Origin of the sequence: Bradyrhizobium centrolobii, assembly GCF_001641635.1 — a bacterium.
Classification (GTDB): domain Bacteria; phylum Pseudomonadota; class Alphaproteobacteria; order Rhizobiales; family Xanthobacteraceae; genus Bradyrhizobium; species Bradyrhizobium centrolobii.
The window spans coordinates 1-51080 of record NZ_LUUB01000071.1; the positions used below are offsets into that span (position 1 = coordinate 1).

A 51080-nucleotide genomic window follows, 5' to 3' on the forward strand; every position below is an offset into this window, starting at 1 on the left:
GAGCTTCTGCCAGAGTTAGGCTGCCGCGCGGAACGGCAGCGGGTTGAAGTAAGCTTGATCCGGGGTGCCGCGGTCAAGGCTCGAGTGGGGGCGCCGGCCATTGTAAAAGTCGAGGTATCGGCCGATCGAGGCGCGGGCGTCGGACACGGTGTCGTAGGCGCGCAGATAGGCCTCCTCATATTTGACACTGCGCCACAGCCGCTCGACGAACACATTGTCGCGCCAGGCGCCCCGGCCGTCCATGCTGATGGCGATGCCCTGACTGGCGAGCACGCCGGTGAACGCGGCGCCCGTGAACTGCGAGCCTTGGTCGGTGTTGAAGATTTCCGGCTTGCCGTGGCAAGCAAGAGCATCCTCCAGCGTCTCGACGCAGAATGCGGCTTCCATCGTGATCGAGACGCGCCACGACAGCACCCTGCGGCTGAACCAGTCAAGCACCACCGCGAGATAGACGAAGCCGCGCGCCATCGGGATGTAGGTGATGTCCATTGCCCAGACCTGGTTCGGTCGTGTGATCTCGATCCCGCGCAGCAGATACGGATAGATCTTGTGCCCGGGTTCGGGTTTGGTGGTGCGCGGACGGCGGTAGAGCGCCTCTATCCCCATCCGCCGCATCAGCGTTTTGACATGCCGGCGGCCGATCTTGCACCCCTCGGCAGCCAGCAGGTCTCGCAACATTCGCGAACCGGCGAAAGGAAACTCCAGGTGCAGCCGGTCGAGCCGGCGCATGATCGCGAGGTCGGCGGGCGACACCGGACGTGGTAGATAATAGACACTGCCACGGCTGATCTTCAAAACTTCCGCCTGTTTCGTGATCGGCAGGCCGTGCTCACGGTCGATCATCGCTTTGCGCTCAGCAGACCGGCTTTGCTGAGCGCGCCTTCTAAAAAATCGTTCTCCAGCGTCAGCTCCCCGATCTTGGCGTGCAGCGTTTTCACGTCCACCGCCGGCTCGCTCGTTCTGTTGCCACCGCCAGCACCAAATACCTCGGCCGCCGCTTCCTGAAGCTGGGACTTCCACTGCGTGATCTGGTTCGGGTGCACGTCGAAATGCTCAGCCAGCTGGGCCAGCGTCATCTCGCCCTTGATTGCGGCTAACGCTACCTTGGCCTTGAATGCCGGTGCGTGGTGCCGGCGGGCTCGTCTGCTCATCGTCTCTCCTGATTCGCGGGACAATCTTGCCCGCCGTCAGGCAGAAACTCCACTTATCGCCCTGTCCAGATTTCCGGAGCCAGCTCTGAGAATGTTGCTGAAACACTGCAACACCGTCTCGCCCCTTTGGTTGCGCAAGTGGATTTGGTCGCGAAGGATTCCCCTATCGGGGTTCGATCTCGACTCGCGCTTCTCCAAAACGGTTGATTCGAGATCGAGTTCATCCCCCGGTCGTACTGCGTTCGGCAGCCTCAGCTCATCCCAGCCCATTCCGGCAAGGACACGAAGCGGAGGCTGTAGTTTGCTCGTTAACGAGATAAAGATCGCGAACGTATGGGCACCCGATGCCGACAGTCCTCCAAAAACTGAACGCGCAGCAGCTTCCTCATCGACGTGGAAGGGCCGTGGGTCATACTGCTTAGCGAACTGAATGATTTCGTCCTTGGAGACAAGATAGGGCCCAGCCTTGCGCCTATTGCCAATTTCGGCGTCTTCAAAATACAAGCTGGTCATCGGTCAATCCTTTACGAGCTTACTAATCGATAGGGACGGCAAAGGAAAAAGATGGCTGACTCTCGTATGATTGTAATCTCAGTGCTCGCTCACCTCCACCGCCGCTTTTTGACCCTGAGCGGCCATTCGCGCACCCTCGAAGTCCTACTCTTCAAGTATCCCATTACTTCGGCGCGCCGCGGAGCGAAGCCGGATGACCTGGCAATTTCAGTTTCTTGCCAGTGTCGGTGACCTGCGTCCCGTTTATCCTCATGATCGACATGTTGCTATCGAGGAAGTTTCCGATGTAGGCGTAGTTGCCGTCCGGCGAAAAGGCGACGCCCTCGGCAAGCCCGCCGACCTCGATCTCGTCGCTTACTTTCGTCACCCTTTTGTCATCGATCTTCAGCACCACGGCCGCGCCTCCTTTGCGTGAAAAGAACGCTTTCTTATCGGAGTTGCCGCCGACGAGAATTGCAAGCGCTAAGTCGCCCTTTGGGCTAATGGCAAAACCTTCCGGCGCATCGCCCACGACGATGTGGTCGATGACGCGCGGCGGATTTTGCTCAAGGTCGATGACGCTCACCGTATCGACATTGCCATCGGCGTACCCGCCTCCCCCGTTGTTGGCGACGAGCGCGATCTTGCCGTTCGGTACGATGTCGACGTTATACGGGAAAACACCGGTCGGCATATCGTACTTCTCGTAGCGGACCTTTTGACCGTCGATCTTCAAGAACGCGACCTTGTTGACGACCGGCTTAACAGCCAGTCCCTTGGTGCCGTCCGCCGAGATTGCGACATGCGCGACGCTATCGCCCATCGCAATCGTGTCTGTGACCTTCACCTCCTTGCCGGAGATGCTGAGGACGCTGACCGAATTGTCGGCGCGATTCGTGACGAGCGCCAGGTCACCTTTCTTGCTGATATCAAGCCCCGATGGCTGCTTGCCGACGTTGACGGTGCCGATCTGCTTAGGCGGGCTCGCCTTCAAGTCGAAGATGTAGACTTTATCGTCCGGCACCGGCTTCCAGTTCTCGCCATCCTTTATCTGCGTCACTGAGTTAGCGACGAGCGCAATCTCGCCGCTTGGATGCACGGCAAGATTGGTCGGCGGCCCAAAGATGCTGTTCTCGAGTGCAATGCTCGTCAGGATCTTCGGGTTCTCACGGTCGCCGATGTCGATGAAGGAGATCGTGTCCTTGCCTGGCGGCAGGTAGACCGTCTTGCCGGCGTCGTCCCACAAGACCTTCTCGTCGTTGCCGGACACGAGAATCTGTGCGCCACCGGTCATCGGCAGCGCAAGGAGGGCCGCACCAACGAGCACAGCGGTACTTAAATGCCTCTGCTGCATAATTCCCTCCTTCCTTGCGGGCGTGGACCTACGTTGTTTCCGCAGCGAGCCTGATTAGTGCCCGAAGTCGACAACTCGGCATCAGGATGCGCCCGCTGCGCCGTACCGGCAAGCCAAATTGGAATGGCGCGGAGGAGCGCCGTCTTAGTCGCCAACTATATCGGGTTATCTGGTGTTCCTGGCAGGAGAACCAGTACAGGAATTTGCGGTATCACCACGTCGGCATGGGGATGTCGGCAATTGGCCCAACCCTGCCGAAGTTGATCGGGCAGAGTATGTCCGCTCTGCCTGGGTATTTCAGACCTCCACTTGTTCCGCTATCGAGAGCGCGTCGTCCACCTCAGTGCCGAGGTACCTGACTGTGCTTTCAATCTTGGTGTGTCCGAGCGGGAGTTGGACGGCTCGCAAGTTGCCGGTGCGCCGGTAGATCAATGTTGCCTTTGTCCAACGTAACGAGTGCGTGCCAAACAATTTCGGAGAGCGAGCATGCGCCGCACCTTTCGGGGCTTGCAGAAATGGCAGTGCCGTGGGTCTCCACTTGGTCGGTAGCATTTGACCCCTTGCAGACATCAGCGACACTGCCCAGCTTTGCTGAATGAACGTCACGCTGGCAAGATTGTCGCCCATTACGAGCGTCACGCTTCCGATTGGGATGCAGATCGAAGAAGCTGCGGCTGGAATGACAAGAAATGGCATGACCGCTTCGTCGCATTGCTGCACAACGGCGCGAGAGTCCTCGACTTGGGATGTGGCGGAGGCATGCCGGTCGCGTGCAATGTTGTGGCCCATGGAATGTGGGTAACGGGCGTCGATAGCTCGCCGTCTTTGATCGCGCTGTGTCGAGAGCGGCTCCCGGACCAAGAGTGGATCGTCGCAGACATGCGCGGCCTTCGGCTTCCCAGAGTATTCGAGGGAATTTTAGCATGGGATAGCTATTTCCACCTCGATCCCGTTGACCAACGTTCCATGTTTGAAGTGTTTGCTGCCCACGCCCGTCAGGGCACGATCTTAATGTTCAATACCGGCCCGACCTTCGGCGAGGCAGTCGGCAGCTATCGAGGTGACCCACTCTATCATTCCAGCCTAGATCCGAGCGAATATCGCCAGTTGCTCGCTCGATACGACCTTGAGCTCATCGATCACTCAATCGAAGACCCGCAGGTCGGCGGTCGTACTGTTTGGCTCGCACGCGGCCGCTGAGAGAAGGACCGAATAGGCATCGGCGCCCATTCGGCCATAGGGATGTCGGAGGTTCCAATGGAGACCAAGAGGGCCTACAAATCTTTTCGCTACAAGGCCAACACCGTCTGGAGCTCCGCGCGGCGGGGTACGCTTTCGGCGTCGGGAAAACCAAACATCGTCGTTGGCAGTCCGCCGGAGTTCAAAGGTGCGCCAGACATCTGGGCGCCCGAAGAGCTACTGGTGGGCTCGGTCAATACATGCATGATGCTGACTTTCCTCACGCTTGCGCATGCCAAAGGTCTGACGCCGGTCGGATATGAAAGTGAAGCTGAGGGCCTGCTCGAAAACGTCGAAGGCAAGTACCGCATCACGGAAGTCACCGTTCGACCCCGCGTAAGCCTCAAAAGCAGGGCCGAGCTCGAGCGTGCCCGCGAAATTATGGGAAACGTTGAAGCGCAGTGCTTCATCTCCAATTCGATAAAATCGGCGGTCTCGCTCAGTGCGGAGTTTGTCGTTGCTCCTTCGCCGGAGTGAAGACGAAAGATCGGCTGCACGAGTCCGGATCTGGCCCATCAGCGAAGTGACGGCCCCCTCATTGAGGTCCGCTCAGTGGGGCACAACGGACTAGATTTGCGAAGCGCCGGGAGACCGGCAAGGAGTAGAGAGTGCAAGTCTCTTACGATGAAGGAGTAGCGATCCACATCGGCCCCGAGTCATGCGCAGTTGCCCGCGAGGGTTTCGGCGAAGCGTTGACAGGGGGGCGCATAGGCCAGCCATCGAGCCGCGAAAGAGTCCTATTCCGGGTGCCGACGCCGTGCAAATAGCGGAAGGCAGCACGTCCAGGCGCGTTATCGCGAGCGCCAGGACGACCCGGCGTGGTCAGAGACTCTGGCATGTGCAGACGCTCCTTGCACGGGAACCGGGAGATCTCGCGATCGACCGCTCGGCAACAGCCGTCGGTCCGCATCGGGAAGGCGAGGGGCCGTAGCCGATGATGCACGGTCGCGAGAAGTCAGACTCTGCCATAGTAGCTGTGAAGCCGACGAACAAAGCGGTCCCGACCGCAGCGGAGCCGGTGGAGCCAAGGGCGGGGGGACGTGGACTCATTGAGGCGCAGCCATAGCCTGACTGACGCGGGTTGAACGAAGGCAAGATAGTTGGCAGCAAGCCTGTTGTACCGGGTCGCCACCCGACGACATTGCTTGATCCTGTTGAAGAACCGCTCGACCCGGTTGCGAGCGCGGTAGAGATCGGGGCTGAAGCATATCGGGGCGTTGCGATTGCTTTTCGGAGGGATGTTGGCCCACGCTCCCTTCTTCATGGCAAGCTCTCTGATCCAATCAGCGTCGCAGCCACGGTCAGCAAGCAGCATTGCCCCAGACTTCAGACGAGACAGCATTTTCCCCGCAAGCCGAACGTCGTGGGCCTCACCGGGGCTCAGTGCCAGCCGCACCGGCAGGCCATTGCCGTCGACCACCGCATGAATTTTACTCGTCAAGCCGCCGCGTGACCTTCCCATCAACTGACGCTGGTTCTTTGTGATGCAGGCTCCATGCCGATGCACGCGGACAATGGAGGTGTCGATCATCTGGACGGCTGCATCGTGAGCAGAGGCAAGTGCGTCTATGATGCGGCCACAAACACCAGCCCGCCGCCAGCGGACGAAACGGTTGTAGCAAGTCGTGTACGGGCCAAACGCCTTCGGCAGGTCGCGCCAGGGTGCTCCTGATCGGAGGACCCAGAAGATGCCATTGAGGACACGACGGTCATTTACCCGAGGAACGCCACGCGGCTTGTTGGGCAGCATCGGCTTGATAGCAACCCATTCATAGTCGGCGAGTTCGTAGCGCATGATTCGAGCCCCCAGTTTGGGAGTTTGAATCACAGGGGTCTGGCCAAGCGTCGGCGCTTACGGACGGAAGCGGACATCAACCTGCCGACGCACCCGCTGAATCCGTCGAAAATGACCCATAGCGGGCCTCACAGGGTGTTCGAATCTCCTCAGGCGCACCACGGCCGATGAAGACGGGCCATGTTCGCCGTGGCGCTATGACGCCAAAATATGCTTTTCGCGTCAACCGCCAAGGTTGCGACGACCTGCGATGTCACCCTGTCGCAACACTTGCCCGCAAAAACTACATCCGGTTGCTTGCAACGGAACAAGAGTTCCGCTCAGTCCTAGCGCCTGCAGAGGCCGGCGGGTATTTTTCTCATCGTGACTGGCTCAACCGATTTTTAGGTGCGTGATGAAGAATCTTTTTTCGACAACGATCGCGTTCGCATTCTTGACGGTGGGGTCGGCTGGCGCGGCCGATCTGTCGGCGGCACCAGTCTATAAGGCGCCGGTCGTGGCACCGGCCGCCTTCAGTTGGACCGGCTGGTATGTCGGCGTCAACGCCGGCTGGGCCTGGAACGACAGCACCGACACCATCACAGCAGCCAACGCCGCAGCGCAGGGATTTGTCACCTTTTCCGACATCGCCACGTCCTTGCCCTTGAGCTCGAATGGGTTCATCGGCGGCGGCCAGGCGGGCTACAATTGGCAGGTCACCCCGATGTGGGTCCTTGGCTTTGAGAGCGACATCCAATGGGCAGACATCAAGAAAACGGTGTCGTTGCCCGGCCCCAACGATCCTAGTCGCATTATGACCGGCAGTGAAAAGCTCGACTGGTTCGGCACAGTTCGCGGCCGGGTGGGCGTGGCGCCATGGGATCGTTCTCTGCTTTACGTCACCGGTGGATTGGCGTACGGGCAAGTGAACCTGTCCACAGCCCTCACGAGAACGAGTGGGTGTGGCGGCAATAACTGCCAAGCCGGCTCCGCCACCGAAACTCGCTTCGGATGGACGGTTGGCGCGGGGCTCGAATGGGCCTTCGTCAAGGATTGGAGCTTTAAGGCCGAATACCTTCACTACGATCTCGGCAGCATCTCGCACGTGATGACGGATCCGTTCTTCCCGGCGATCTTCAACGCTTCCGCGGACCTGAAGGGAAATATCGCGCGAGTCGGCTTGAACTACCGCTTCGGTTCGGGCGGCCCGGTAGTCGCGAAATACTGATCGAAAACAGGCTGGGTCGTAGACTGCCGACCGCGTGCAGGCAGGATGAAAGCAGCGAGGGCCGCCCCGTTTGATCGGGTGGCCGCGCTGCGCGCCAACCCGAGTTCACCGTTCGATGTCCAGACACCGGCGTCGTTCGATGCGCATCGCGCGCTGTTGCCATTGCTCGAAAGCGGCAACTTCGCGGCTTTCGAAACGCTGATGACGTCGCGCATCACCAATTCAGGGCTGCCCCACGCGCGGGCGCTGCAAGTTAAGCATGTTCGTGGACGTTTCTCCCGCTACATGGCTGTGAGCCAGAGTGTGCAGACATGAGGATGACGGTTCGCAAATGAAGGAATGGCGCGCCATTTCAGATCCAAGAACCGCTCATCGCGTCAAATCCGCGAGCGCCCACTAGGTCCGGAAGTGGCCCATCGCGTCAGTTCGCGCCAACGCAGCACCATGGTCCGTATCGGAGCGAAGCGGACATGAACCGCCAGGCAAAACCGACTGAATCGGTCGAAGATGACCCTTAGCGGGCTTTCCGGTTAGGGCCCGCAGTGCCCGCTTTTGGGTGCAGAGCGGACCAAGGCCGGCAGACCGATAGATGTGTTTCAAAGGAGGAACTATGTCACTCAGTATCCCGATGACGGACGACGAAACTCGCTCCGTCGATCGTTTGCTTCGTATTGGCGTCACGTACGATCAGCGTGTGAGGCCCAAGTTCTCGGGGGGCTTTGATCATAATAGTCTTCAGAAAACCGCCGCGGTCGCCTTCGGCCTTTCCTATAGCACGTCCATCCAAAACGATTTCCAGCGCTGCGCCGCTGGGCATTCGTTCGCCTGTCAACGTCAGCGGATCTTCCGGTTTGAGGTTGTCCATTCCCTTGCCCGTCGCGGAAAGCGAAATGTACGGCTTCGATAAGGTGGGAGAGCGATTTTGCTGCAGAACAGAGCGCGCGTCAGCGGTTCTCACGTCCCGTCGCTTTGCGGATTTATCGGAGAGCGGAATTCTCCCGCTAGTGTAAATCGCTCCAAACAGTTCACCACGTTCGTCCAACGCAAGTCCGGTCAGCAACCTGCCGGAAGGCAGTGCAAAGGCCTTGTTGGCTTCGATCCCGATGATTCCGGCACGCTGGTTCGTGTACCGGATGGCGAGTTTTACGGGAGCGCCGACAAACCCAAGCGAAGTTTGCGGCGTAACTGACAATTCACGAAGCACTCCGGCTTCTACGCGGGCGCCCATGATCTCGCCTTCGAACACGACAATACCGCGTTTGAATCGATCGGGCGAGGGATCACCTTTAAAGATATATTTAATGCGGCAGGATTGGATGACGCAAAGCGGGCGTACGCTCGTAACGACCCGACTGCCGGTCAGCTTCCAAAGGCCACGGCCCAGGGTTGAGACAAAGGCATCCGTCGGGGACATCCAGTCGACGGAGGTGATGGCCGTGGCGCGCTCCGAATTCGGTACCTTGGTCCAAGTAGCGCCCCTATCCCTGGAGACAAAGAGGCCGTTCTGTTGAGTGCCGATGGCAACGCTGTTGGGATCATCGCTGGAGAATGAAACGTGCGAGGCGAACGGGAAGGGCCCGACGTCGAACGGGAAGGCCGGGAAAATCCCGACGTTGAACGGGCTGGCCCCCGCGTTAGACTGGAATCGACCCGCATCGGTTATAAGAGACGTAAGCCCCGGAATTTCGCTCCAGTTGTCGCCGCCATCGTGCGATTCCATTATCTTTCCATTGATGACATCGGGCGCAATCAGATGCTGGCTGTCTTTAGGGTCAACTCCAAAAACACCCTGATGCCAGTTCCAATCGGGAGGAGAGATGCCAATGCCTCCAAACCCATTCATTGCCGGGAAATACACGCTTGCCATCGTGCTTGGGCGGTTCATCGTCAACCTCACGAGATGTACGATCTCGAAATCTCGGGTGGCGTCGAATCCAGTCCTGATCGCTTGGTACTGCACCGGCAGTTGACGGTGCCCAACGCGAATCGCGGTGAGCTTCGGAATGTCCCGGCGGTCTTCCGGTACGACGGCATGTTGGGTCCAATTCGAGCCCAGATCGTGAGTCGCAGCGAACCCCTTTAAGAATCCGCCTGGTGCGCCGTCGACGCCCTGATCGTGGAACGAGTTGAAAATAGAGGTCGGATGCCCAGCGCCGGCCGGGCCGGGAGGATCGGCCCATTGATGCAGTCCGGAAAACGCCGCTCCGTATGTTTGGGAAAATACCCTTCCGCCTATTCCATTTGCGCAAGGACCACACGCAGTCACGGTGACCACGCTGTCGGCCGGCGATGGGACGTGCTTTTGCATGTCGATGTTGACGCCCTCGGCACCAGCATTTGGGGGCGGCCAAGTCAAGCCTCCATCCCCGGAGGCCCAAATGCCGTTGTCCTGGACCGTTATGTAGAGATCGTAATTGGCCGCGTTATCGATCCATTGACCTTTCACTTCAGAAATTTGCAACGCATTGTAGCCGTTTGGGCCCGAGCCTGTGAGCATCCAGTTGGCGCCACCGTCCGATGTGCGATGCACGCCTCCATCCGTAGCCAGCAGAATCGGCGCGCCCGTGTCCGGCCCGTGCGTGCGAAATGCCATATCGCGCGTATCCCAGTGATCGACGGTCGACTGGATCACAGGGCCGCTATAGTCGAAACGAGATGTTCCCGAAATCTGTGGAGCTACAAGCTTTGCAACGGTGCAGCGGTTCCCCAACCACACAGTCAGGCCTGTGGGCGTCGCCAAAGGTTTGACGAATCCAATTCCGCCGCAAAAGTCTTGCGGGCCACGCGAAAACGTCGGGACGATCTTCGACCAGTTCACTCCGCCATCCTCACTGACGAAAAAATCTGGATCGCCATAGGCGTAGAACGTTTTGGCGTCGAGTGGCGAGGCGGCAAGCGCGTGCAAGTCGAAGACAGGGACCGGAAAACTGACAGGGACCGGAAAATTTGTGGCGGCCCAAGTTGCGCCACCATCGTCCGAGCGAATGACCTTGGTGGAGAGTCTTGAATCATTTGAGCCAGCAATCACAAGATTACCGGATTGGGCCGCCACAGAGATTGCTGCAAAGTTGATGGGGCCCCTGACAATCCAGCTTGCACCTTGGTCGCTGCTCTTGGCCACACCGTAGCTCGTCGCAACAAAAATATCGCCAGTGTCCGGTGCAATGGAAATTTCCCTTGCATCAAAGCGCAGATCCCTAGGACCGCCGAGAGACGGGCTGGGGATGTGCGACCAGGTAACGCCGCCATCGGAACTTCGCCAGATGCCGCCTCCGTCGTTCCTTACGCTGAACCGATCCGTCGCTGTTGCCAGAAGTATGTCTGATGTCACATACGCGACGGCCGATGTGTAATAGGCGCCAAGCGTATCCACATGACTCCAATGCGTTCCGCCGTCGGTAGTCTTGAAGAGGCCACCCGATTCCGAAGCCACAAACATAATGCGATTGTCGGAGGGGTTGACCGCGATCGTGTCAGCTCGTCCACCGTAGGGTACGTTGGGCTGAAATTCTTCGAGTGTCCAATCGATTTGCTGGGACTGCGCGGGAGGCGCGAAACCTGCAACAGCAAGGAAAATTGCCAAGTAAATTTGAGATTTCATCCTTTCCCTCCGTTTGCTCGAAGACCTATTTGGTCACTCAACCAATATGAATGGACGTGAACTATCTCACACAACCGCAAGTTTTGGCGCAGTAGCATGACCACTGTCGTCCCACTGCTGGGTAGATCACGCTATCGTAAGTGATGTTGACGCAGGAGTTGGTGCGCTTTAGCGGGCGCGCGACGTAACTCGGGTCCTTAGCGACCAATTTTGTTGCGCTGCATGAGTCCGGAATTGGCCCATCGCGTCGTTTGCTGCGGTTGCACAAAGGTGGTCGGTGTCGGCGCGAAGCGGACATCACCGACAATTTATGAGTACGCGTCCTACTATCATGTGACGCGCATCTGGTTGCGCACGCTGCGGCGGCGCGGCCAGAAGGACCGCTTCTCATGGCAACGAATGCAAAGGCTAGCCGCCGACTGGCTCCCCCAACCGCGTATCCTTCACCCGTATCCTGACAAGCGCTTCGCCGTCATGCACCCAAGGCAGGAGCCATGTGCGGGAATTCCGCCTGCACGGATTTGGGCGGGGGGCGGTCAGCAATGACCGTCCCTGCCGCGCTTCACGTTGAGTTCTTCGCATGTTGACCCTTAGCTACCGACGCACCGCCTCAATCAAGCCTTGGCGGCCTATACACTGCAGGTTGATTTCAAGACCTCATCGAACGGGTAATCGCACTGATGGCGCAAATGCAATGGCGAGCCCCAGAGAACGTTGGCGGGCGGGCCGGGAGATGATTGTATGAGTTACCTGCGCAGTGAAACGTCGATCTCCGTAGCCGAAGGAGTTGCTTAATCGTTGGCCGCAACCGCCCGACTGGCAGCTAATGAATCACCGGCTCGCCATGGAAACGACGGTGCAACTTTTCGCTGACGCCGAAGCTGATCTCCAGGACGAGGCGCGGCGCGCGTTCGGCCAGCGAACCCGTATGGAATCCGAAGGGATCCTCGACAAAGCCGAAGCCTTCAGGCCCCGTCAGTTTTACGATCGCTTCGCGGCCATAGGACCGCTCGATCTCCTCCGAGGGGTGGCCGACCACGAGGGTGAACTGGTGCCGCAGGAAGCGCTGCCTGTGGCTGCCCACGACATAGACATGCGGGCCCGAGTTTTCGTCAACCGCTTCGATGTAGAAGAAGTACTTGATCATCCTCCAATCATCGAGATCAAAATGAAACCGGTCCTGTGAGGCTAGATGGAGGTCGTAGTCTTTCGCCTTCTTGCTCGGAAAGCTCCACCACAGCCGGGTCGCGGTGACGCGCGCCTCGCCTCCCAGATAGTTCTGGGCGATTTGCAACAATAGCGGATCCTGCTGGACGCGGCGGGCCGCTTCGCAATCCAGCACGCGTTCGAAGAAGTGGCCGGTGAGAATGGCCTTCCCGGTCGCAAGCTCGACCGAGCGATGTTCCTCGGCGACCAGCTCAATTTTGCGATCAAAATTGCCGAAACAGGGCGTGCGTCGGGCAAAGGAAGAGATCTCCGACGTGATGCCTGTTGGAAGCCTGACGCCCTGAAACAGCCCGTCTCGCCGCAACTGCTCGGTCACATGGTCGACGTCAAGTTCCGGGAAAAGCGTGTTCGTGAGATCGATGTGTTCGGGCGGAGCGGTCAATTTCCATGCGAGGTTGCGGAACAGCATCACGCGCCCCAGCGCAAACATCGGCAACCATCGGGGATTGTCCTTGATGTCGGCAACATGCGTCGGCAAACGTTTGAGCATTCGCTGTATTCTTGTAACCATTTCTTGGCTCGCTAACTAGCACTTGCAGCAATTCAGACTCCTTTGTTGTCCCAAATTGGACCAAACCACGACGCGCTCTGTTATTCGGCGTACAATTGTTGACACACGATCACGGCTAGTGGAGTCTGCGACGTCCCGCCGCTGCATTGCGCGTTGCTCGCTCTTGGCTCGGACCACATCCTCTTTGCTGCAGACTACCCCTTCGAGGATTTGCGCACAGCGACCGCGTTCCTGCGCAGCGCGCCGATCAGCGAGGGCGACCGCGCGAAGATCGCCCAGAGTAACGCCGGGCGGCTGCTCCATCTGCAAGCGCGGGCGCGGTACTATCCCTTCGACGAACTAACCGACGCCGATCACTTGCTGCGGTGCATGAGTCCGGAATTGGCCCTTCGCCGACTTGCCAGGGCGAACTGGCTTTGTCCGCTCACAAGGGCAGAGCGGAGAAGGCATGCCTTCGCTGGCTGATCGGATCATGAGTATACGCCCTGGTCTAGTCTGGGGAGGTGCTCAGGGCGGGAGGGCTCGGTTCGGGAGGTGTACCGCCGCCATGATGACGTTATGCTGGTGTTTTGCCCGACGTGTCAAATGTCGTCGAGGCGTCGTCGAGGGCATGGCGCCAGGCGAGCCATCCTACTTTGCATGGGGTTGTTTTCGATATTTTTGTGAGAGCGCGCGCACCGCCAGCTTTGCAGCGCTTGACGCGCTGTCATCCCGCCTTGGCGGCGCGCTTGTCCGCCGACCCCGAGCGCAAGTTCTGGAAGAACTTTTCCACTTCGCGCGACAGCGTCTGCGCGGTTGCGGTCAGGCTGCTCGCTTGCGTGAGCACGGAGGCTGCCGCGGTGTCGGTCTCGCCGATAGCGTCGCGCAGCGAGGTGATGTTGGCGACCAGTGTCTCGTTGCCCTGCGCGGCCGATTGCGCGTTGGAAGAGATCTCGCGCGTGGCGGAGTCCTGCTGGCCGATGGCGCCGGCGATCGCCGAGGTGACCTCGTTGATCTCGCGCACCGCGCCGCCGATCTCGCGCACGGCTTCCACCGCATTGCGGGTCGAAATCTGGATCATGCTGACGTTCTCGCTGATCTCGGCGGTCGCCTTGGCGGTCTGCCCTGCGAGCGCCTTGACCTCATGGGCGACGACGGCAAAGCCGCGGCCCGCATCGCCCGCACGCGCAGCCTCGATCGTGGCGTTGAGCGCGAGCAGGTTGGTCTGCTCGGCTATCGCCTGGATCAGGTTGAGCACGCCGTCGATGCGTTGCGTGGCCGCCGCAAGGCTCTCGATCTCGGCGATCGATTTCTCGGTGCGCTGGCCGGTCTGCTCGACCGCGCCTGCGGATTGCCGCACCTGGCGGCCGATCTCCTCCACCGAAGCCGACAGCTCCTCGGCCGCACCCGCCACTGCCGTGACGTTGTGCGAGGCCTGCTCGGTGGCGTTCGCCGCCGTGCCGGCGCGGCTGCTCGCATCCGCGGTGACGCGCGTGATGGTCTGCGCGGTCTCGCGCATGACGGAGGCGTTGTCGGTGAGACCGCGCATGACCGCGCCGATCGCGTCGCGAAACTCTTCGACGGATTTTTCGATGTGGCGGGCGCGCTCCTCGCGCGAGGCGGATTCCTGCGAGATCTGCGAGGCGAGGTTGCGGTTGCGGCCCATGGCCTCCTGGAAGACCTGGATCGCGCGGGCCAGCGCGCCGATCTCGTCGGCGCGGTCGCCGTGCGGCACCACGACATTCTCGGCGCCGTCGGCGACCCGCTTGATGGTCGCGGTGATCGCCGAGAGCGGACGGGCGATCGAGCGGGCGATGATGATGATGCCGATGACGACCAGCGCCAGCGCCAGGCCGCCGAGGCAGGTCAGCACGAAGGACAGCGTGCGGTTGGTCGCGTTCTCCTGCGAGATCTGCCTGGCGCGTTCGGCATAGACCTTCGACAGCGCTTCGAGATCCTTGTTCAGCGCGGAACGCACGGTGCGGTTGGCGTCGTTGTCGCCCCATTCGCGGCCCGCGGCCGGGCTGATCTCGTTGGCGCGGCGGACCAGCTCCTTGCGGAAGTCGACGAACTGCTCGATGCGCTTCTTGAAGGTGGCGAACTGCTCGGCGTCGTCGGCCTTGACGATGGTCTCCCAGCGCTTGACCACCTCGAGGATCTGATCGTTGAACTTGAGCAGCCCGTCGCCGAACTTCTTCACGACCTTGGGATCGGTCGACATGTAGACGCCGCGGGATTCCATCACCACGGCATAGACCAGCGAATTGACGCGCTCGACGTTGAGCGCGGCTGCATTCGCCGTCTCGATCGCGGCCGTCAGCCCGGCGCTGCGGCGGCTGTTGTAATCGGACAGCAGCGCGATCGCCGCCGTGAGCAGGGCAAACAGCGCGAAGATCGCGTAGAGCTTGTTCGCGAGCGTGAAACGGCCTGCCAGGCCGGCGGCATTCCCAGATCGGTCAGTTGTCATGGTGTAGGGGCCCGAAATGGCCGTCGATGGCCGGTGAGCGCGGTCGTTCAAAAATTGATGCAAAACTATGCAGAATGAAGATGGATGCAGCGTTAACGCGCTCCCTCGCAGCATTCGTCCTTGGTCGAAAGAAAATTGCGCCATTTCAGTGCTTTGGTGTTGAGTATATTGATGTCCAGCAGGTCAGCGCGCGGATCGAACGGCGTGCCGCAAACATTGGAGTGCGCGAAAAGCGCCGGGCGCGTATTCCCTGACGCAGGACCGCCTTCAAGATCGGTCTGGAGTCGGTCATTGGCCGACGAACCCCGGAGGGGCCTTTGGTCTACCGCCACACCATCGACGCCACGACCCATACATTCCCCGACCTGCGCGACCTCCTCGCCAAGGCGACCCCGCCGCGCTCCGGGGACCGGCTGGCCGGGATCGCCGCCGATAGCGCTGAGCAGATGATCGCGGCGCGGATGGCGCTCGCCGACGTCCCGCTGGGGCAATTCCTCCAGGAGGCCGTCATCCCCTACGAGGCCGACGAGGTTACCCGCCTCATCATCGACGGCCACGACGCGGCGGCCTTTGCGCCAGTGGCATCCCTGACGGTCGGCGCCCTCCGCGACTGGCTGCTGTCGGACGCTGCGACGCCCGAGGTCTTGCGCAAGCTGGCGCCTGCCATCACGCCCGAAATGGCAGCCGCAGTGTCAAAACTGATGCGCAACCAGGACCTGATCCTGGCGGCGCGGAAGTGCGAGGTGACCACCGCCTTCCGCAACACCATCGGCCTGAAGGGACGGATGAGCACGCGGCTCCAGCCCAACCATCCCTTCGACGATGCCAGGGGCATCACCGCCTCGATCCTCGACGGCATCCTGCTCGGAGCCGGCGACGCCTGTATCGGCATCAACCCGGCGAGCGACGATCCGGCCGTGATCGCGCAATTGTTACGGCTGCTTGACGAGATCATCGCGCGGCTGAATATCCCGACGCAGGGCTGCGTGCTGACCCATGTCACCACGACCCTGTCCTTGATCGGGCAGGGCGTGCCGATCGATCTCGTCTTTCAGTCCGTTGCTGGGACCGAGGCCGCCAACCGCAGCTTCGGCGTCGATCTGGCTTTGCTGCGGGAAGCGCAGGAGGCCGGGCTGTCGCTGCGGCGCGGCACCGTCGGGCAGAACGTGATGTATTTCGAGACGGGCCAGGGCTCGGCGCTGTCAGCCAACGCCCATCACGGCGTCGACCAGCAGACCTGCGAGGCGCGCGCCTATGCCGTCGCCCGTGCCTTTGCGCCGCTCCTGGTCAACAGCGTGGTCGGCTTCATCGGCCCGGAATATCTCTACGACGGTAAGGAGATCATCCGGGCGGGGCTCGAGGATCATTTCTGCGGCAAGCTGCTTGGCCTGCCGCTCGGCATTGACATTTGTTATACCAATCATGCCGAGGCGGACCAGGACGACATGGATAATCTCCTGACGGTGCTGGCGGCGGCGGGCGTCACATTCATCATGGGGGTGCCCGGCGCCGACGACGTCATGCTGAACTATCAATCGACCTCCTTCCACGACGCGCTCTATGTCCGTGACGTCTTCGGCCTGCGTCGCGCGCCGGAGTTTGACGACTGGCTGGCGCAGTCGGGCATTGCGGGAGCCGATTTCCGGCTTGCCGGCGACGCAGCCCTGCTGCCCGATTTTGCCTCGCGGCTGATCGCGTGAGGACACGTCGGCGCAGAAACCGCGCCCGGCGACAATGAACCGGAGAAACCATTGGCACGTCTTACGAATTAGACCGATGCCACAATCTTGAGGAATTTCGGTCTCAGCGTTACGTTATGTGTCTGACCGTCTATTCTGCACCTTTTGTAGAACGTCGTTGTTGGGGGAAGTTCGATGCGCGCTAAGAGCAACGGAACGATCCGGCATATCCTCTGCGTCTTCCCGCGCTACACCTCCTCGTTCGGTACATTCGAGTACTCCTACCCGCTGACCGACGGCGTCCGCGCCTTCATGCCGCCGCAGGGACTGCTGCTGATCTCCGCCTATCTGCCCAAGGAATGGCAGGTCAAATTCGTCGACGAGAACCTCCGCCGCACGACGAAGGAGGAGTTCGAATGGGCCGAAGTCGTCTTCGTCAGCGGCATGCACATCCAGCGCCAGCAGATGAACGACATCTGTCGCCGCGCTCATGAATTCGATCTGCCGGTCGCACTCGGTGGGCCCTCGGTCAGCGCGTGCCCCGACTACTATCCGTCCTTCGACTATCTCCATGTCGGCGAGCTCGGCGATGCCACCGACGAGCTGATCGAAATCCTGTCCCGTGACACCTCCCGCCCCGCGCAGCAGGTGGTGCTGACGACCGGGGATCGCGTGCCGATGACGGAGTTTCCGATTCCGGCCTACGAGCTTGCCGACGTGAAGCGGTACTTCCTCGGCAGCATCCAGTATTCCAGCGGCTGTCCCTATCAGTGCGAGTTCTGCGACATCCCCGGCCTCTATGGCCGTAACCCGCGCATCAAGACGCCGCAGCAGATCATCGCCGAACTCGACCGCTTGCGCGAATGCGGCATGACCGACACGGTCTATTTCGTCGACGACAATTTCATCGGCAACCGCAAGGCGGCGATGGACCTGCTGCCGCACCTGATCGAATGGCAGAAGAAGACCGGCTATGTGATGCGGTTGGCCTGCGAGGCCACGCTGAATATCGCCAAGCGCCCCGAGATACTGGAGAAGATGCGCGAGGCCTATTTCGTCACCATCTTCTGCGGCATCGAGACGCCCGATCCGGACGCGCTGCATGCGATGCACAAGGACCACAACATGATGGTCCCGATCCTGGAGGGCGTGCGTACCATCAACTCCTACGGCATGGAGGTCGTCTCCGGCATCATCATGGGGCTGGACACCGACAAGCCGAATACATCCGATGCGCTGCTGGCCTTCGTCGAAGAGTCCCAGATTCCGCTGCTCACCATCAACCTGCTTCAGGCGCTGCCGAAGACGCCGCTGTGGGATCGGCTGGAGCGGGAAGGGCGCCTGATCGACGACGAGGGCCGCGACTCCAACGTCGATTTTCTCCTTCCTTATGACGACGTCGTCGCATCCTGGAAGCACTGCATGGGCGTCGCCTACGAGCCCGAGAAGGTGTTTGCGCGCTTCCAGTATCAGTGCGACCACACCTATTCCAACCGCCTCAAGGTGCCGGTGCCTGACGAGGTGAAGACCTGGCCGAACATCAGGCGTGCGCTGATCATGCTGAGGAACATTTTCTGGAAGATCGGCGTGCTCGGCAATTACCGGCGCGTGTTCTGGAAGTTCGCGCTGGGGCGGATCAAGCGCGGCGATCTCGAAGGCCTGATCGGCTGCACACTGATCGCGCACCATCTCATCACCTTTGCGCGTGCGGCATCGAGCGGCAAGCAGAACGCGTCGAACTATTCGCTGCGGCTGCGCGAGGCTGCCGTTCCCGCCGAGTGAGCGACATGCAGGATCCGGCCGTCCCGTCCCGCGCGACACGCGATCTGCGCTCCCTCACGCCTGCGCGCGTCGCGCTCGGGCGCAGCGGCGCAAGCCTGCCGACAAAGCCGCTGCTCGATTTCACGCTGGACCATGCCCGCGCCCGCGATGCCGTGCACGCCGCCTTCGATGCGCCGCGGCTGGTCGCCGAGCTCCGCGAGTTCGGTCTTGCACCCGCCGAGGCGAGCAGCCGGGCGGTCGATCGCCGGGACTATCTGCGGCGGCCGGATTTGGGGCGGCAGCTCGAGGCCGGCTCCGCCGAGGCTTTGACGCGCATCGCCACGGAGCCGGGCCGGCTTGCGATCATCGTCGGCGACGGCCTGTCGCCGACGGCGGTGCATGCGCATGCGGTCGCGCTGGTGAAGAGCCTCGTGCCGCGGCTCGCGGCTGACGAGCCTGTCGCGATCGGCCATGTCGTTGTTGCCTCCGGCGCACGGGTGGCGCTTGGTGACGAGATCGGCGCCATCCTGGGCGCGCGCATGGTCGTGATGCTGATCGGCGAGCGGCCGGGCCTGTCGGCGCCCGACAGTCTTGGCGCCTATCTGACCTTCGCGCCAACGCCGGGGCGTACCGACGCCGAGCGCAACTGCGTCTCGAACATCCACAACGCCGGGTTGAGCCATGACGAGGCGGCCTTCAAGATCGCCTGGCTCGTCCGCGAGGGACTGGCAGGAGAGGTCACCGGGGTTGCGCTGAAGGATGAGAGCGGCGACCGCGCCCCGCGTCGAATTGGCACAGCTTTATCCGAATGACCGGGATCGGGGGCCGAAATCGCCGCATCTTGATCGGTTCGGCCGGTTTGCGCCTGCTTGCGGGACCATGCGGGGACCTGCTAAACCGCGTGGCGCGATTTTCCGCGCGTTTTCAAGGGTCAAGCCTCCCATCTGTATGGCGTTTTCAGGCCGTTCGCGGGGCGCAATAAGCTCACAAACCGAGTCGATTCAGGAACTGGACAAGGCATGCTCGAAAAGCACAGCGAGAGTGAGGTTCATGTCGACAAGGTCGAGCAGGGACCTGCCACCTCCATCGCCTTCGGGCTGGAGCGTCTCGGGCTGATCGCCGTTCGGGCCCCGGTCGTCTCCTGCCTCGTCCTGCTCGCGCTGATCGTCGGCGCCGTATTCGGGATCGAGCGAATCAAGATCGATGATTCGCTGTCACAGCTCTTCCGCTCCAACAGCCGCGAATTCCGCCAGTACGAAGAGGTGACCAAAAAGTTCCCGGCCGAGGAATTCGACGTCCTCGTCGTGGTCGAGGGCAAGAACCTGCTGGCGCGGAACAATCTCGAGAAGCTCCGCGACTTCGTTACCGACCTGCAACTGGTCGAGGGCACGCGCGGGCTGGTCTCGCTGTTTTCCGCCCGCCAGGCGCCGGCGCCGGGCAAGCTGCCGGCAGCCCTGTTCCCGGGCGAGCTTCCGGAGGGCGAGGCCTATGACAAGTTCATCGAGACCGTCAAAGCCAACGAGATCATCCGCGGCAAGCTGTTGTCGGAGGACGGCACGCTCGCGCTGATCGTGCTCTCGCTCGATCCGGATGTGGTCGCCTCCAGCAAGCTCAGCAAGACCGTCGGCGACATCCGCGCTCTGATGAAGGAGGATCTCGGCGACACCGGCCTCAGCGTCCAGCTCTCCGGCGTGCCGGTGATGCAGCTCGAAATCCGCAACGCGGTCGAGCGCGACGGGCTCACCTACAACATCCTCGGCATTCTCGCCGGCTGCATCATCGCCATCATCTTCTTCCGCAAGATCTCCTTCATGGTGGTGGCGGCATTCCCGCCGATGATCGCGATCCTGCTGGCGCTCGGCGCGCTCGGCTGGGCCAACTTCAATCTCAACATGTTCCTGAACGTGATGACGCCGCTCATCATGGTCATCAGCTTCTCGGACTCGATGCAGCTCACCTTCGCCGCGCGTGACCGGCTGATCGCGGGGCAGGACAAGTTCACCGCGTTCAAGAACGCGGTGCTGGTGGTGGGACCGGCCTGCGTGTTGACGCACGGCACCGCCGGCATTTCCTTCATCGCGCTCCAGTTCTCCAACTCCGACCTGATCCGCAAGTTCGGCGAGGCCGGTCTGGCCGCGACCATCATCGCGCTGGTTGCGGTGCTGTCGCTGGTGCCGGTCTTCGGCGTGCTGTTCGTGCGTAACGAGAGGGTCTTTGCCGTCAAATTCCAGAGCGCCGATGCCGGCGTGCAGGCGCTACGCAATTTCTGCTACTGGATCGCGGTGCGCATGGTGGGCCGGCCCGGCCTGTTCAGCCTGATCGCGGTGCTGTTCGTCGGCAGCCTCGGCGTCATCTACGCCAATCTGGAGCCGCGCTACCGGCTCGCCGACCAGGTGCCGGACAAGCGTCAGGCGGTCGCCGCCAGCGACCGGCTCGACGCCAAGCTGACCGGCGCCAACCCCGTCAACGTGCTGATCCAGTTCCCCAAGGGCGAATCGCTCTATTCGCCGGAGACGTTGCAAACGATCGCAGAGGTGCACGCGACCGTGGAGAAGGCGGCCGGCGTCGGCAACGTCTGGTCACTCGAGACGTTGCGCCGCTGGCTCGCCGAGAAGGCCGGCAGCACCGACGTCGCGACGCTCAAAGAATATGTGAACGTGATCCCCGAGCATCTGGTGCGGCGTTTCATCGACGCCGAACAGGATGCGGTCGTGGTCGCCGGCCGCGTGCCCGACAAGGATTCCAGCCAGCTCCTGCCGATCGTCGACAAGCTCGACCATGAGCTCGACGCCGTCCGCAAGAAGCATCCCGGCTACGAGGTCGCGGTCACGGGTCTCGCGGCCATCGCTGCGCGCAACTCGGCCAACATGATCGAGAAGCTGAACCGCGGCCTCACCGTCGAGTTCGCGCTGGTCGCGATCTTCATCGGGCTCGCGTTCCGCTCCTGGGTGGTGATGTTCGCCTGCATCCTGCCTGGCATCTTCCCGGTGGTGATGTCGGGCACGCTGCTGTGGGCGATGGGCGAGGGGCTGCAATTCGCCAGCGTCGTGGCGCTCACCGTCTCCTTCGGCCTCGGCCTCAGCGCAACCATCCACTTCCTCAACCGTCTCAGGCTGGAGAGCAAGCCTGGGGTCTCATCGGCGCTCGCCGTCGAGCGTGCCACCGTGCTGGTCGGTCCTGCGCTGATCCTGACCACGGTGGTGCTGGCCTGCGGCCTCGTCGTCACCGTGTTCTCCGATCTGCCGTCGCTGCGGCTGTTCGGCTGGCTCAGTGCCTTCTCGATGGTGGCCGCCCTCGTCGCCGACCTCTTTATCCTGCGGCCGACGGCGATGTGGTTGATCAACCTGCACGAGAAGCTGCAAGGGCCGGACAAGCGCGCGATCTGAGCGGCTTCATCCATCGGACATGGAATCGGCGCAGTCTGAATGACTGCGCCGAATTTCGGCCGGGGGATACGCCATGCAGACGACGCGGTACGACGGCTCTGTCGTGGAGTTTCAGCGGAAGCGGGGCGGCGATTCAGCCGCCTTTTTCGTGCCATTTCTGACGGCGGACATGGCCCTGCTCGACGCCGGTTGCGGGCCCGGGACCATCACGGCGGCGCTGGCAGGGATTGTCGGCACGGCGGTGGGCGTCGATCTCGAGCCGAACGCGGTCGCATCCGCCGACCGCCTCGCGGCGCGTTCAGGCCTGACGAATCTCTCCTTCGTCGAAGCCGACATGACCGCGCTTCCGTTTTCCGATGGGGTGTTCGATGCGGTGTTCTTCCACGCCGTTCTCTATCACCAAAGTCCGGCGAGCCTGACGAGGACATTGGCGGAAGCGCGGAGGGTGCTGAGGCCGGGCGGCCTGCTCGGAACGCGCGATGCCGATGTCGGCGGCAACATTCTCCATCCCGAACTCGACGGCGTGCGCCTGGCGCTCGACCTCTGGCAGCGCTGGTACGAGCATGACGATCCGGCGGCGCTTCGCTTCGGCCGCCGGCAGAGCTCCATCCTTCGCGCGCACGGGGTTCACGCCGATCTGGGCCGGTGCAAGCTACGTCAACCACAGCGCCGACGCAGCAAGCCGCGAGGAGGCGGTCGCGGATGCGCGGCGCAGCCTTCTCGGCCTCGGGCCGCGGCTTGTGAGCAAGGGGCTCGCCGCCGACGCTGAAATCCAGGTTGCGCTTGCCGGTTGGGACGCCTGGGGCGCCGATCCGGACGCTGTCTATTTCAGATGCCGCTGCGAATGCGTCGCGCGCAGGGACGCGATGGGTCGCGAAGAGCCCGATTCCTCAGAGCAGGTTTCTGCGAAGGTGGTCCACGTCAGCAAAATGCCCCCGGCTTGCGAGCACCGGGGGCCATGATCCTTTCCGATCGGGAAGGGCGTCAGCCCTTCGTCATCGTGATGTTGACGCCGCGGATCTCACCCTTCGAGCTGATCTGCACCGTCTGCTTGGTGCCGTTGGTGCGCAGCGACAGGTTGGCGGCAAAGCCGTTGGCCTCGACGAACACGTCGATCTGGCCGCCGCCGGCGGTGCCCTGGAGGTTGCCGAAGATGTTGCGGCTGGCCTCGCTCCAGTTGCCGGAGATGCGGTCGCCCTGGCTCGTCACGTCGCTGGTGAGGTCGAACTTGTAGCTGTCGCTGGCGCAGTGCAGGCTCTGCTTCAGGTTGAGGCCGCTGCCGGCGACCTTGTAGTCCGCCTTGCAGCGGATGCGCTCGGTGGAGCCGTCGGACAGGGACACCGTGCCGGTGCCCGTCCACGCGCCGTCGAAGCCGGCAAACGGTCCGGACGACTGAGCATGGCTTGCCGAGACCGAGAAGAGCAGCGCAGCCGCAATGCCGGCCGCCTTGATCGCCTGTTCAGATCGCCCAAAGAATTTCATGCTGAATATCCCGTTTTGGAACGACGTCCGCTCGAGACAGGGACGTCTCGCCACATCGAAGGTTTAGTGTTCCGAGCCTTTTTCTGGTTCAAAGCCTGACCATCCGAGATGTGGGGACCGCGAAGCGCTTTCACCGCAGGCCGCCGCATGATTCCCAGTGTTTCATCGTGTTTCCGGCGTGAAACCCGCGGAGGACAGATGCATGTCTGCAACAGGTCGGCGGCAAAACACGCCATGTACGAATTATGACGTAGTATCAATCCCTTACATCTGCCAATGAAGGTGACAGGAAGGCGTGTTTTGGTGGGCGTGGCGACAATTTGGCCGCATTTGCCAGCGCTTGTGCTTTCCCGGATGCCGCGCTTCCGCGGCAACTTGCCATCAGAACAATCGGTTCCGGTCGTCTGCCCTGTGCTGTCCGGGATTGGTGCGATTCTGTCGTCAGAATGAAGGAATACAATGCGTAAGCTCCTCGTCGCTCTCACCCTGCTGTCGGCATCCCTTTCGACGGCGGCGTTCGCCCAGCAAGGGCGTGGCACGCCCGACGAGCAGAAAGCCTGCACGCGCGACGTGCAGAAGTTCTGCCGCCCGGTCATCGATCAGGGCGATTTCACCATCCTGGCCTGCCTGAAGGAGAACCGGGCGAAGATCTCGCAGGCCTGTGATCAGGTTTTGAAGAACCACAACCAGTAAGCTCGTCCGCTGGCCCACAAAAGGCGGATCCTGGGCCGCCTTTTCGGGCCCGATCCGGAGGGGCAGCCATCGAGAGACAGGATTGGTTTTGCGGCCGTATTCCCCTATATGGGGGCCGCGGCGGCATCGCCGGCGCGAGCCCGTGCGGGCGAAAAAAAGCCTTCCTGTCCAAACGATTGTTAACCAGCCCTCGATGACCTCTGCGAGCGAATTGCGATCCGGCAAGGGTGACCGCGACGAGAATTTTCCCGTCGCGTCGTGGATCATTCATCCGCGTCATCGCGCGCTGATTCTGGCGTTCTACAACTTCGTCCGCACCGCCGACGACATCGCCGATCACGCGACGTTACCTGCCGATGAGAAGCTCGCTTATCTCGACCTGCTCGAGGGCGAACTGCTCGGCAAGGGCGACACGCAGGCCGAAGCGGTCAACTTGCGGCGCGCACTCGCCGAGCGCGGCATGACCCCGCGACACGCGCTCGACGTGCTCGTCGCCTTCCGCATGGATGTGACCAAGCTGCGCTACGAGACCTGGGACGAGGTCATCCATTATTGCCGCTATTCGGCGATGCCGGTCGGCCGCTTCATGCTCGATGTCCATGGTGAGAGCACGTCGACATGGGCCGCATCGGATGCGCTCTGCGCGGGCCTGCAGATCAACAATCACCTCCAGGATTGCGGCAAGGATTTTCGCGAGCTCAATCGCGTCTACCTGCCGCGCGATGCGCTGGCCGCGAGCGGCGCGTCCGTCGAGCAACTCGGGCTCGCGCAGTCGCCGCCGGCGATGCTGCAATGTCTCCAGGCGCTGGCCGCGCGCAACGAAGCGCTTCTCAACGAGAGCAAGTCGCTGAGCGCGGAGGTCAGGGATTTCCGACTCGGCGTCGACATCTCGGTGATCCAGGCCTATGCCGATCGCATCGTGCGCCTGCTCAAGGTGCGCGATCCCCTGCGCGAGCGGGTGCATCTGAACAAGCTCGAACTCCTCACCTTCAGCCTTGCCGGCATCATCGGTGAAGTCGTCCGCCGCGCCATCGGGCGCAAGGCTATCTCCAGACCGGGGACTGCGCATGACGCTTGAGGCGACCTCGCCCGGCGCCAATTATGGCTCGTCCGCATCCGGCAGCTCCTTCTATGCCGCGATGCGCATCCTGCCGCGCGACCAGCGCGAGGCGATGTTCCAGATCTACAGCTTCTGCCGCCAAGTCGACGACATCGCCGATTCCCACGGCCCGCGCGAGGAGCGGCTTGCCGCGCTCCAGGAGTGGCGCGACGACATCGATGCGCTCTATCAGGGTCATCCGCCGGCGCGGCTGAAGGACTACGTCGCGTCGGTGAAGACGTTCGGACTGAAGCGCGAGGATTTCCTCGCCATCGTCGACGGCATGGAGATGGACGTGCCGCAGGACATTCGCGCGCCCGATATGGCGACGCTCGATCTCTATTGCGATCGCGTCGCGAGCGCTGTGGGGCGGCTGTCGGTGCGGGTGTTCGGCCTGCCGGAAGAGGACGGCATCCTGCTCGCCCATCATCTCGGCCGCGCGCTCCAGCTCACCAACATCCTGCGCGACATCGACGAGGACGCGGGCCTCGGCCGGCTCTATCTGCCGCGCGAGGGTCTGCTGCATGCCGGCATCACCTCGAACGATCCGAACCGCGTAGCCGCCGAGCGCGCGCTGCCGAAGGTCTGCCTGCCACTCGCGCAGCGCGCGAAAGTGCATTTCGAGAAGTCGGACGAGATCATGAACCGCAACAGGCGCCGCGCGGTGCGCGCGCCGCGGATCATGTCGAAATACTATCATGCCATTCTGGACCTCCTGATCGCGCGCGGCTTCAACGCGCCGCGTCAGCCGGTGCGTGTATCGAAGCTCACGCGCATCGGTATCCTGCTTCGCTACGCTTTCATCTGATGCAAAAGACAGCTCACATCATCGGCGCTGGAATTTCCGGCCTCTCCGCCGCTGTGCGGCTTGCCAATGCCGGCTTCAAGGTCGCCGTGCACGAGGCGACGCACCAGGCCGGCGGCCGCTGCCGCTCCTATTTCGACGGTGCGACCAACCTCACCATCGACAACGGCAATCATCTCCTGCTCTCGGGCAATGGCCATGCACGGGCCTATGCGCGCTCGATCGGCACCGAGGCGGGCCTGGTCGGCCCGGAGCGCGCGCAGTTTCCCTTCGTCGATCTCGCGACCGGGCAGCGCTGGCAGCTCGATCTCGGCGATGGCCGGCTGCCGACCTGGGTGCTCGATGAGGGCCGGCGCGTTCCCGACACCGGGCTCACGGACTATCTGAAGCTGGCGCCGCTGATCTGGGCGTCGGAGGAGACGCTGGTCGGCAAGTCCATTCCCTGCGAGGGCATCCTCTATCAGCGCCTGGTGCAGCCGCTATTGCTCGCCGCGCTCAACGTCGATCCACCCGAGGGCTCGGCCGGGCTTGCCGGCGCGATCGTGCGCGAGACGCTGCTCGCTGGTGGGCAAGCCTGCCGGCCGTTGATCGCGCGCGATGGCCTCAGCGCAGTGCTGATCGAGCCCGCCGTGAAATTCCTGACCGAGCGCGGCCATTGCGTTCAGCTCGGCCATGAGCTGCATTCTTTCGTCAGCAAGGACGGCAAGGTCTTTGCGCTGAATTTCGGCGGCGAAGATGTGATCCAGATCGCCGACGGTGATGCCATCGTGATGGCGGTGCCGCCGCGCGCCGCTGCGAGCCTGCTGCCGGGCTTGAAGACGCCGACCGAATTCCGCGCCATCGTGAACGCGCATTTCCGTTTCGAGCCGCCGCCGCACGCGGCGCCCATCCTGGGCGTGATCGGCGGAGTCGTGGAGTGGCTCTTCGCTTTCCCCAATCGCCTCTCGGTGACCATCAGCAATGGCGACCGCCTGGTCGACATGCCGCGCGAGGAACTCGCGCAGACGATCTGGAACGATGTCTGCAAGGCGGGCGGCGTTTCCGGCGAATTGCCTCCCTGGCAGATCGTGCGCGAGCGTCGTGCCACCTTTGCCGCGACACCGGCGCAGAATGCCCTGCGTCCGGGGCCGGTCACCGCGCTGAAAAACCTGTTCCTTGCCGGCGATTGGACTGCTACGGGATTGCCTGCAACCATCGAGGGATCGGTCCGGTCCGGCGATCGCGCCGCCGACCTGATCCTGGCCGCACAGCGGGGCTGATGGGTTGAAACCCCGTCAATTCAAGCAACTATCGGAGAGTTCGAACGAGATGGATTCCGTGAACGCGCCCAACCGCGAAATCCTGGAATCGAGCATTGCGTCAGCCACGCAAGGCGTCCTCGGCTTCCAGCAATCCGACGGCCATTGGGTCTTCGAGCTCGAGGCCGACTGCACAATTCCCGCAGAATACATCCTGCTGCGTCACCATCTCGCTGAGCCGGTCGACACCGTGCTTGAGGCCAAGATCGGCAACTATCTCCGCCGCGTGCAGGGCGCCCACGGTGGCTGGCCGCTGGTGCATGACGGCGAGTTCGACATGAGTGCCAGCGTGAAGGCCTACTTCGCGCTCAAGATGATCGGCGACTCCGTCGACGCGCCGCACATGGCGCGCGCGCGCGAGGCGATCCGTTCGCGCGGCGGCGCCATCAACAGCAACGTCTTCACCCGCTTCACGCTCGCGATGTTCGGCGTCGTGACCTGGCGCGCGGTGCCGGTGCTGCCGGTGGAGATCGTGCTGCTGCCGTTCTGGTCGCCGTTCCACCTCAACAAGATCTCCTACTGGGCGCGCACCACCATGGTGCCGCTCTTGGTGCTCGCGGCGCTGAAGCCGCGCGCGCGGAATCCGAAGGGCGTCGGCATCGATGAGCTGTTCCTTCAGGATCCGCGTTCGATCGGCATGACCGCCAAGGCGCCGCACCAGAGCATGGCGTGGTTCCTGCTGTTCCGTTCGCTCGATGCTATCCTGCGCGTGATCGAGCCGCTGTTTCCGAAGAGCCTGCGCAAGCGCGCGATCGAAGCGGCGCTCGCCTTCACCGAGGAGCGGCTCAACGGCGAGGACGGCATGGGCGCGATCTATCCGCCGATGGCCAACATCGTCATGATGTACGACGCGCTCGGCAAGGATGAGAACTATCCGCCGCGCGCCACGACGCGCCGGGGCCTGGACAGGCTGCTCGTCATCAGGGATGACGAGGCCTATTGCCAGCCCTGCGTCTCGCCGGTGTGGGACACGACACTGACGGCGCACGCGCTGCTCGAGGCTGGCGGCACACAGGCCGTTCCGGCTGCCAAGCAGGGCCTCGACTGGCTGATCCCGAAGCAGGTGCTGGACGTGGAGGGCGACTGGGCCGTGAAGCGGCCCAAGACGCGGCCGGGCGGCTGGGCCTTCCAGTACAACAACGCCCACTATCCCGATCTCGATGACACCGCGGTGGTGGTGATGTCGATGGACCGCATGCGCCGGGAGCACGGGATCGCAGGCTATGACGCCGCGATCGACCGTGGCCGGGAATGGATCGAGGGCATGCAGAGCGCCGACGGCGGCTGGGCTGCCTTCGACGTGGACAACTTCGAATACTATCTGAACAACATCCCGTTCTCGGATCACGGCGCGCTGCTGGATCCCCCGACCGAGGACGTGACTGCGCGCTGCATCTCGATGCTGGCCCAGCTCGGCGAGACCCAGAAGACCAGCAAGCGCGTGGCCGACGGCGTTGCCTATCTCCGGCGCACCCAGCACCCCGAGGGATCCTGGTACGGCCGCTGGGGCATGAACTTCATCTATGGAACCTGGTCGGTGGTGTGCGCCCTGAACATGGTCGGCGTCGACCACAAGGACCCGATGATTCGCAAGGCAGCCGACTGGTTGGCTTCGATCCAGAACGACGATGGCGGCTGGGGCGAGGACGCCGTCAGCTACCGGCTCGACTACAAGGGCTGGGAGGCCGCCCCATCGACCGCCTCGCAAACGGCATGGGCCTTGCTTGCCCTTATGGCGGCCGGCGAGGTCGATCATCCGGCCGTCGCCCGCGGGGTGGAGTACCTGATTGCAACACAGAACGAAAAAGGACTGTGGGACGAGCAGCGGTATACGGCGACGGGCTTCCCCCGCGTATTCTATCTACGGTATCATGGTTACCCGAAGTTCTTTCCGTTGTGGGCGCTGGCGCGGTATCGGAACTTGCGGAACACCAACAGCAGGGTGGTAGGGGTCGGAATGTGACTTTGGGGACGGGGGACGAGACTACCGTGGGTAATGCCATAGACCCGCGGCCGTTATTGATTGTGACCGGATTGGTACAGGAGGCCCGCATCGCGGCCGGGCCCGGAATGGCGGTCATTTGCTCTTCCAGCAGCCCGACGCAATTGCGGGCGCTTCTGACGGTGGTGGATCCCGAATCGATTCGCGGCGTCATCTCCTTCGGCGTGGCTGGCGGGCTCGATCCGACGTTGCGGTCCGGCGACGTGGTGGTGGCGACCGAGGTGCTCTCGGGCGACGCCCGTTGGGCCGCCGGGCTGTCGCTCAGCGACGACCTCATCGACCGTCTGACGTCGGGACGCCGCCGTGTGGTGCGCGGCAGCCTCGCCGGTGCCGAGGAAGTGGTCACGGGCCGGTCCTGCAAGGCGGCGCTGCATCTGGAGACGGGAGCGGCGGCCGTGGACATGGAGAGCCACATCGCGGCGGCCTATGCGGCCGAGGCCGGGCTTCCCTTTGCCGCGGTCCGGGTGGTCAGCGACCCCGCCCATCGCGCGCTGCCGGCGCTCGCCCGCGCCGCGATCAAGCCGAATGGCCAGATCGACGTGGCGGCGGTCCTGCGCGGCATCGTGCGCAACCCGGGAACGCTGCATGCGCTGGTCTCGACCGGCATCGATTTCAACCGCGCGCTGCGCTCGCTGCGCGGCTGCCGCAACTTCCTGATCGGCAGCGAGGGGCTCGACAGCGAGGGCCTGGTCCCCGAGACCGTCTGAGCGGTTGTTCGATCTGACAAAAAGGCCCGGTCGCCATAGGCGATCGGGCCTTTCTCTTTTGCTGTGCGTAGCCCGAAGCGTAATCCGGGGCCGACCAGAGCACGCTGCTACATGTCGATGTCCGTGGTTAAGCGGCGCTCGAGGCCTTCTGGGCGGCCTTCTGCTCGGCGGCGAGGGCCTCGTCGCGGCGGATCTCCGAGAGCTTCTTCTGGACCTGCTCGGAGAAGATGTACTGCGCCGGGCGCTGCTTGGACATGTCGATCTCCGGCGCCATCGGGCCTGAGGTCTTGATGCCGCGCAGCGACACCCACATCGCCTTCAGGGGGTTGTTGAGCGCGGCCGTCGCAGCCGTGGGCTCGTAGCCGCAATGAGCCATACAGTCGGCGCACTTCTCGTAGCGGCCGGTGCCGTAGGAATCCCAGTCGGTGGTCTCCATCAGCTCCTTGAAGGTCTTGGCGTAGCCTTCGCCGAGCAGGTAGCAGGGCTTCTGCCAACCGAAGATGTTGCGCGCGGGCATGCCCCACGGCGTGCACTCGTATTCCTGGTTGCCGGCCAGGAAGTCCAGGAACAGGCCGGAGTGCATGAAGTTCCACTTCTTGCCCTTGCCGAGCGCAAAGACGTCGCGGAACAGCTTCTTGGTCTTGGTGCGGTTGAGGAAGTGCTCCTGGTCGGGCGCACGCTCATAGGCGTAGCCCGGCGACATCGACACGCCGACGCCGAGCTCGACGGTGAGGTCGAGGAATTTCGCGATCTCCTCGGCCGGATGGCCGTCGAAGATCGTCGCGTTGACGTTGACGGTGAAGCCGCGTGCCTTCGCCGCCTTGATCGCGGACACGGCGCGGTCGAACACGCCCTTCTGCGACACCGCCTTGTCGTGGTGGTCGCGCAGGCCGTCGAGATGCACCGAGAAGAACAGGTAGGGGGAGGGTTCGAACAAATCGAGCTTCTTCTCGAGCAGCAGCGCGTTGGTGCAGAGCGAGACGAACTTCTTGCGTGCAACGAGGCCGCGCACGATCTCGCCGATCTCCTTGTGGATCAGCGGCTCGCCGCCGGGAATGGCGACCATCGGCGCGCCGCACTCGTCAGCCGCGTCCCAGCACTCCTGCGCCGTCATGCGCCGGTTCAGGATCGCGTCCGGATAGTCGATCTTGCCGCAGCCGACGCAGGCGAGGTTGCAGCGAAACAGCGGCTCCAGCATCAACACGAGCGGATAGCGCTTGCGGCCAAGCAGTTTCTGCTTGAGCAAATAGCCGCCGATACGCATTTCCTTGAAGAAGGGTATTGCCATCACACGTTTCTTTCTGGGCTGGAAATTCGGGGTAGGTCAGCTTGCAGCCAGTTCGGCCGGAAGCCGGAATTCGATGTTTTCCTCGCGACCTGGCAGCACGGAGACCGTCACCGGTCCGATCCGCCGCAGCGCTTCGATTACGTCATCCACGAGCACCTCGGGCGCCGAAGCGCCGGCTGTGATGCCGACGGTCCTGGCACCTTTCAACCACCCCGGATTGAGCTCGCGGCCGTCGGCGATCAGGTAACTCGCGACACCGGCTTCAGTGCCGATTTCGCGGAGCCGGTTCGAATTCGAGCTGTTGGCGGCACCCACCACCAAGATCAAGTCGACCAGCTTGCTAAGTTCCCTTACCGCAGATTGGCGGTTCTGTGTCGCATAGCAGATATCCCGGATGTCCGGGCCTTGAATATCTGTAAATCGCGCCTGGAGGGCTGCAATGATGTCCTTGGTGTCGTCGACCGACAGCGTGGTCTGGGTGATGTAGGCCACTGGCGTATCCGCCGGCAACGTCAGGGCTTTAACCTCCTCGACGCTCTGGACGAGCAGCACCGGGCCTGGAACCTGGCCCATCGTGCCCTCGACCTCGGGGTGGCCGGCATGGCCGATCAGGATCAGCGTGCGGCCCTTGGTGATGTAGCGCTTCCCCTGATTGTGAACTTTCGTGACCAGGGGACAGGTGGCATTCAGCACCGGAAGGTCGCGCGCGGCGGCCTCTTCCTCGACGCTGCGGGCGACGCCATGGGCGCTGAACACGGTTACCGCCTTGGGCGGAACCTCGGACAGTTCCTCGACGAAGATCGCGCCCTTGTTCTTCAGGCTTTCGACCACGTACTTGTTGTGCACGATCTCATGGCGCACGTAGACGGGCGGACCATACTTCTCCAGGGCCCGTTCCACGATCTCGATCGCACGCACTACGCCTGCGCAAAAGCCACGCGGCTGCGCTAGATAAACTTCCATTGGACGCCCATCACGCAAATTGCACCAATCCGCTCATGTCCCCGGCGGCACCCCGATACTGACCAATGAGCTGCAATATCCGCACCATTGGTTCTTGCGCACGCGGTAACAGCCCACCCCAGTGGGTCCCAAGCGCATGGAGGCACAGCACTTTGTGTCAAAAAATCGGCCGCGAGGAAAGCCGGAATACGGTTCCGGTTCCAGATTGGGCCTGTTTGCCGGTATTATAGTAAATTCGGCGGCGGGAGAAAGGAGCGGCATTTGTCCTCACCCCTTCGTCACTTTCCCGCCTCAACTTGCCGGCTATACCGGCCGCCCTCGCATGATTTTGCCATGGTCTCCCGCCGTTTACTTCGAACCTTCTCCCGGCGAGAACCACTCAAAACAGCAATAGGTTTCGCCCGGGAACTCCGATAAACAGCGGGCGTTTCCGGTTAACACCAGAAAGAAAAGATGTGCTGCAGAGTGTAGTCGTTGCCGTCGTCAGGGCCTGTACCCGGTTTGCCTCTCTCGTCGTCGTCGTCGGGCTCCTGCTGGCGGTCGCAGCGAGCTATTACGCGGCGCGTCATTTCTCCATCAACACCGATATCAATTCGCTGATTTCCCAAAACCTCGATTGGCGGCAGCGCGACCAGCAGTTCGACCGCGCCTTCGACCGCGATGCGACGATCCTGGCCGTCGTGGAGGCGAAGACGCCGGAGATGACGACCGCCGCGGCGGACGCGCTCTATGCGAAGCTGAAGGACGACAAAGCCAACTTCCTGTCGATGCAGCAGCTCGGCACCGGCGAGTTCTTCGAGAGGAACGGCCTGTTATTCCTCCCGACCGAAGAGGTCGCCAAGGCGACCAGCCAGTTCGAATCCGCCGCGCCCCTGGTCGAGATCATGGCGGGCGACCCTTCGATCCGCGGCCTGACTGGAGCGCTGGAGACCGGGCTTGCCGGCGTCAAGCGGGGCCAGGTGAAGCTCGACAGCACCGAGCGGCCCTTCAACCTGATCGCGCAGACCGTCGAGACCGTACTCAGCAAGGGCAACGCGACCTTCTCCTGGCGTGAGCTTATCAGTGACGAGCCGCTGTCGGATTCGGACAAGCGCGCGTTCATCGAGTTCAAGCCGATCCTCGACTACAACGCGCTGGAGCCCGGCAAGGACGCCACCGACGCGATCCGGAAAGCGGCGGCGGATCTTGATTTTCCGACCAGGTACCAGGCGCGGGTGCGGCTGACCGGCCCGGTTCCGATCGCCAACGAGGAATATGCCACCGTCCAGGAAGGCGCCGTCGTGAACGGTATCGGCACCGTCGTGGTCGTGCTGTTCATCCTGTGGCTCGCGCTGCATTCGGCGAAGATCATCTTCGCGGTGTTCGTGAACCTCTTCATTGGCCTCGCGCTGACCACGGCCGCCGGCCTGATGATGGTCGGGTCGCTCAATCTGCTCTCGATCGCATTCGCCGTGCTGTTCGTCGGCCTGGGCGTCGATTTCGGGATCCAGTACAGCGTCCGCTACCGCTCCGAGCGCTACAAGCACGGCGATCTCTCGGGCGCGCTCGTGCTCGCGGCAAAGCGCTCGGCGGTGCCACTGTCGCTCGCGGCGATGGCGACGGCCGCCGGCTTCCTCTGCTTCATGCCGACCGACTACAAGGGTATCTCGGAGCTCGGCCAGATCGCGGGCGTCGGCATGCTGGTGGCGTTCCTCTCCTCGATCACCGTGCTGCCGGCGCTGTTGAAGCTTCTGAACCCGCCCGGTGAGGAGGAGCCGGTCGGTTATGCCTTCCTGGCGCCGCTCGATCACTTCCTGGAGAAGCACCGCGTGCTGATCGTGGGCGGCACGCTGCTGCTCGCGCTCGGCGGCCTGCCGCTGCTCTACTTCATGAAGTTCGACTTCAATCCGATGAACCTGCGCAACCCGAATGCCGAATCGATCGCGACCTTCCTCGACCTGCGCAAGGATCCGAACACCGGCGCCAATGCCATCAACGTGATGACCACGTCCGAGGAGCAGGCGAGGCAGGTCGAGGCCAGGCTCGAGAAGGTGCCGGAAGTGCTGCGGGTGATGTCGCTCGACAGTTTCGTGCCGCAGGACCAGGAGCCGAAGCTGAAGCTGATTGCGCAGGGGGCGAAGGTGCTGAACCCCGCGCTCAACCCGGACCAGATCGATCCGGCGCCGTCGGATCAGGAGAACGTCGAGTCGCTGAAATCCTCAGTCGACAATCTGCGCAGGACCGCCGGCGACGCGAAGGGCCCGGGCGCCGTCGCCTCGCGCCGCCTGGCGGATGCGCTCGAGAAACTCGCCAAAGCGGATGAAGTGACACGCAACAAGGCCCAGGACGTCTTCGTCACGCCAATGAAGATCGTGTTCGACCAGCTCCGAAATGCGATGCGGGCCGAACCCGTCACCCTGAAGTCGCTGCCTCCCGATCTCGTCAACGCCTGGAAGAGCAAGGACGGGATCATCCGCGTCGAGGCGCTGCCCAAGGGCGATCCCAACGACAACGATACGCTGCGTAAATTCGCGGCAGCCGTGCTCGCGGCCGAGCCGACCGCCATCGGCGGACCGGTCTCGATCCTGAAATCCGGCGATACCGTTGTGAAGGCGTTCATCCACGCCGGTATCTACGCGCTGCTCGTGATCGGCCTGTTGCTGTGGATCACGCTGCGCCGGTTCGCCGACGTGCTGATGACGCTGGTGCCGCTGCTGGTTGCAGGCGCGGTGACGCTCGAGATCTGCGTGTTGATCGGCTTGCCGCTCAACTTCGCCAACATCGTCGCGTTCCCGCTGCTGCTCGGCGTCGGCGTCGCCTTCAAGATCTACTATGTCGTGGCCTGGCGCTCCGGCAGAACGAATCTGCTCCAGACCAGCCTGACGCGCGCGATCTTTTTCAGCGCCCTGACCACGGCCACCGCGTTCGGCAGCCTGTGGCTGTCGAGCCATCCCGGCACGTCGAGCATGGGCAAGCTGCTGGCGCTGTCGCTGGTGACGACGCTTGCCGCCGTGCTGCTGTTTCAGCCGGCTCTAATGGGTAAACCCCGCAATCTCAGGGAGTAGGCAGATGTCGCCGACGGGGTCGGCGGCACCCTTCTGACCGGGCTTGGCCGCGCTCGCGGACTTTGCAGTTCCGGGTGCAGGCGCGGTGGCGCCCGTCGTGGCTCCGGCTTTCGGCGCCGCTCCAGGGGACTTTGGCGCGCCCTTGGCCATGGCGTTGGCAAGGCTCGCGGGAATCGGCGGCCCAACGCGCGTCCAGGTCTCACCGCCGCACAGGAAGCCCAAGACGCAGCCCTTGATCTCGAGCTGGTCGGTGCCGACCGGGCTGATGGTCGCGCTGTAGAGCTGACCGTCCTTGGCGTTATAGACCTGACCTTCCCACTGATCCGCGCCAGCCTTCTTCTTCATGTCGATCAGGGTCGGCATGCCCAGCGTCGGCCTGTTCTTTTTTGAGACATCCGGGTTGTTCTCGTCGCGGCCGCCGGGCTGCTTTTCCCAGGAAACTGCGCCCCACATGCTGCCATTGCATTGTGCGACTCGGATGTTGGCGACGCCGTCGGCGACCCGCCAGTCGCCGGTGGGATCGGCGGCGAGCGCCGGTGTCAGGCAGGTGTAACCGCCAGCCAGTAATATTCCGGTGTAAAGGGCCAAACGCATGATATTCCCTTGGCAGTGCAACATGGTCTAAAGCTGTGCTTGCGAAGATGGTCCGAAAAAGGGCAAAAGGCCGCACAGACGGTTTTCAGATACGGTCCGTTTTCTGTTGACGACACGGCCCTCAACCGAAGTATGTAGCGGATGCACAGTCCAAATCCAGACATGTCCCAACTGTTCGCGGACCGTCAGGCCCAGCGCAGCGCCCTGCATAATCGGTACCTGAACGAGCAGTTCGTTCGGGTTCTCAAGACCATCGGTTACGATGTGGGCTTCCAGAAGGGGCAGGGGCAGTACCTCTACGATCGCGATGGCGCCCGCTATCTCGACCTGCTGTCCGGATTCGGCGTGTTCGCGATCGGGCGCAATCATCCGGTGATGCGCGAGGCGCTCAAGAGCGTGCTCGATGCCGACCTGCCCAACCTCGTCCAGTTCGACGTCTCGACGCTCGCCGGCGTGCTTGCCGAGCGGCTCCTGAAATATGTTCCCTATCTCGACAAGGCGTTCTTCGCCAATTCCGGCGCGGAATGCGTCGAGGCGGCGATCAAGTTCGCGCGCGGCGCCACCGGGCGGCCGGGCATCGTCTACTGCGCCCACGGCTATCACGGCCTGACCTATGGCGCGCTGTCGCTGACGGGCGATCCGAACTTCCGCACCGGTTTCGAGCCGCTGCTGCCGGGCTGCACCCCGGTCCCGTTCAACGACCTGGCCGCGCTGGAAAAGGCGTTGTCGTCCCGCGAAGTCGCGGCCTTCATCGTCGAGCCGATCCAGGGCAAGGGCGTCAACATGCCCTCGGACGAGTTCCTGTCGGGCGCTGCCGCGCTGTGCAAGAAATACGGCACGCTGTTCGTCGCGGACGAGATCCAGACCGGCATGGGCCGCACCGGCCGCTTCCTCGCGGTCGAGCACTGGAACGTCGAGCCCGACATGGTGCTCTTGTCGAAGTCGCTGTCCGGCGGCCACGTGCCGGTCGGCGCCGTGCTGACCCGAAAGAACATCTTCGACAAGATCTTCAACCAGATGGATCGTGCGGTGGTGCACGGCTCGACCTTCTCCAAGAACGATCTAGCCATGGCCGCGGGCATAGCCACGCTGGATGTGATGGAATCGGAGAAGCTGATCGAGGCCGCCGCCAAGCGCGGCGCCGAGCTTCGCCTCGCGCTGACGCGCATGGTGCCCGGCTACGAGCTGATGAAAGAGGTGCGCGGCAAGGGGCTGATGATCGGCGTCGAGTTCGGCCCGCCGAAATCGTTGCGTCTGCGGGCCTCCTGGAATGTGCTGGAGGCCGCCAACAAGGGCCTGTTCTGCCAGCTCATCACCGTGCCGCTGTTCAAGGACCACAAGATCCTGACCCAGGTCGCCGGCCACGGCAGCCACACCATCAAGCTGCTGCCGCCGCTCACCATCACCGAAGAAGACTGCAACTGGATCGAGCGCGCCTTCGACGACGTCATCGCCGGCAGCCACAAGGTCCCCGGCGCGATCTGGTCGCTCGGCAAGACGCTGGTGGATAATGCGGTGAGAAGGTCGGCGTAGGAATCGTAGCCCGGATGAAGCGAAGCGCAATCCGGGAGTCCAGATACTTGTGCGATTGGCCCCGGATTGCGCTTCCCTCCGTCCGGGCTACAAGACTGGCAACATGTCGCTTTTAAGCAAGTTGCGCGATGTATTGATCGCTGGCGCAATCTTGTCGATTGCCGTGACGGTTTCCAACGCCGCGCCGTCCGATGATAGCGGCGTCACCGTTTACTCCGACATCTGCTACCACGCGGAGGCGGGTGATCTCCTGGGGACTCGAGTCGTTCTGCTTCGACTCAAGGGCGGAGATTATGTTGTCTATCAGATTGCCGAGAGAGCTTGCTGAACCTCAGATTGGAACGGCAACCGTCGATCCGAAGAACGGAGACATCTCCTTCAAGATTGCGCAGCCTGACCAACCCGGCGCATCGTTCAAGGGAAAGATGACGGCCCAAGCGTTGATCGGGAGTTTCGACAACAAGAATTGGACAAACCGGAAGGGCGAGCAGACCTTCCGCCTGCCGAGGATCGCCGGCCGCCAGCAGTCATATCCGAGCTGCGACTAGTTAGCCTCCGTAGCCGCGATGAAGCGCAGCGAAATTCGGGAATCCAAATCCTTGTGAGATTCGCCCCGGATTGCGCTGCGCTCCATCCGGGCTACGGGTCGTCACCCCTCCACATTCACCTTCATCGCCGCCTCGAACTTGTCGACGAATTCGGTGAGCTCGTCGGCGCCGAGATCGCTGACGGCCCAGAAGTTCAGGCCGCGATTGCCCCAGCGACGGCAGTTGAAGCCCTGCATGGTCTCGGTCTTCGGCGCGCGATACTCGATGTTAGAGGTCTGCGACACGAACAGGTTGATGACATGCTGGCGGCGCCGGTAGACCACTGCGCCGATCGCGCGGGCGTCGATGTAATCGAGCCGGCCGCCGACGAGCGTAAAACCCTGCGCGGTGAGATCGATGACGGGCGGGGCGACATCGAGCTTGCCGTTGAACCACGGCTTGACCGTGTGCTGGTCGGTCGAGATCACGTCGGTGAGGTGGCCCGCCTGGAGCGAGCGCAGATGCGCGGAGACGACCTCCGAAAGGATGCGCTGCTGATCGTCCTGGCGCAGCACCACGGCGACCACGCCGCTGGCGGCGAGGGCGGAGACCGCCGAGCCCATCGCGAAGCCGCGCAACACGGAGCGCCGGCTGGGTTGCCGCTGCGGTTGCGGCAGCGACGCCTCGATGCGCGCGCGCAATCTGTCCGGCGCGGTGTAGCGCAGGTTCGTATCGGCGAGCACGCGCTGCATTTCGCGTTGCGCCGCAAGTTCGGCGGCGCAGGCCGGGCAGCTTGCGATATGCGCCTCGATCTCGCGCGCATGGCCGGCATCGAGCTCGTTGTCGAGCAGCGCGTGAAGCAGGATTTTTGCTTCGTCGCAGGTCATCTCGAGTGCTCCTCTCCCGCCATCCAGGCCGCGCGCAGCATGGCGCGGGCCCGCGCGAGGCGGGACATCACGGTGCCGACAGGCGCGCCGACGGCCTCGGCGATTTCACGATAGGACAGGTTGTTGATCTCCCGCAGCACGAATGTTTCCTTGAACGGTTCGGCGAGCGCATCGATCAGCTTGCGGATGGCGCCGGCATCTCGGCTGCGCAGCACTTCAGTCTCCGGGCTCGCCTCGGTCTCTTGCCACATCGGCGTTTGCTCGGCGGCCCCGGGCGTATCCTCGATCGCGGCGTGCGAATGCGCGCGCCTTGCATATTCGGCGTTGCAGACGTTGCGCAGGATCGCGAACAGCCACGGCTTCATCGCCGGTCCGCGATAGCTGTCAAAATGCTTCAGCGCGCGCAGATAGCACTCCTGCACCGCATCCTCGGCGTCGGAGGCATCGCGCAGCAGATAGCGCGCGAGCGTGTAGACGTCGTCGAGATAGGGCAGCGCAGCCTCGCGGAAGCGTTCGGCCTTTTGCAAATCGTCTGTGCCGGGCATCGCCTCTCGCTTTGCCTCTTGTTTTGCTGGTTGCTTCGTTTCTTCCCTGGGTCCGACTGAAAGTGCACGAGCCCGGCCGGCGTGGGACCACCGGCCGGGCAGCACGGAGATGCCTTGGTTCGAGATGTTACTCAACCTTGATCATCCCCGTCATGTGCGGGTGCAACGAACAAAAATATTTGTAGTCGCCCGCGTTCGTAAAGGTGAAGGAGAACTTGTCGTCGGTGTCCAGGGTCTTGGACCTGAACTTGCCGGCCGACACCACGGTGTGGGGGATGTCGTCCCGATTGGTCCAGGTTACCGTGGTGCCGACCTTGATCTTCATCTCGGCCGGCTGAAAGACGAAATTGTCGATATGCACCTCCATGTCGTCGGCGCGGGCGTTTGTGGCGGGCAGCAGAACGGCCGCGGCCACGGCGACACCGAAGTCGCGGCGAGTGAGCGTCTTCATGGTCGGCTTCCGTCAGCCCTGGAGTGGCGTGTCGATGATGGCAAGGCGCTGATCGCCCTGCGTGAAGTTGACGCTGGCGACCCCGAGCATGGAGCGGAGTTTTGCGTCCTCGACCTTCATTGGCCCGGGCGAGGGGGCTGTTCCCGGCGCCGGCTGCGGGAAGGCAGTGGAGCGCGCGGTGTGGAAGGTGACGTTGCCCTCGACCTTCTGCATCACCTGGTGGATGTGCCCGTTCAGCACGGTGACCGAGCCAAAACCTTTGACGTATTCGAGAGCGCGCGCGCCGTCCTCGGTACCCCAGCCCCATTGCGGATAGACGGTCCAGAGCGGGATGTGGGCGAACAGCACGATCGGCGTGGATTTCGATTTGCCGCGCAGATCGTCCTCCAGCCATTCGAGCTGCTCGGCGCCGAGATTGCCGAGCCCGCCCGCCTTGAGGTCGACGACATTGACGAGGCCGATGAAGTGCACGCCGCCGGCGTCGAAGGAGTACCAGCCCTGGCCCTTCGTGCCGCGGCCGTAGCGTTCGCGATAGAACTTCACCTCCTCGTCAAGGAAGTCGTGTTCGCCGGGCACGTAGTGCACATCCAGCTTGGTCTGCGAGATGATGCGCTCGGCATTGTCGAACTCGGCCGTCTTCGACAGATGGGTGATGTCGCCGGTGTGGATCATGAACGACGGCTTGGCCGGCATCGCGTTGATCTTGTTGACGGCTTCCTCCAGCGTGCCGAGCGCGTTGGGATTGGCCGGCTTGTCGAAGCCGACATGGCTGTCGCTGATCTGCAAGAAGGTCATGCCCGGGGTGGTCGCGGCTTGCGCGGAATCGATGATGCCGAGCGAACGCGGCACGCCGCCCGTGATGGTCCAGAGCACTCCGGTGCCGGCCCAGGTCATGCATTCCAGCACCTTGCGGCGGCTGACGCCGTCTTCGCCATGATCGTGTCCGCTCATCGCGCATCTCCTCTCGCCCGGAATTGGGCTTCGGGGAGGTGATTAGGGGAGGGAGGGACTTATTCCCGGATGCGATGACGATTTCGTGAGCGCCGGAAGGTCCGAGGATTTAGGCGCGCGTTAGAAGTTTGAGCAGCGCCCGGACCTCCCGGCATCCGGCCAGTCCCGGCAGTGTAACGAGTGTGGCAGGGAGAGCAGGGCCGGAAGGTGTCGGCAAGGCTATTCGATCGGCATGCAGGCCCGGCGGGAATTGCGGGGACGTGCGGAGCAATACGTCGAGCTTGCCGTCGATCAGCTTGCCCAAATCGTCCGTTGTGATGAGCTTGGTACGGGGCCGTTCCTCGCCCCGTCGCAAGCCTTCGATCGCGGGATGGCGCCGCTCCGACAGGGCGCGTGAGACACCTACGCGCAAGAACCTGCCTTTGAGGGCGGGCGCGACGTGCTCCGTCGCGTCCGAGATCGCCCGAAAGGCATTGCTGATCAGGGGCAAGTAGCTTTCGCCCTCGGCGGTGAGCAGCAAGCCGCGAGGGAAGCGTCGAAACAGCTGCACGCCAAGACTCGCTTCAAGGCTCTTGACCTGCTGGCTAACGGCTCCGGGCGTGACGCAGAGCTCGTCGGATGCCCGCTTGAAACTCAGGTGACGCGCCGATGCTTCGAACGCGCGCAGACTGTTCAGGGGAGGAAGCCGATAGCTCATCGCAGAACGCCCTTTGCTCGGGAGAAGCCGATCTTCATGGCATAGAAAATCTAAGTCAACACGTCAGAAGATCTGGTTTGCTCCGTTGGTGGCGGCGTGAAACAACCGACCGACCCCATGAAACAGGTGAGCGACAATGGTTGATGCGAGTGAAGTTGCTATCAGTCACCTGCAGCGCCGGAAGATCGAAGGGCGCGTGCTGATCCCGTTCATTCAGGTGCTGCGAGAGCGGCTCGGCGAAAGCGCGATGCGCGAAGTCGTTGACGAAACGATACGCCGGCTCGCCGTCGAGGATGGCGCGAGATGGGCTGCGACTTATGGAAAGGGGCCTTCATCGCTGCGGGCCGTGGCGCAGGAGATCTGGGCAGGCGGCGGCGGCATGGATGTCGAAGTGGTGGACGAGTCCGACGATCATCTCGACTTCAACATCACGCGCTGTCGCTACGCCGAGTTCTACAAGGAGCTGGGGCTTGCTGATCTTGGTGCCCGCGTCCTCTGCAGCCGCGACCAGGCCATGCTGGCCGGGTTCAACGACGAGCTCGAAATGTCCCGGACCCAGACGATCATGGAGGGCGGGGCCTGCTGCGATTTCAGGTTTCGCAAGCGGCCGTAGGGCTACGCCGAAAACTCCCGCACGGCCTGCACCACGAGGGCCGGCGCTTCCTGCGCCACGCAATGGCCGATACCGGCGAAGGCTTGCGTGCTGACGCCCGGAATGAGAGACTCGGCGCGAGCGGCCATCTCCTTGTAGATTGCCCCCGAGGTCTCGGCAGTCGTTACGCGCACGGGGCAATCGATCTGGGTGAGCCACGCGAACGGGTTTCCGCGGGCGTCGCCGGTGTAGATCTGATCCATCGCCTCGAAGATCGGACGCAGGATCGCCGACTCGATCTCGGGCGTGCAGCAGAGCCGCACCCGGCCATTCTCCAGAGGCGCGAAGCCGTGCTTCACATAGGCCCAGAGCGAGGTCTCGGTCCAATCCGCGAACGCCGGCGCGGCGCGGTAGCGCTTGAAGACCGCTTCAAAACTATCGAACTCGGCCTGGCGCCGCAGCACGCCTTGCACCCCGGCGGTAGCCCATTCGCTCAATCCCGCCGATGCGTCGCGCGCCTTGCGCGGATCCATCACGGTCGGCTCCATTACGAACAGGCGCGTGAAACGGCCGCGTCGAAGTTTCGCCGCGAGCAATAAATCCGTCGCGCCGGCGCTGTGGCCGATCCCGTAGACGCCGTGCAGATCGAGCGCATCGATCACCCGGCAGACGTCGTCGGCGTAATCCAGGAAATGATATGCGCCGGGCTTGTGGCTTGCGCCGTGGCCGCGACGGTCGAGTGCATAGACGGTGTAGGTTGACGCAAGCTCGCGCGCGACCTCGTCCCAGACGTCGGCCACGAAACCGGTGCCGTGGAGCAGAAGCGCTGGTGGCTTGCGCTGCTCTCCCTCGCTCCACTGCACAAGCGCAATCTGTGCGCCGGCTGGTCCGATCGAATGGCGATGCTGATTGATCATGGGTTGAGCGGTGATGCGTCGTAGCCTGGATCACGCATTCACTTCGCATCCTCCAGGATCATCGTCGCGCCCTTCTCCGCGATCATCGCGGTCGGCGTGTTTGTATTGCCTGACGTGATGGTCGGCATGATCGAGGCGTCGACGACACGCAGGCCGCCAAGACCGTAGAAGCGCAGGCGTTCGTCCACGACCGCCATCGGATCGTTGACCGCTCCCATCTTCGCGGTGCCGACAGGATGGAAGATGGTGGTGCCGATGTCGCCGGCGGCCTTTGCAAGCGAGGCATCGTCGTCGCCGACGGAGGGGCCGGGCAGGTACTCGCTCGGGCGATATTTGGCGAGCGCCTTCTGCTGCATCAGACGACGCGTGGTGCGGATCGCATCGGCGGCGACCTGGCGGTCGTCGTCGGTGGACAGGTAATTCGGCGCGATGATCGGCTTCTCGTCTGGCGTCGCCGCGCGCAGCCGCACGGTGCCGCGCGAGGTCGGCTGCAGATTGCAGGCGCTGACCGTGATCGCGGGGAAGCGGTGCAGGGGATCGCCGAACTTGTCGAGCGACAGCGGCTGCACGTGGAACTGGATGTTGGCGCGCGCACGCGTTGCGTCCGAGCGGGTAAAGATACCGAGCTGTGACGGTGCCATGGTCAGCGGGCCGCGGCGGCGGAAGGCGTAGTCGAGACCCATCAGGCCGCGGCGGAACAGGTTGTGATAGGTCTCGTTCAGCGTGCGCACACCCTCGACCTTGTAGATCGCGCGCTGCTGGAGGTGGTCCTGGAGATTGCGGCCGACGCCGGGGCGGTCCATCACCACGTCGATGCCGAGCGGCGACAGCCAGTCGGCAGGTCCGATGCCGGAGCGATGCAGCACCTGGACCGAGCCGATCGAGCCGGCCGAGAGGATCACTTCGCGCTTGGCGCGGGCCTCGATGGTCTCGCCGTTCTGGATGAAGCGGACGCCAACGGCGCGGCCCTGCTCGATGATCAGGCGCTCGACCAGTACATGTTTCTCGAGCCGCAGGTTGGGACGGTTCAGCGCGGGCTTGAGGAAGCCGCGTGCCGACGACCAGCGCCGGCCGCGCTTCTGGTTGACGTGGAAATAGCTCGTGCCTTCGTTGTCGCCGGTGTTGAAATCCGGGATGCGCCTGATGCCCATCTCCTCGGCGGCGTCGCCGACGGCATCCAGAACGGCCCATGACAGCCGCGGCGCCTCGATGCGCCAGCCGCCGCCGACCCCGTGATGCTCGCTCGCGCCGAGAAAGTGGTCCTCAAGCCGCTTGAACAGCGGCAGCACGTCGCCATAGCCCCAGCCGGTCATGCCGAGCTGACGCCAATGGTCGTAATCGGCGGCCTGTCCGCGCATCGAGATCATGGCGTTGATCGCCGAGCAGCCGCCGATGACCTTGCCGCGGGGATAGGCCAGCGAACGGCCGTTCAGGCCGGGCTCGGCCTCGGTCTTGAACATCCAGTCCGAGCGCGGGTTGCCGATCGCGAAGAGATAGCCGACCGGGATGTGGAACCAGATCCAGTTGTCGTCGCCGCCGGCCTCTAAAATCAGGACGCGGTTCTTTGGGTCGGCCGAGAGCCGGTTGGCGACGATGCAGCCCGCCGTGCCGGCCCCAACGACAATGTAGTCAAACTCACCTTCGAGCCGCCTTGGCATTCTGTTTCCACCCAAACAGGCGTCATGCCCGGGCTTGCCCCGGGCGTCATGCTTTCCGTCCTATTAGTCGGACGTGGATGGTCAAGACAAGGCGGCAGGTCCGGCCATGATGAGAGGGCAGAGCTACCCCCGGGCCCAGGAAGTTAGGTGGACTGCCGCTTGCATGGTAGACAGTCCTGTATTCCCAATTAAGAGCTTGAGATTCTCCATGCCCATTGTGAACCGTGTCGCCGACCTCCAGCCGGACATCCAGGCCTGGCGGCGGGACATCCACCAGCACCCCGAGCTGCTGTACGACGTCCACCGCACTGCCGCATTCGTCGCGGACCGGCTGCGCGAGTTCGGCTGCGATGAGGTCGTGACCGGCCTCGGCCAGACCGGCGTGGTCGGGGTGATCAGGGGCAAGAAGCCGGCCGGCGAGGGGCTCAAGGCGATCGGCCTGCGCGCCGACATGGACGCGCTGCCTGTCGAGGAGCAGACCAATCTGCCCTACGCATCCAAGAATCCCGGCAAGATGCACGCCTGCGGCCATGACGGCCACACCGCGATGCTGCTCGGCGCGGCCCGCTACCTCGCCGAGACCCGCAATTTCGCCGGCGATGCGGTGGTGATCTTCCAGCCGGCCGAGGAAGGCGGCGCGGGCGGTGCCGCCATGGTCAAGGACGGGCTGATGGAGCGCTTCGGCATCGAGCAGGTCTACGGCATGCACAACGGCCCCGGCATCCCGATCGGCTCGTTTGCGATCCGTCGGGGCCCGATCATGGCGGCGACCGATGAGGTCGACATCAAGATCGAGGGCCTCGGCGGCCATGCCGCGCGCCCGCACAAATGCGTCGATTCCGTGCTGGTCGGCGCGCAGCTGATCACGGCATTGCAGTCGATCGTCGCGCGCAGCGTCGATCCGCTGGAATCGGCCGTTATCTCGATCTGCGAGTTCCACGCCGGCAACGCCCGCAACGTCATTCCTCAGACTGCGGAGCTGCGGGGCACCATCCGCACGCTGACGCCGGAAGTGCGCAAGCTCGTCGAGAAGCGCGTGCGCGAGGTGGTAGCTGGCGTGGCGCAGATCACTGGCGCCACGATCGATCTGCACTACAAGCGCAATTATCCCGTGGTGAACAATCATGCCGCGCAGACCGAGGTGGCGACGCGCATCGCGAAGCAGGTCGCGGGCGAAGCCAACGTGCACGAGATGCCGCCCCTGATGGGCGGCGAGGACTTTGCCTACATGCTGGAGGCACGCCCGGGCGCCTTCATCTTCTGCGGCAATGGCGACAGCGCCGGTCTGCATCATCCCGCCTACAATTTCAACGACGAGGCGATCGTCTACGGCACGTCCTACTGGGTCAAGCTGGTCGAGGAGTCGCTCGCGGCGTCGTAAGCCTCGACACCGAAACGGAATGGAAAAGGGCCCGTGCATCAGCACGGGCCCTTTGTTTTTCGAGTGATGTGATCCCTCAGAACACGCGCGAGAAGACGTAGTAGAGCACGCCCGAGATGATCATCGCGGCCGGCAGCGTCAGCACCCAGGCCATGGCGATGTTGCGGATCGTCGCCCATTGCAGGCCCGAGCCGTTGGCGGCCATCGTGCCTGCGATGCCGGACGACAGCACGTGCGTGGTCGAGACTGGCAGGCCGTAGACGTCGGCGGCGGCAATGGTGGCGGCCGCGGTGATCTCGGCGCATGCACCTTGCGCGTAGGTCAGGTGCGTCTTGCCGATTTTCTCGCCGACGGTGACGACGATGCGCTTCCAGCCGACCATGGTGCCGAGGCCGAGCGCGATGGCGACCGCGATCTTCACCCAGCCCGGGATGAACTTCGTGGCGCTGTCGAGCGAGCCCTTGTAGGCGTTGAGCACGGCGACGTCATCGGCGCTGAGCTCGGCTTCCTTGTCCTTCATCAGGAAGCGGAGCGCTTCCGAGACGAGGTACATGTCGTTGCGGGTGTTGCCGACGGCCTCGGCGGGAACCTTGGCGAGCGAGCCGTAGGTGGTGACCTGCTTTGCGATATCGCGCACGAGCACGGCGAGCGATGGGAACGTGCCGCCGGTGACTTCGCGTTGCGCGACGTAGTTGGTCACGGCGGGCCGCGGGTTGCCGATCACGTTGTAGCCGGCGGCCTTGGCCTCGATCACCCTGCTTGCCGCTTCGGAGTTCGTGACGAATTGCTCGATCTGGCTTGCCGGCATCGCGCGGTTGAGCGCGTAGGCGGTCGGCACGGTGCCGATCAGGATCAGCATGATCAGGCCCATGCCCTTCTGGCCGTCGTTGGAGCCGTGGAAGAAGCTCACCAGCGTGCAGGTGAGGATCAGGATGCCACGGATCCACCACGGCGGCGGCTGGTCGCCCTTCGGCTCGCCGAACAGCGCCGGCGTGGCGCGCAGGAGCACGCTGCGCAGGATCAGGAGCAGGACGGCGGCGAGCGCGAAGCCGAACAGCGGCGACAGCAGGAGCGCCTTGCCGATGTTGGTGGCCTGGGACCAGTCGACGCCCGACGTGCCGCTGCGGCCGTGCAGGACCGCGTTCATGATGCCGACGCCCATGATCGAGCCGATCAGCGTGTGTGAGCTCGAGGCCGGCAAGCCGAAATACCAGGTGCCGACGTTCCAGATGATGGCCGCGATCAATAGCGCGAACACCATGGCGAAGCCGGCGCTGGAGCCGACCTGGAGGATCAGCTCCACCGGCAGCAGCGAGACAATGCCGAACGCGACCGCGCCGCTCGAGAGGAGGACGCCGAACAGGTTGAACATGCCGGACCACACCACGGCGACGTGGGCGGGCAGGGAGCGCGTGTAGATCACGGTCGCGACCGCATTGGCGGTGTCGTGGAAGCCATTCACGAACTCGAAGCCAAGCGCGATCAAAAGCGCGATAAAGAGCAGGAGGAAGGGCGCGATGGTCTTGACCTGCGTGCCAGTCGCATCGACGTCGACCCAGATGCTGTAGGCCACGAAGAGCAGGGCAGCGGCGATGACCCCCATATAAATCACGCCGGTGAGCGGATGGAATCCGCGGTCGAGGTCGGGCCCCCTACGCAAGGCTGGCTCAATGGAGCCAGGCAAAGCAACATCACTCATTGGAATTTCTCCTGTCCCAAGGCCCCGATTTTGCGCGCGGCATGTGACAGCCAGTTGAAATGGTTGACGAACAGTTGAAATGACGGGGGCCTCTCCACCGTCGATTGCTATGCAAGGGAGGCCGTCAGGCGGCGCGGGCGGACTTTTTCTGCAAACCGGCGGCGATCTTCAGGTCTTCAACAAAGCGCTGATATTCCAGCACCTTGGACTCGGGATCAGGGAGCCGCAACAGATAGGACGGATGCACCGTAACCAGGGCCTTGCGGCCGTCGGGAAGGTCGATCAGCCGGCCGCGGTTCTTGCCGATCGACGTGATCTTGCCGAACACGCTTTGCGCGGCGGTCGCGCCCATTGCTACGACGAGATCAGGCTGGATTGCTGCAAGTTCCCGCTCATACCATTGCCGGCACGCCCGGATCTCCGGCGTGTTCGGCTTCTGGTGCAGGCGGACCTTTCCGCGCGGCACGAATTTGAAGTGCTTCACCGCGTTGGTGACATAGACCTTCTTGCGGTCAACGCCGGCTTCCTCCAGCGCGCGGTCGAGCATCTGGCCGGCCGGGCCGACGAAAGGATGGCCGGCAAGGTCCTCCTTGTCGCCGGGCTGCTCGCCGACCAGCATGATATTGGCGGACTTCGGGCCCTCGCCGAACACGGTCTGCGTTGCATCCTTGTAGAGATGGCAGGCGCGGCAATGGGCGGCGTCCTCGCGGAGCGTTTTGAGATCGTCGGTGGCGGATTTGCGTGTCATGGCGGGCTCCCGAGGCGGGTTGATCCTTCCGCCGGTCCAGCGTTCGGCATCTGAGAGCAGAGGTTCAAGTATCGAGGCTTCCGACAGGTTCCTCCGGCGTCTCTTCGGCGCTTCCGGTGCGATCGGCCGGTCCGGCTGGAAGTGGCGGCGCCAGGTTTCCTCCAGACGGTTTGGTGCGGGCATCTCTGTCTGGCTGATCCCCGGCGTGAAGGAGATCGCGTGACCGTCCCAATGGGCGCAAATGTCGGGCGTGAGGATCGACCAGGGCATGTCGGCATAGCGGCGCGCGAAGAAGGGGGCCGCGAATTCGACGATGTGATGCTCCGGCACGAACCAGGCGGCGTAGTGCGCCTTGTGCTCGCGTCCGATCTCGCGGAAACGGACGACGTCGCGCATTCGCTGCACGTCGCGATGCACGCTGCCCGCCATCGCGGTGGCTATCGCGACGTCGGGATCAGTTCTGGTCTCGAGCAGATCATGGTCGCTCCGCAACCGCCACAGCAGGCGATAGAGCAGCGCAAAGCGCTCACTGTTGCGATGCAGGACCGCGACGCGGGCGAGCTCGATGAAATTGGCCGGCACGCTGAAGGTGTTGTCGGTCTCGATCGGCGGAAGGCTGGGCGCTTCGCACAGGCCGGGCGGCACCTCGTCTTTCGCAGGGCCTTGCATGCTCCACGTCACGTCGGCCGGAGCGACGTGGTGCAGCGCGAGCGCGCGTGCGATTTTGCGCCAGCCGTCGAAATCGGTCTCGCTGTCGAGGGTGATGAGGTACATGGCACTTGAATCCTCTTGATTCCGCTCATGAATCCGCTGAGGCGCCAATTCGGTTGACTCCGGGGGCACCGTTAGCTTTATATTAGAACATATCATGAACAAATGAGCCAGCCGCAGGTTTTCTTTTTGAGAACATCGGCAATCACCTCTGAAGGAGCGGCGAGCATGAGCGGCGCACGTAGAAGCGCGCTTGCGACCTTGCGCGGCCAGATCGAGCGCATCGAGATGGCGGAGGCCGCGCATCATCGCGATCGCGTGGCGCTCGGCCACAGCGAGGCCGATAGCGCGTTGCAAGGTGGGCTCGCGCGCGCAGCGATCCACGAAGTGTTTTGCGAGGGCCGCCAGGGCGCGGCCGCGACGGGTTTTATCACCGGCCTTGCGGGCCGCGTGACCGCACGCCGGCCGCTGCTATGGGTGCGGCAGGATTTTTCGGAAGTTGAAACGGGCGCGCTGTCGATGAGTGGGCTCGCCGAGCTCGGTCTCGATCCGCGCCGCGTGGTGATGGTGCGCGCCGCCGATGTGGAGAGCGCGTTGCGTACGTCCGCCGATGCGCTCGCCTGCGATGCGCTGGGCGCCGTCGTGCTCGAGCTCTGGGGCGAGACAAGACAGTTCGATCTCGTGGCGAGCCGCAAGCTGACGCTCGCCGCGCAAGCCTCGGGCGTAACCGGGCTCTTGCTGCGGATGGCGGCGCAGCCGCTGCCCTCGACCGCGGAGACACGATGGATGCTGCGCGCGGCGCATTCGCCGCCGGGGTCGGCTTCAATGCCTGCGGCGCCTTGGAGTGCCTGGGGCGCGCCGCGCTTCGATGCCGAGCTTCTCCGAAATCGTCATGGCCCTTGCGGCCGGTGGATCATGGAATGGAAATGTGATGAGTGCCTGTTCAGTGAACCGTCGGCGTATCCTCAGCCTATGGCTGCCGCGCCTGCCCATCGACCGGATCAAGCGGTTCTTCAACGGCGGGCTGGGTAAAGACAAAGCGTTTTCAAGCGAAGTGGATGCCGGTTCGCGTGAGGAAAACGCGTCAAAACGCAACGATGAGCCCAGCATCGTCGTCGCCAAGGAGAACAACGCGCTGGTGATCCATGCGCTCGACGAAGCCGCCGAGCGCCTCGGCCTGCACATCGGCCTGCCCCTGGCGAATGCGCGGGCGATGTGTCCGGACCTGAAGGTGTTCGACGCCGATGTCGTGGCCGATGCAAAAACGCTCAGCGACATCGCCGACTGGTGCGACCGCTTCACGCCGCTGGTGGCACTCGATCCGCCACATGGGCTGTTCCTCGACATCACCGGCTGCGCGCATCTGTTCGGCGGCGAAGCTGCGCTGTTGCAGACGCTCGTCCGTTCGCTTGCCCGCCAAGGCTTTGCCGTCAGCGCGGCGATTGCCTCGACCTCGGTCTGCGCGCGGACGCTGACGCGGCAGGCACCCAGCACCATCGTCGCCGATGGCGGAGAGGTGGAGGCGGTCAGCCGGCTTCCGGTCTCCGCGCTCGGCGCGGGCGAAGCCATCACCGTCGGCCTGCGCCGTGCGGGACTGAAAACCATCGGCGATGTCGCTTCGCGCGAGCCGCACGAGATCACGGCACGCTTCGGCGCCCGGTTCTCCACGCTGCTCGCGCATGCGCTGGGGCAGGGCGATGCGCCGATCAGTCCGCGCAAGCCGCTGCCTGACTACATCGTGGAAAAACGTTTTGCCGAGCCGATCGCGACCGACACCATGATCGCGATGACGCTGTCGCGGCTCGCCGATATGCTTGTTACCTCCATGGAGAAGCAGGGCAAGGGGGCGCGGCGGCTGGAAGCTGCCTTCTTCCGTACCGACGGCGTGGTGCGCGCGATCATGGTCGAGACCGGGCGGCCGGTGACGCGAAGCGTCGTCATCGACCGCCTGTTTCGCGA

42 protein-coding genes and 3 pseudogenes are annotated in these 51080 nt (G+C 63.2%); 24 read left to right on the top strand and 21 right to left on the bottom strand.

Annotation, left to right across the window (positions count from 1 at the left end):
- Positions 1-15: 15 nt before the first annotated feature.
- The 4 genes and pseudogenes from AYJ54_RS22925 to AYJ54_RS52620 all read right to left on the bottom strand — a co-directional run.
- Positions 16-1151, bottom strand: a protein-coding gene (locus AYJ54_RS22925; RefSeq protein WP_136623864.1) for an IS3 family transposase whose coding sequence is annotated in 2 segments (ribosomal slippage) — positions 16-893 and positions 893-1151 — 1137 coding nt in all. Because the reading frame shifts where the segments join, the coding sequence is not laid out codon by codon here.
- A 36-nt stretch (positions 1152-1187) separates the two neighbouring features.
- Positions 1188-1664, bottom strand: coding sequence for a MaoC/PaaZ C-terminal domain-containing protein (locus AYJ54_RS22935; RefSeq protein ID WP_063702410.1), 477 nt, complete (start codon positions 1662-1664; stop codon positions 1188-1190).
- 163 nt (positions 1665-1827) lie between these two features.
- On the bottom strand, positions 1828-2997 hold the full coding sequence (locus tag AYJ54_RS22940) for a YncE family protein (protein WP_063702412.1): 1170 nt from the start codon (positions 2995-2997) through the stop codon (positions 1828-1830).
- 297 nt (positions 2998-3294) lie between these two features.
- Positions 3295-3474 (bottom strand): annotated as a pseudogene (locus AYJ54_RS52620) (tyrosine-type recombinase/integrase); the annotation flags it as partial.
- A 111-nt stretch (positions 3475-3585) separates the two neighbouring features.
- On the opposite strand from AYJ54_RS52620, the gene AYJ54_RS22945 reads away from it, so the two are divergent.
- Together AYJ54_RS22945 and AYJ54_RS22950 are read left to right on the top strand one after the other, a co-directional pair.
- Positions 3586-4197 (top strand): class I SAM-dependent DNA methyltransferase, encoded by a 612-nt coding sequence (locus AYJ54_RS22945; protein ID WP_082905820.1) that lies wholly within the window; start codon positions 3586-3588, stop codon positions 4195-4197.
- Between the two features lie 57 nt (positions 4198-4254).
- Positions 4255-4713 (top strand): OsmC family protein, encoded by a 459-nt coding sequence (locus AYJ54_RS22950; RefSeq protein WP_063702414.1) that lies wholly within the window; start codon positions 4255-4257, stop codon positions 4711-4713.
- Positions 4714-5272: 559 nt separating this feature from the next.
- On the opposite strand, the pseudogene AYJ54_RS47680 reads toward AYJ54_RS22950, so the two are convergent.
- Positions 5273-6031, bottom strand: a pseudogene (locus AYJ54_RS47680) (IS5 family transposase); the annotation flags it as partial.
- Between the two features lie 394 nt (positions 6032-6425).
- Between AYJ54_RS47680 and AYJ54_RS22965 the strand changes: the two are divergent.
- Positions 6426-7238, top strand: coding sequence for an outer membrane protein (locus tag AYJ54_RS22965; protein WP_063702416.1), 813 nt, complete (start codon positions 6426-6428; stop codon positions 7236-7238).
- Between the two features lie 45 nt (positions 7239-7283).
- The gene (locus AYJ54_RS22970) at positions 7284-7553 is read left to right on the top strand and encodes a hypothetical protein (protein ID WP_136623873.1); all 270 of its coding nucleotides are present in this window, start codon (positions 7284-7286) and stop codon (positions 7551-7553) included.
- A 298-nt stretch (positions 7554-7851) separates the two neighbouring features.
- Here the strand turns inward: AYJ54_RS22970 and AYJ54_RS22975 are convergent, their stop codons facing one another.
- Positions 7852-10839 carry a beta propeller repeat protein gene (locus tag AYJ54_RS22975; protein WP_136623874.1) on the bottom strand — a complete coding sequence of 996 codons (2988 nt, stop codon included), beginning with the start codon at positions 10837-10839 and terminating at the stop codon, positions 7852-7854.
- A gap of 823 nt (positions 10840-11662) precedes the next feature.
- Positions 11663-12496: a phytanoyl-CoA dioxygenase family protein gene (locus AYJ54_RS22980; RefSeq protein WP_245329111.1), complete on the bottom strand. Its 834-nt coding sequence runs from the start codon at positions 12494-12496 to the stop codon at positions 11663-11665.
- A gap of 189 nt (positions 12497-12685) precedes the next feature.
- Here AYJ54_RS22980 and AYJ54_RS54055 point away from each other — a divergent pair, with 189 nt between their 5' ends.
- Positions 12686-13042: an amidohydrolase family protein gene (locus AYJ54_RS54055; RefSeq protein ID WP_082905823.1), complete on the top strand. Its 357-nt coding sequence runs from the start codon at positions 12686-12688 to the stop codon at positions 13040-13042.
- A 241-nt stretch (positions 13043-13283) separates the two neighbouring features.
- Here AYJ54_RS54055 and AYJ54_RS22990 read toward each other — a convergent pair whose 3' ends face one another.
- Positions 13284-15023 (bottom strand): methyl-accepting chemotaxis protein, encoded by a 1740-nt coding sequence (locus AYJ54_RS22990; RefSeq protein ID WP_063702425.1) that lies wholly within the window; start codon positions 15021-15023, stop codon positions 13284-13286.
- 26 nt (positions 15024-15049) lie between these two features.
- Here AYJ54_RS22990 and AYJ54_RS49635 point away from each other — a divergent pair, with 26 nt between their 5' ends.
- The 6 genes from AYJ54_RS49635 to AYJ54_RS23015 all read left to right on the top strand — a co-directional run bounded on the left by AYJ54_RS49635 (position 15050) and on the right by AYJ54_RS23015 (position 22618).
- Positions 15050-15277 (top strand): hypothetical protein, encoded by a 228-nt coding sequence (locus AYJ54_RS49635; RefSeq protein ID WP_136623875.1) that lies wholly within the window; start codon positions 15050-15052, stop codon positions 15275-15277.
- A 63-nt stretch (positions 15278-15340) separates the two neighbouring features.
- The gene (locus AYJ54_RS22995) at positions 15341-16723 is read left to right on the top strand and encodes an ethanolamine ammonia-lyase subunit EutB (RefSeq protein ID WP_063702427.1); all 1383 of its coding nucleotides are present in this window, start codon (positions 15341-15343) and stop codon (positions 16721-16723) included.
- A gap of 174 nt (positions 16724-16897) precedes the next feature.
- The gene (locus AYJ54_RS23000) at positions 16898-18484 is read left to right on the top strand and encodes a B12-binding domain-containing radical SAM protein (protein ID WP_063702429.1); all 1587 of its coding nucleotides are present in this window, start codon (positions 16898-16900) and stop codon (positions 18482-18484) included.
- 5 nt (positions 18485-18489) lie between these two features.
- Positions 18490-19275, top strand: a complete 786-nt coding sequence (gene eutC / locus AYJ54_RS23005; protein WP_063702521.1) for an ethanolamine ammonia-lyase subunit EutC — start codon at positions 18490-18492, stop codon at positions 19273-19275.
- A gap of 207 nt (positions 19276-19482) precedes the next feature.
- The gene (locus AYJ54_RS23010; RefSeq protein ID WP_063702431.1) at positions 19483-21849 is read left to right on the top strand and encodes an efflux RND transporter permease subunit; all 2367 of its coding nucleotides are present in this window, start codon (positions 19483-19485) and stop codon (positions 21847-21849) included.
- A gap of 73 nt (positions 21850-21922) precedes the next feature.
- Positions 21923-22618 (top strand): class I SAM-dependent methyltransferase, encoded by a 696-nt coding sequence (locus AYJ54_RS23015; protein ID WP_063702433.1) that lies wholly within the window; start codon positions 21923-21925, stop codon positions 22616-22618.
- 215 nt (positions 22619-22833) lie between these two features.
- Here the strand turns inward: AYJ54_RS23015 and AYJ54_RS23020 are convergent, their stop codons facing one another.
- Entirely contained in the window at positions 22834-23331 is a 498-nt protein-coding gene (locus AYJ54_RS23020; protein WP_063702435.1) for a hypothetical protein, read from the bottom strand.
- A gap of 459 nt (positions 23332-23790) precedes the next feature.
- Between AYJ54_RS23020 and AYJ54_RS23025 the strand changes: the two genes are divergently transcribed.
- The 6 genes from AYJ54_RS23025 (at position 23791) to AYJ54_RS23050 (ending at position 29935) form a co-directional block, all read left to right on the top strand.
- Entirely contained in the window at positions 23791-24024 is a 234-nt protein-coding gene (locus AYJ54_RS23025) for a hypothetical protein (protein ID WP_063702437.1), read from the top strand.
- Positions 24025-24217: 193 nt separating this feature from the next.
- A complete protein-coding gene (gene hpnC, locus AYJ54_RS23030; protein WP_063702439.1) occupies positions 24218-25102 on the top strand; it encodes a squalene synthase HpnC in 885 nt (294 codons plus the stop codon).
- The gene (gene hpnD, locus AYJ54_RS23035; protein WP_063702441.1) at positions 25092-25931 is read left to right on the top strand and encodes a presqualene diphosphate synthase HpnD; all 840 of its coding nucleotides are present in this window, start codon (positions 25092-25094) and stop codon (positions 25929-25931) included. The genes hpnC and hpnD overlap by 11 nt, the downstream gene beginning before the upstream one ends.
- Positions 25931-27187, top strand: coding sequence for a hydroxysqualene dehydroxylase HpnE (gene hpnE / locus AYJ54_RS23040; protein WP_063702443.1), 1257 nt, complete (start codon positions 25931-25933; stop codon positions 27185-27187). The genes hpnD and hpnE overlap by 1 nt, the downstream gene beginning before the upstream one ends.
- 49 nt (positions 27188-27236) lie before the next feature.
- Entirely contained in the window at positions 27237-29189 is a 1953-nt protein-coding gene (gene shc / locus AYJ54_RS23045; protein WP_063702445.1) for a squalene--hopene cyclase, read from the top strand.
- Complete coding sequence (locus AYJ54_RS23050) at positions 29186-29935, top strand: phosphorylase (RefSeq protein ID WP_063702447.1); 750 nt, start codon at positions 29186-29188, stop codon at positions 29933-29935. The genes shc and AYJ54_RS23050 overlap by 4 nt, the downstream gene beginning before the upstream one ends.
- A gap of 127 nt (positions 29936-30062) precedes the next feature.
- On the opposite strand, the gene hpnH is transcribed toward AYJ54_RS23050, so the two are convergent.
- Both hpnH and ispH read right to left on the bottom strand, forming a co-directional pair.
- Entirely contained in the window at positions 30063-31223 is a 1161-nt protein-coding gene (gene hpnH / locus AYJ54_RS23055; RefSeq protein ID WP_063702449.1) for an adenosyl-hopene transferase HpnH, read from the bottom strand.
- A gap of 36 nt (positions 31224-31259) precedes the next feature.
- Positions 31260-32186 (bottom strand): 4-hydroxy-3-methylbut-2-enyl diphosphate reductase, encoded by a 927-nt coding sequence (ispH, locus tag AYJ54_RS23060; protein ID WP_063702451.1) that lies wholly within the window; start codon positions 32184-32186, stop codon positions 31260-31262.
- A gap of 455 nt (positions 32187-32641) precedes the next feature.
- Between ispH and hpnN the strand changes: the two genes are divergently transcribed.
- Complete coding sequence (gene hpnN / locus AYJ54_RS23065) at positions 32642-35230, top strand: hopanoid transporter HpnN (protein WP_063702453.1); 2589 nt, start codon at positions 32642-32644, stop codon at positions 35228-35230.
- Here the strand turns inward: hpnN and AYJ54_RS23070 are convergent.
- Complete coding sequence (locus AYJ54_RS23070) at positions 35198-35824, bottom strand: DUF2147 domain-containing protein (RefSeq protein WP_063702455.1); 627 nt, start codon at positions 35822-35824, stop codon at positions 35198-35200. The two genes, hpnN and AYJ54_RS23070, sit on opposite strands and share 33 nt — an antisense overlap.
- 141 nt (positions 35825-35965) lie before the next feature.
- Between AYJ54_RS23070 and hpnO the strand changes: the two genes are divergently transcribed.
- A complete protein-coding gene (hpnO, locus tag AYJ54_RS23075) occupies positions 35966-37357 on the top strand; it encodes an aminobacteriohopanetriol synthase HpnO (RefSeq protein WP_063702457.1) in 1392 nt (463 codons plus the stop codon).
- Positions 37358-37460: 103 nt separating this feature from the next.
- Positions 37461-37685: a hypothetical protein gene (locus tag AYJ54_RS23080; protein WP_063702459.1), complete on the top strand. Its 225-nt coding sequence runs from the start codon at positions 37461-37463 to the stop codon at positions 37683-37685.
- 321 nt (positions 37686-38006) lie between these two features.
- Here the strand turns inward: AYJ54_RS23080 and AYJ54_RS23090 are convergent, their stop codons facing one another.
- From AYJ54_RS23090 to AYJ54_RS53515, 5 genes are all read right to left on the bottom strand, one after another.
- Positions 38007-38771 carry an anti-sigma factor family protein gene (locus tag AYJ54_RS23090; RefSeq protein ID WP_063702463.1) on the bottom strand — a complete coding sequence of 255 codons (765 nt, stop codon included), beginning with the start codon at positions 38769-38771 and terminating at the stop codon, positions 38007-38009.
- A complete protein-coding gene (locus AYJ54_RS23095; RefSeq protein ID WP_063702464.1) occupies positions 38768-39316 on the bottom strand; it encodes a sigma-70 family RNA polymerase sigma factor in 549 nt (182 codons plus the stop codon). Before AYJ54_RS23095 ends, AYJ54_RS23090 begins: the two co-directional genes overlap by 4 nt.
- A 127-nt stretch (positions 39317-39443) precedes the next feature.
- Positions 39444-39767 carry a cupredoxin domain-containing protein gene (locus AYJ54_RS23100; protein WP_063702466.1) on the bottom strand — a complete coding sequence of 108 codons (324 nt, stop codon included), beginning with the start codon at positions 39765-39767 and terminating at the stop codon, positions 39444-39446.
- 12 nt (positions 39768-39779) lie between these two features.
- Positions 39780-40718, bottom strand: coding sequence for a metallophosphoesterase family protein (locus AYJ54_RS23105; protein ID WP_063702468.1), 939 nt, complete (start codon positions 40716-40718; stop codon positions 39780-39782).
- A 109-nt stretch (positions 40719-40827) separates the two neighbouring features.
- Positions 40828-41415 carry a LysR family transcriptional regulator gene (locus tag AYJ54_RS53515; RefSeq protein WP_063702470.1) on the bottom strand — a complete coding sequence of 196 codons (588 nt, stop codon included), beginning with the start codon at positions 41413-41415 and terminating at the stop codon, positions 40828-40830.
- Positions 41416-41551: 136 nt separating this feature from the next.
- On the opposite strand from AYJ54_RS53515, the gene AYJ54_RS23115 reads away from it, so the two are divergent.
- Positions 41552-42028 (top strand): L-2-amino-thiazoline-4-carboxylic acid hydrolase, encoded by a 477-nt coding sequence (locus AYJ54_RS23115; RefSeq protein WP_063702472.1) that lies wholly within the window; start codon positions 41552-41554, stop codon positions 42026-42028.
- A 2-nt stretch (positions 42029-42030) separates the two neighbouring features.
- Here the strand turns inward: AYJ54_RS23115 and AYJ54_RS23120 are convergent, their stop codons facing one another.
- Together AYJ54_RS23120 and AYJ54_RS23125 are read right to left on the bottom strand one after the other, a co-directional pair.
- Positions 42031-42924 (bottom strand): alpha/beta fold hydrolase, encoded by an 894-nt coding sequence (locus tag AYJ54_RS23120; RefSeq protein WP_063702473.1) that lies wholly within the window; start codon positions 42922-42924, stop codon positions 42031-42033.
- 38 nt (positions 42925-42962) lie between these two features.
- Positions 42963-44582 carry a GMC family oxidoreductase gene (locus AYJ54_RS23125; protein WP_063702475.1) on the bottom strand — a complete coding sequence of 540 codons (1620 nt, stop codon included), beginning with the start codon at positions 44580-44582 and terminating at the stop codon, positions 42963-42965.
- Positions 44583-44790: 208 nt separating this feature from the next.
- Between AYJ54_RS23125 and AYJ54_RS23130 the strand changes: the two genes are divergently transcribed.
- Entirely contained in the window at positions 44791-45963 is a 1173-nt protein-coding gene (locus AYJ54_RS23130) for a M20 aminoacylase family protein (RefSeq protein ID WP_063702477.1), read from the top strand.
- Between the two features lie 76 nt (positions 45964-46039).
- Here AYJ54_RS23130 and AYJ54_RS23135 read toward each other — a convergent pair whose 3' ends face one another.
- Positions 46040-47662, bottom strand: a complete 1623-nt coding sequence (locus AYJ54_RS23135) for an inorganic phosphate transporter (RefSeq protein WP_063702479.1) — start codon at positions 47660-47662, stop codon at positions 46040-46042.
- A gap of 124 nt (positions 47663-47786) precedes the next feature.
- The gene (locus AYJ54_RS23140; protein ID WP_063702481.1) at positions 47787-49184 is read right to left on the bottom strand and encodes a UdgX family uracil-DNA binding protein; all 1398 of its coding nucleotides are present in this window, start codon (positions 49182-49184) and stop codon (positions 47787-47789) included.
- A 165-nt stretch (positions 49185-49349) separates the two neighbouring features.
- Here AYJ54_RS23140 and AYJ54_RS23145 point away from each other — a divergent pair, with 165 nt between their 5' ends.
- Together AYJ54_RS23145 and AYJ54_RS52630 are read left to right on the top strand one after the other, a co-directional pair.
- Positions 49350-50153 carry an ImuA family protein gene (locus tag AYJ54_RS23145; RefSeq protein WP_063702483.1) on the top strand — a complete coding sequence of 268 codons (804 nt, stop codon included), beginning with the start codon at positions 49350-49352 and terminating at the stop codon, positions 50151-50153.
- Positions 50053-51080, top strand: a pseudogene (locus AYJ54_RS52630) (Y-family DNA polymerase); the annotation flags it as partial. The gene AYJ54_RS23145 and the pseudogene AYJ54_RS52630, both read left to right, overlap by 101 nt.

Excerpts from the sequence above, each read along its gene's own strand:
- AYJ54_RS22950 (WP_063702414.1), top strand. The coding sequence starts at position 4,255 with ATGGAGACCAAGAGGGCCTACAAATCTTTTCGCTACAAGGCCAACACC.
- AYJ54_RS23135 (WP_063702479.1), bottom strand. The coding sequence starts at position 47,662 with ATGAGTGATGTTGCTTTGCCTGGCTCCATTGAGCCAGCCTTGCGTAGG.
- hpnO (WP_063702457.1), top strand. The coding sequence starts at position 35,966 with ATGCACAGTCCAAATCCAGACATGTCCCAACTGTTCGCGGACCGTCAG.
- AYJ54_RS23090 (WP_063702463.1), bottom strand. The coding sequence starts at position 38,771 with ATGACCTGCGACGAAGCAAAAATCCTGCTTCACGCGCTGCTCGACAAC.
- AYJ54_RS22980 (WP_245329111.1), bottom strand. The coding sequence starts at position 12,496 with ATGTTTGCGCTGGGGCGCGTGATGCTGTTCCGCAACCTCGCATGGAAA.
- eutC (WP_063702521.1), top strand. The coding sequence starts at position 18,490 with ATGCAGGATCCGGCCGTCCCGTCCCGCGCGACACGCGATCTGCGCTCC.
- AYJ54_RS22990 (WP_063702425.1), bottom strand. The coding sequence starts at position 15,023 with ATGACAACTGACCGATCTGGGAATGCCGCCGGCCTGGCAGGCCGTTTC.
- AYJ54_RS23020 (WP_063702435.1), bottom strand. The coding sequence starts at position 23,331 with ATGAAATTCTTTGGGCGATCTGAACAGGCGATCAAGGCGGCCGGCATT.
- AYJ54_RS22940 (WP_063702412.1), bottom strand. The coding sequence starts at position 2,997 with ATGCAGCAGAGGCATTTAAGTACCGCTGTGCTCGTTGGTGCGGCCCTC.
- hpnE (WP_063702443.1), top strand. The coding sequence starts at position 25,931 with ATGCAAAAGACAGCTCACATCATCGGCGCTGGAATTTCCGGCCTCTCC.
- AYJ54_RS23130 (WP_063702477.1), top strand. The coding sequence starts at position 44,791 with ATGCCCATTGTGAACCGTGTCGCCGACCTCCAGCCGGACATCCAGGCC.
- hpnD (WP_063702441.1), top strand. The coding sequence starts at position 25,092 with ATGACGCTTGAGGCGACCTCGCCCGGCGCCAATTATGGCTCGTCCGCA.
- AYJ54_RS22970 (WP_136623873.1), top strand. The coding sequence starts at position 7,284 with ATGAAAGCAGCGAGGGCCGCCCCGTTTGATCGGGTGGCCGCGCTGCGC.
- hpnH (WP_063702449.1), bottom strand. The coding sequence starts at position 31,223 with ATGGCAATACCCTTCTTCAAGGAAATGCGTATCGGCGGCTATTTGCTC.
- AYJ54_RS22935 (WP_063702410.1), bottom strand. The coding sequence starts at position 1,664 with ATGACCAGCTTGTATTTTGAAGACGCCGAAATTGGCAATAGGCGCAAG.
- AYJ54_RS49635 (WP_136623875.1), top strand. The coding sequence starts at position 15,050 with ATGGCCGGTGAGCGCGGTCGTTCAAAAATTGATGCAAAACTATGCAGA.
- AYJ54_RS23100 (WP_063702466.1), bottom strand. The coding sequence starts at position 39,767 with ATGAAGACGCTCACTCGCCGCGACTTCGGTGTCGCCGTGGCCGCGGCC.
- AYJ54_RS23070 (WP_063702455.1), bottom strand. The coding sequence starts at position 35,824 with ATGCGTTTGGCCCTTTACACCGGAATATTACTGGCTGGCGGTTACACC.
- AYJ54_RS53515 (WP_063702470.1), bottom strand. The coding sequence starts at position 41,415 with ATGAGCTATCGGCTTCCTCCCCTGAACAGTCTGCGCGCGTTCGAAGCA.
- AYJ54_RS23095 (WP_063702464.1), bottom strand. The coding sequence starts at position 39,316 with ATGCCCGGCACAGACGATTTGCAAAAGGCCGAACGCTTCCGCGAGGCT.
- AYJ54_RS23015 (WP_063702433.1), top strand. The coding sequence starts at position 21,923 with ATGCAGACGACGCGGTACGACGGCTCTGTCGTGGAGTTTCAGCGGAAG.
- AYJ54_RS23145 (WP_063702483.1), top strand. The coding sequence starts at position 49,350 with ATGAGCGGCGCACGTAGAAGCGCGCTTGCGACCTTGCGCGGCCAGATC.
- AYJ54_RS23000 (WP_063702429.1), top strand. The coding sequence starts at position 16,898 with ATGCGCGCTAAGAGCAACGGAACGATCCGGCATATCCTCTGCGTCTTC.
- AYJ54_RS22965 (WP_063702416.1), top strand. The coding sequence starts at position 6,426 with ATGAAGAATCTTTTTTCGACAACGATCGCGTTCGCATTCTTGACGGTG.
- AYJ54_RS23080 (WP_063702459.1), top strand. The coding sequence starts at position 37,461 with ATGTCGCTTTTAAGCAAGTTGCGCGATGTATTGATCGCTGGCGCAATC.
- AYJ54_RS23140 (WP_063702481.1), bottom strand. The coding sequence starts at position 49,184 with ATGTACCTCATCACCCTCGACAGCGAGACCGATTTCGACGGCTGGCGC.
- AYJ54_RS23125 (WP_063702475.1), bottom strand. The coding sequence starts at position 44,582 with ATGCCAAGGCGGCTCGAAGGTGAGTTTGACTACATTGTCGTTGGGGCC.
- AYJ54_RS23105 (WP_063702468.1), bottom strand. The coding sequence starts at position 40,718 with ATGAGCGGACACGATCATGGCGAAGACGGCGTCAGCCGCCGCAAGGTG.
- AYJ54_RS23010 (WP_063702431.1), top strand. The coding sequence starts at position 19,483 with ATGCTCGAAAAGCACAGCGAGAGTGAGGTTCATGTCGACAAGGTCGAG.
- hpnC (WP_063702439.1), top strand. The coding sequence starts at position 24,218 with ATGACCTCTGCGAGCGAATTGCGATCCGGCAAGGGTGACCGCGACGAG.
- shc (WP_063702445.1), top strand. The coding sequence starts at position 27,237 with ATGGATTCCGTGAACGCGCCCAACCGCGAAATCCTGGAATCGAGCATT.
- AYJ54_RS22975 (WP_136623874.1), bottom strand. The coding sequence starts at position 10,839 with ATGAAATCTCAAATTTACTTGGCAATTTTCCTTGCTGTTGCAGGTTTC.
- AYJ54_RS23120 (WP_063702473.1), bottom strand. The coding sequence starts at position 42,924 with ATGATCAATCAGCATCGCCATTCGATCGGACCAGCCGGCGCACAGATT.
- AYJ54_RS23115 (WP_063702472.1), top strand. The coding sequence starts at position 41,552 with ATGGTTGATGCGAGTGAAGTTGCTATCAGTCACCTGCAGCGCCGGAAG.
- ispH (WP_063702451.1), bottom strand. The coding sequence starts at position 32,186 with ATGGAAGTTTATCTAGCGCAGCCGCGTGGCTTTTGCGCAGGCGTAGTG.
- AYJ54_RS23025 (WP_063702437.1), top strand. The coding sequence starts at position 23,791 with ATGCGTAAGCTCCTCGTCGCTCTCACCCTGCTGTCGGCATCCCTTTCG.